The organism is Mucilaginibacter sp. A3364 (assembly GCF_059690715.1).
On record NZ_JCAWED010000002.1, the window covers coordinates 1,209,698 to 1,267,368 of the forward strand.

The 57,671-nt window shown below is 45.4% G+C and carries 52 protein-coding genes (1 of these 52 cut by a window edge); 18 read left to right on the top strand and 34 right to left on the bottom strand.

The genetic code is table 11. The features are described from left to right. The 4 genes in view from AC59JT_RS17670 to AC59JT_RS17685 are tightly spaced (at most 3 nt apart) and all read left to right on the top strand, a layout consistent with a single transcriptional unit that may run on beyond the window. Positions 1–412, top strand: partial view of a class I SAM-dependent methyltransferase gene (locus AC59JT_RS17670; protein WP_497401455.1) — the 3' portion only. Its footprint begins 323 nt before the window's first position; only the last 412 of its 735 coding nucleotides appear in the window; the start codon falls outside the window, past its left edge; it ends in the stop codon at positions 410–412. After that, positions 413–1,462, top strand: coding sequence for a radical SAM protein (locus tag AC59JT_RS17675; RefSeq protein WP_497401457.1), 1,050 nt, complete (start codon positions 413–415; stop codon positions 1,460–1,462). 3 nt (positions 1,463–1,465) lie between these two features. Continuing rightward, complete coding sequence (locus tag AC59JT_RS17680; protein WP_497401459.1) at positions 1,466–2,932, top strand: B12-binding domain-containing radical SAM protein; 1,467 nt, start codon at positions 1,466–1,468, stop codon at positions 2,930–2,932. Beyond that, a complete protein-coding gene (locus tag AC59JT_RS17685; protein WP_497401461.1) occupies positions 2,929–3,750 on the top strand; it encodes a class I SAM-dependent methyltransferase in 822 nt (273 codons plus the stop codon). The genes AC59JT_RS17680 and AC59JT_RS17685 overlap by 4 nt, the downstream gene beginning before the upstream one ends. 7 nt (positions 3,751–3,757) lie before the next feature. Here AC59JT_RS17685 and AC59JT_RS17690 read toward each other — a convergent pair whose 3' ends face one another. From AC59JT_RS17690 to AC59JT_RS17725, 8 genes are all read right to left on the bottom strand, one after another. Further along, positions 3,758–4,807 (bottom strand): nucleotidyltransferase domain-containing protein, encoded by a 1,050-nt coding sequence (locus AC59JT_RS17690; RefSeq protein ID WP_497401463.1) that lies wholly within the window; start codon positions 4,805–4,807, stop codon positions 3,758–3,760. A 21-nt stretch (positions 4,808–4,828) separates the two neighbouring features. Continuing rightward, positions 4,829–6,076, bottom strand: a complete 1,248-nt coding sequence (locus tag AC59JT_RS17695) for an O-antigen ligase family protein (RefSeq protein WP_497401465.1) — start codon at positions 6,074–6,076, stop codon at positions 4,829–4,831. After that, complete coding sequence (locus AC59JT_RS17700) at positions 6,045–7,178, bottom strand: DUF1972 domain-containing protein (RefSeq protein WP_497401467.1); 1,134 nt, start codon at positions 7,176–7,178, stop codon at positions 6,045–6,047. The genes AC59JT_RS17695 and AC59JT_RS17700 overlap by 32 nt, the downstream gene beginning before the upstream one ends. Next, positions 7,175–8,320 (bottom strand): glycosyltransferase family 4 protein, encoded by a 1,146-nt coding sequence (locus AC59JT_RS17705; RefSeq protein ID WP_497401469.1) that lies wholly within the window; start codon positions 8,318–8,320, stop codon positions 7,175–7,177. Before AC59JT_RS17705 ends, AC59JT_RS17700 begins: the two co-directional genes overlap by 4 nt. Next, complete coding sequence (locus AC59JT_RS17710) at positions 8,320–9,282, bottom strand: glycosyltransferase family 2 protein (RefSeq protein WP_497401471.1); 963 nt, start codon at positions 9,280–9,282, stop codon at positions 8,320–8,322. Before AC59JT_RS17710 ends, AC59JT_RS17705 begins: the two co-directional genes overlap by 1 nt. Next, complete coding sequence (locus AC59JT_RS17715) at positions 9,269–10,915, bottom strand: hypothetical protein (protein WP_497401473.1); 1,647 nt, start codon at positions 10,913–10,915, stop codon at positions 9,269–9,271. The genes AC59JT_RS17710 and AC59JT_RS17715 overlap by 14 nt, the downstream gene beginning before the upstream one ends. Positions 10,916–11,002: 87 nt before the next feature. After that, positions 11,003–12,409, bottom strand: coding sequence for an oligosaccharide flippase family protein (locus AC59JT_RS17720; protein WP_497401475.1), 1,407 nt, complete (start codon positions 12,407–12,409; stop codon positions 11,003–11,005). Next, complete coding sequence (locus tag AC59JT_RS17725) at positions 12,409–13,215, bottom strand: glycosyltransferase family 2 protein (protein ID WP_497401477.1); 807 nt, start codon at positions 13,213–13,215, stop codon at positions 12,409–12,411. The genes AC59JT_RS17720 and AC59JT_RS17725 overlap by 1 nt, the downstream gene beginning before the upstream one ends. Positions 13,216–13,433: 218 nt before the next feature. Between AC59JT_RS17725 and AC59JT_RS17730 the strand changes: the two genes are divergently transcribed. The 6 genes from AC59JT_RS17730 to AC59JT_RS17755 all read left to right on the top strand — a co-directional run bounded on the left by AC59JT_RS17730 (position 13,434) and on the right by AC59JT_RS17755 (position 18,452). Beyond that, positions 13,434–14,069, top strand: coding sequence for an RNA polymerase sigma factor (locus AC59JT_RS17730; RefSeq protein ID WP_497401479.1), 636 nt, complete (start codon positions 13,434–13,436; stop codon positions 14,067–14,069). Continuing rightward, positions 14,066–15,388, top strand: coding sequence for a hypothetical protein (locus AC59JT_RS17735; protein WP_497401481.1), 1,323 nt, complete (start codon positions 14,066–14,068; stop codon positions 15,386–15,388). The genes AC59JT_RS17730 and AC59JT_RS17735 overlap by 4 nt, the downstream gene beginning before the upstream one ends. Before the next feature lies 1 nt (position 15,389). Continuing rightward, complete coding sequence (locus AC59JT_RS17740) at positions 15,390–15,932, top strand: YceI family protein (RefSeq protein ID WP_497401483.1); 543 nt, start codon at positions 15,390–15,392, stop codon at positions 15,930–15,932. Between the two features lie 27 nt (positions 15,933–15,959). Then, a complete protein-coding gene (locus tag AC59JT_RS17745) occupies positions 15,960–16,898 on the top strand; it encodes a DUF5777 family beta-barrel protein (RefSeq protein ID WP_497401487.1) in 939 nt (312 codons plus the stop codon). 11 nt (positions 16,899–16,909) lie between these two features. Beyond that, entirely contained in the window at positions 16,910–17,350 is a 441-nt protein-coding gene (locus AC59JT_RS17750; RefSeq protein ID WP_497401491.1) for a QcrA and Rieske domain-containing protein, read from the top strand. Between the two features lie 109 nt (positions 17,351–17,459). Continuing rightward, positions 17,460–18,452, top strand: coding sequence for an MBL fold metallo-hydrolase (locus AC59JT_RS17755; protein WP_497401494.1), 993 nt, complete (start codon positions 17,460–17,462; stop codon positions 18,450–18,452). On the opposite strand, the gene AC59JT_RS17760 is transcribed toward AC59JT_RS17755, so the two are convergent. The 3 genes from AC59JT_RS17760 to AC59JT_RS17770 form a co-directional block, all read right to left on the bottom strand. After that, entirely contained in the window at positions 18,445–20,394 is a 1,950-nt protein-coding gene (locus tag AC59JT_RS17760; protein WP_497401496.1) for a heparinase II/III domain-containing protein, read from the bottom strand. The genes AC59JT_RS17755 and AC59JT_RS17760 overlap by 8 nt on opposite strands. Before the next feature lie 4 nt (positions 20,395–20,398). Beyond that, positions 20,399–22,597 (bottom strand): alpha-galactosidase, encoded by a 2,199-nt coding sequence (locus AC59JT_RS17765; protein ID WP_497401498.1) that lies wholly within the window; start codon positions 22,595–22,597, stop codon positions 20,399–20,401. Between the two features lie 180 nt (positions 22,598–22,777). Next, positions 22,778–23,308 (bottom strand): fasciclin domain-containing protein, encoded by a 531-nt coding sequence (locus tag AC59JT_RS17770; RefSeq protein ID WP_497401500.1) that lies wholly within the window; start codon positions 23,306–23,308, stop codon positions 22,778–22,780. A gap of 250 nt (positions 23,309–23,558) precedes the next feature. On the opposite strand from AC59JT_RS17770, the gene AC59JT_RS17775 reads away from it, so the two are divergent. From AC59JT_RS17775 to AC59JT_RS17785, 3 genes are read left to right on the top strand one after another with little or no spacing between them, the layout of a single operon-like run. Then, positions 23,559–24,989, top strand: coding sequence for a sulfatase family protein (locus tag AC59JT_RS17775; protein ID WP_497401502.1), 1,431 nt, complete (start codon positions 23,559–23,561; stop codon positions 24,987–24,989). 53 nt (positions 24,990–25,042) lie between these two features. After that, positions 25,043–26,116 carry a formylglycine-generating enzyme family protein gene (locus AC59JT_RS17780; RefSeq protein WP_497401504.1) on the top strand — a complete coding sequence of 358 codons (1,074 nt, stop codon included), beginning with the start codon at positions 25,043–25,045 and terminating at the stop codon, positions 26,114–26,116. Positions 26,117–26,122: 6 nt separating this feature from the next. Further along, complete coding sequence (locus tag AC59JT_RS17785) at positions 26,123–26,725, top strand: DUF1684 domain-containing protein (protein ID WP_497401506.1); 603 nt, start codon at positions 26,123–26,125, stop codon at positions 26,723–26,725. Positions 26,726–26,730: 5 nt separating this feature from the next. On the opposite strand, the gene AC59JT_RS17790 is transcribed toward AC59JT_RS17785, so the two are convergent. The 5 genes from AC59JT_RS17790 to AC59JT_RS17810 all read right to left on the bottom strand — a co-directional run bounded on the left by AC59JT_RS17790 (position 26,731) and on the right by AC59JT_RS17810 (position 35,530). Then, on the bottom strand, positions 26,731–29,115 hold the full coding sequence (locus tag AC59JT_RS17790) for an MBG domain-containing protein (protein WP_497401508.1): 2,385 nt from the start codon (positions 29,113–29,115) through the stop codon (positions 26,731–26,733). 271 nt (positions 29,116–29,386) lie between these two features. Then, the gene (locus AC59JT_RS17795) at positions 29,387–31,360 is read right to left on the bottom strand and encodes an alpha-ketoacid dehydrogenase subunit alpha/beta (protein ID WP_497401510.1); all 1,974 of its coding nucleotides are present in this window, start codon (positions 31,358–31,360) and stop codon (positions 29,387–29,389) included. A gap of 63 nt (positions 31,361–31,423) precedes the next feature. Beyond that, on the bottom strand, positions 31,424–32,434 hold the full coding sequence (locus AC59JT_RS17800) for a carboxypeptidase-like regulatory domain-containing protein (protein WP_497401512.1): 1,011 nt from the start codon (positions 32,432–32,434) through the stop codon (positions 31,424–31,426). A 1-nt stretch (position 32,435) separates the two neighbouring features. Then, positions 32,436–33,821 (bottom strand): LutB/LldF family L-lactate oxidation iron-sulfur protein, encoded by a 1,386-nt coding sequence (locus tag AC59JT_RS17805; RefSeq protein ID WP_497401514.1) that lies wholly within the window; start codon positions 33,819–33,821, stop codon positions 32,436–32,438. Between the two features lie 134 nt (positions 33,822–33,955). Then, positions 33,956–35,530, bottom strand: a complete 1,575-nt coding sequence (locus AC59JT_RS17810; protein ID WP_497401516.1) for a M28 family peptidase — start codon at positions 35,528–35,530, stop codon at positions 33,956–33,958. A gap of 427 nt (positions 35,531–35,957) precedes the next feature. On the opposite strand from AC59JT_RS17810, the gene AC59JT_RS17815 reads away from it, so the two are divergent. Then, complete coding sequence (locus tag AC59JT_RS17815; RefSeq protein WP_497401519.1) at positions 35,958–36,512, top strand: hypothetical protein; 555 nt, start codon at positions 35,958–35,960, stop codon at positions 36,510–36,512. A 42-nt stretch (positions 36,513–36,554) separates the two neighbouring features. Here the strand turns inward: AC59JT_RS17815 and AC59JT_RS17820 are convergent, their stop codons facing one another. From AC59JT_RS17820 to AC59JT_RS17845, 6 genes are all read right to left on the bottom strand, one after another. Further along, the gene (locus tag AC59JT_RS17820) at positions 36,555–37,688 is read right to left on the bottom strand and encodes a glycosyltransferase family 2 protein (RefSeq protein WP_497401521.1); all 1,134 of its coding nucleotides are present in this window, start codon (positions 37,686–37,688) and stop codon (positions 36,555–36,557) included. A gap of 50 nt (positions 37,689–37,738) precedes the next feature. Then, positions 37,739–38,356 (bottom strand): ABC transporter ATP-binding protein, encoded by a 618-nt coding sequence (locus AC59JT_RS17825; protein ID WP_497401524.1) that lies wholly within the window; start codon positions 38,354–38,356, stop codon positions 37,739–37,741. Positions 38,357–38,482: 126 nt separating this feature from the next. Continuing rightward, on the bottom strand, positions 38,483–39,268 hold the full coding sequence (gene lpxA, locus AC59JT_RS17830; RefSeq protein WP_497401529.1) for an acyl-ACP--UDP-N-acetylglucosamine O-acyltransferase: 786 nt from the start codon (positions 39,266–39,268) through the stop codon (positions 38,483–38,485). 3 nt (positions 39,269–39,271) lie between these two features. Beyond that, positions 39,272–40,672 (bottom strand): bifunctional UDP-3-O-[3-hydroxymyristoyl] N-acetylglucosamine deacetylase/3-hydroxyacyl-ACP dehydratase, encoded by a 1,401-nt coding sequence (locus tag AC59JT_RS17835; protein ID WP_497401533.1) that lies wholly within the window; start codon positions 40,670–40,672, stop codon positions 39,272–39,274. Positions 40,673–40,747: 75 nt separating this feature from the next. After that, on the bottom strand, positions 40,748–41,788 hold the full coding sequence (gene lpxD / locus AC59JT_RS17840) for a UDP-3-O-(3-hydroxymyristoyl)glucosamine N-acyltransferase (RefSeq protein WP_497401535.1): 1,041 nt from the start codon (positions 41,786–41,788) through the stop codon (positions 40,748–40,750). Between the two features lie 116 nt (positions 41,789–41,904). Continuing rightward, positions 41,905–43,134: an HD domain-containing protein gene (locus AC59JT_RS17845; protein WP_497401537.1), complete on the bottom strand. Its 1,230-nt coding sequence runs from the start codon at positions 43,132–43,134 to the stop codon at positions 41,905–41,907. A 203-nt stretch (positions 43,135–43,337) separates the two neighbouring features. Between AC59JT_RS17845 and porX the strand changes: the two genes are divergently transcribed. Further along, a complete protein-coding gene (porX, locus tag AC59JT_RS17850) occupies positions 43,338–44,891 on the top strand; it encodes a T9SS response regulator signal transducer PorX (protein WP_497401539.1) in 1,554 nt (517 codons plus the stop codon). A 50-nt stretch (positions 44,892–44,941) separates the two neighbouring features. Here porX and AC59JT_RS17855 read toward each other — a convergent pair whose 3' ends face one another. The 3 genes from AC59JT_RS17855 to AC59JT_RS17865 all read right to left on the bottom strand — a co-directional run bounded on the left by AC59JT_RS17855 (position 44,942) and on the right by AC59JT_RS17865 (position 47,621). Further along, positions 44,942–45,901, bottom strand: a complete 960-nt coding sequence (locus tag AC59JT_RS17855; protein WP_497401541.1) for a wax synthase family protein — start codon at positions 45,899–45,901, stop codon at positions 44,942–44,944. Then, positions 45,898–46,332, bottom strand: coding sequence for a hypothetical protein (locus AC59JT_RS17860; protein WP_497401543.1), 435 nt, complete (start codon positions 46,330–46,332; stop codon positions 45,898–45,900). Before AC59JT_RS17860 ends, AC59JT_RS17855 begins: the two co-directional genes overlap by 4 nt. A 101-nt stretch (positions 46,333–46,433) precedes the next feature. Next, a complete protein-coding gene (locus AC59JT_RS17865) occupies positions 46,434–47,621 on the bottom strand; it encodes a DUF5009 domain-containing protein (protein WP_497401545.1) in 1,188 nt (395 codons plus the stop codon). Between the two features lie 201 nt (positions 47,622–47,822). Between AC59JT_RS17865 and AC59JT_RS17870 the strand changes: the two genes are divergently transcribed. Next, entirely contained in the window at positions 47,823–48,584 is a 762-nt protein-coding gene (locus tag AC59JT_RS17870; RefSeq protein WP_497401547.1) for a 3-keto-disaccharide hydrolase, read from the top strand. 50 nt (positions 48,585–48,634) lie between these two features. Here the strand turns inward: AC59JT_RS17870 and AC59JT_RS17875 are convergent, their stop codons facing one another. Continuing rightward, entirely contained in the window at positions 48,635–49,333 is a 699-nt protein-coding gene (locus tag AC59JT_RS17875) for a YdcF family protein (protein ID WP_497401549.1), read from the bottom strand. A gap of 301 nt (positions 49,334–49,634) precedes the next feature. On the opposite strand from AC59JT_RS17875, the gene AC59JT_RS17880 reads away from it, so the two are divergent. Continuing rightward, on the top strand, positions 49,635–50,222 hold the full coding sequence (locus AC59JT_RS17880) for a cupin domain-containing protein (RefSeq protein ID WP_497401551.1): 588 nt from the start codon (positions 49,635–49,637) through the stop codon (positions 50,220–50,222). Positions 50,223–50,225: 3 nt separating this feature from the next. On the opposite strand, the gene AC59JT_RS17885 is transcribed toward AC59JT_RS17880, so the two are convergent. The 3 genes from AC59JT_RS17885 to AC59JT_RS17895 form a co-directional block, all read right to left on the bottom strand. After that, positions 50,226–50,747 (bottom strand): 5' nucleotidase, NT5C type, encoded by a 522-nt coding sequence (locus tag AC59JT_RS17885; RefSeq protein WP_497401553.1) that lies wholly within the window; start codon positions 50,745–50,747, stop codon positions 50,226–50,228. A gap of 119 nt (positions 50,748–50,866) precedes the next feature. Continuing rightward, a complete protein-coding gene (locus tag AC59JT_RS17890) occupies positions 50,867–51,892 on the bottom strand; it encodes a basic secretory protein-like protein (protein WP_497401555.1) in 1,026 nt (341 codons plus the stop codon). A 127-nt stretch (positions 51,893–52,019) separates the two neighbouring features. Then, positions 52,020–53,192, bottom strand: a complete 1,173-nt coding sequence (locus tag AC59JT_RS17895; protein ID WP_497401557.1) for an MFS transporter — start codon at positions 53,190–53,192, stop codon at positions 52,020–52,022. A 92-nt stretch (positions 53,193–53,284) separates the two neighbouring features. On the opposite strand from AC59JT_RS17895, the gene AC59JT_RS17900 reads away from it, so the two are divergent. After that, the gene (locus AC59JT_RS17900; RefSeq protein ID WP_497401559.1) at positions 53,285–53,674 is read left to right on the top strand and encodes a VOC family protein; all 390 of its coding nucleotides are present in this window, start codon (positions 53,285–53,287) and stop codon (positions 53,672–53,674) included. A 17-nt stretch (positions 53,675–53,691) separates the two neighbouring features. Here the strand turns inward: AC59JT_RS17900 and AC59JT_RS17905 are convergent, their stop codons facing one another. From AC59JT_RS17905 to AC59JT_RS17925, 5 genes are all read right to left on the bottom strand, one after another. Then, positions 53,692–54,030 carry a zinc ribbon domain-containing protein YjdM gene (locus tag AC59JT_RS17905; protein WP_497401561.1) on the bottom strand — a complete coding sequence of 113 codons (339 nt, stop codon included), beginning with the start codon at positions 54,028–54,030 and terminating at the stop codon, positions 53,692–53,694. A gap of 96 nt (positions 54,031–54,126) precedes the next feature. Next, the gene (locus AC59JT_RS17910; RefSeq protein ID WP_497401563.1) at positions 54,127–54,561 is read right to left on the bottom strand and encodes a VOC family protein; all 435 of its coding nucleotides are present in this window, start codon (positions 54,559–54,561) and stop codon (positions 54,127–54,129) included. Between the two features lie 25 nt (positions 54,562–54,586). Then, a complete protein-coding gene (locus AC59JT_RS17915) occupies positions 54,587–55,087 on the bottom strand; it encodes an SRPBCC family protein (protein WP_497401565.1) in 501 nt (166 codons plus the stop codon). Positions 55,088–55,127: 40 nt separating this feature from the next. Further along, complete coding sequence (locus AC59JT_RS17920; protein ID WP_497401567.1) at positions 55,128–55,451, bottom strand: ArsR/SmtB family transcription factor; 324 nt, start codon at positions 55,449–55,451, stop codon at positions 55,128–55,130. A 461-nt stretch (positions 55,452–55,912) separates the two neighbouring features. Continuing rightward, positions 55,913–57,535 carry a SusR-related protein gene (locus tag AC59JT_RS17925; protein WP_497401569.1) on the bottom strand — a complete coding sequence of 541 codons (1,623 nt, stop codon included), beginning with the start codon at positions 57,533–57,535 and terminating at the stop codon, positions 55,913–55,915. Positions 57,536–57,671: the final 136 nt, after the last annotated feature.

Genomic DNA, 57,671 nt, shown 5'->3' on the forward strand with positions numbered 1-57,671 from the left:
TAACCAGGCTGGTCGCGTTTTTAAGCGGGATAACCTGGCTTTTGTTTGCGATGCTTTTAGCGATACCACGTTTACTACCGAGAAGTTTGACGTGATTGTTTTCGCAGCCTCGCTGCAGTATTTCCCTTCGGTTATTACAGTGCTGACTCAGGCGTTGTCGCGATTAAAAAAGGGTGGCGAAGTGCATGTGATAGATACCCCGTTTTATACCCCCGACGAAGCCGGCAAAGCCGATGAACGCTGCCGCCAATACTATGCTGATATGGGTATCCCCGAAATGGCCGATCATTATTTTCATCACTCTATAGGCGAGTTTTGGGGCTTTAATTACAAAGTATTATTCAGGCCCGATACCTTGTTGAATCGCCTGTTAAAAAAGGGGCCCTTTCCCTGGATAGTCATCACCAAATAAATGATACAGCTGCCTTCTATAGTTCAAACCTATCAGCGCTACCGCACGCTAAAAACGCATCGTATATCGGCCCTGCCGGTAGCCATACTGATGCCGCATAGCGCCTGCAACTGCCGCTGTGTGATGTGTGATATTTGGAAGGATAATAAAAACCTGAAACAGCTGAACGAGGCTGATGTGAGCCAACTGCTCATCTCGCTTAAAAAATTAAATACCAAACAGGTGTTAATGTCTGGCGGAGAGGCTTTGTTGAATCCCAATTTTTTTGCCTTGTGCAAACTGATAAAAAATGCCGGCATGAAGGTGAGCTTACTTACCACCGGGCTGTCCATCAAAAGCCATGCAGAGCAATTGTTACAATGGGTAGATGACATCATCGTATCTATTGATGGCGACGAGGCGCTGCATGACGCCATCCGCAACGTACCCAACGCCTTTAAAAAATTGCGCGAAGGGGTGGTGCATCTCAAAGCGCTTAACCCTGATTATCCTATTACGGCGCGCACGGTTATCCATCGTTTAAACTTCCGCAATTGGGCGGCTATTATTTCCGCTGCGCGGGAAATGGGTATAGACCAGATCAGCTTTTTACCAGCCGATGTGAGCAGCCACGCCTTTAACCGCCAAACTGCCTGGGCCGAACCACGCCAGCACGAAGTATTGATTGACGAAGAAGAACTCCCTGAACTAATGGAACTGATCACCGCACTTTTTAAAAACAATAACCGCGATTTTGACCAACATTACATAGCCGAATCGCGGCAGAAAATATTGGATATTTATTATTACTACGCCGCGTTTTACGGCAAAAATCCTTTCCCCTATAAACGGTGTAACGCGCCATGGGTCTCTACCGTTATTGAGGCCGATGGCGTTGTACGCCCCTGCTTTTTTCATGATGGCATAGGCAATATTCATGAGAATAACCTGGAGGATATTTTAAATGGCGAGCGGGGCATGGCCTTCCGCCAAAATTTGAATATGGGACAAAATGACACCTGCGCCAAATGCGTGTGCACCCTCAATTTATCACCCTTTGCCCGATTATAAGCCATGAGTAAGGTGCTATTTTCACATTCGTATTTTATGCGCTTTGACCCAAAGCAATGGAGCATAGGCTTGCCTTATGCGCCGCTTGGTACGCTGTACGCCGCGGCTTTGCTGCGCGATAACGGGCATGAGGCTGCATTGTTCGACACCATGTTTAGCAGTCGGCCCGAGGAAGTTTTACCTGCGCTGGATAACGGCCAACCGCAATTTTTCGTGATCTATGACGATGGCTTTAACTACCTCACTAAAATGTGCCTCACCAATATGCGCGAGGCTGCTTTTACCATGTGTAAGCTGGCCAAAGCGCGGGGTTGTACGGTGATCGTAGCCAGTTCGGACGCTACCGACCGCTACGAAAAATACCTGGCCGAAGGTGCTGATTTTATCATTTTAGGAGAGGGCGAGCAAACGTTGCTGGAACTGGTGAATCGTCTAAACGACGGCAATACCGACCATACCAACATCCCCGGCATCGCTTTTATTGACCAGGATCACCGCATTCACAAAACATCTGCCCGCCCAGTGATGAAAGATTTGGACGCCTTACCGCTGCCCGCCTGGGACTTGGTGAATATGGAAACCTATCGTAATTACTGGCTTAAAAACGCGGGCTATTTTTCCATCAATATGGGTACCACACGCGGCTGCCCCTTTAAATGTAACTGGTGCGCCAAGCCTATTTATGGTAACCGTTATAACTCCCGCAGCCCGCAGCATGTGGTGAGCGAGATCAAGTTATTGAAAGACCGGTACGCCATCGACCATATCTGGTTTTGTGATGATATATTCGGACTGAAACCCGGCTGGGTGCAGGAATTCGCGCGACTGATGACAGAGGAAAAATTAAAGATCCGCTACAAAATACAATCGCGCGCCGACCTGCTAGATCAGGAAGATACCGTGGCCGCGCTGGCCGCTTCGGGTTGCGAGAATGTGTGGATAGGTGCCGAAAGCGGTTCGCAAAAAATATTGGATGCAATGGATAAAGGTATCACGCTGGCGCAGATCGATGCGGCGACCAATGCCATGAAAACGCATGGTATTAAACCATCGTTCTTCATCCAGTTTGGTTACCCGGGCGAGGATAAGGCCGACATAGCGCTTACCATCGCCATGATCAATCACCTGTTGCCATTCGAGATCGGCATCTCCGTATCCTACCCGCTCCCTGGCACCGTATTTTACGATCGTGTAAAAGCCGACCTGAAAAAGAAAACCAACTGGACAGATTCCGACGAAATGGCGCTGATGTTTAGCAACACTTTTCCGCCGTCGTACTATAAACAGCTGCATAAATACGTGCATAAAAACTACCACATGCACCTGGCCAAAAATAGCCTGGCCAAAATTGTAAATAACCCTTTTGGCGTGGGGGCGCAAAGTGTGCGTAAGGCCCTGTCGGTATTGTACTACATGCCCGCCACCTACGTAGAACGCCTCAAGCTACAGCAACTGGAAAAAGCAGGATGAGCAGCACCGCGCAACATATTAATGAGCAGTTTGCCGCGCAGGCATTCTCGGCACAGGCACCGGTGTTTGATGCTATTTATGCGGATAATGCTATTGTGGATTATAAGCGCAGGCGCGTTCGCGCGCATGTGCTGCAATATTTAAAACCCAACGCATCCATCCTGGAGCTGAACAGCGGTACCGGCGAGGATGCCACTTTTTTTGCAAGTCTCGGCCATCAGGTTCACGCTACAGACATCGCCGAAGGCATGCAACAACAACTACGCGCTAAAGCGGAAAAGCAGGGCCTGCAGCACCTCATCAGCACCGAACTTTGCTCGTTCACCCAATTGGATCAGTTGAAAGCCCGCGGACCTTATGATCACATTTTCTCCAACTTCGCGGGGCTGAATTGTACGGGAGAGCTGGATAAAGTTTTGTTGTCATTCGCATCTTTGTTGAATGAGAAAGGCGTAATTACTTTAGTGGTTTTACCCCAATTTTGTTTGTGGGAATCATTACTCATCTTCAAAGGAAAATTCAAAACCGCTACCCGCCGTTGGTTCAGCAAAAATGGGGTGAAGGCGCATATGGAGGGCACGCATTTTACCTGCTGGTATTATGATCCGGCTTATATTGTGGATACGCTGAACGGCTCCTTTGATGTGCTTTCGCTAGAAGGGCTTTGCACTATTGTGCCGCCATCTTACATAGAGGGTTTCGGCGAAAAATATCCGCGCTTTTATCGTCGCCTGCAAAAGTGGGAAGAGCGTTTAAAAACCCGCGCGCCCTGGAAGTATTGGGGCGATTATTACATCATTTCCTTACAGAAAAAATAAGCTTCTTTTAGTGCACCATCAGGTGATGCGTGTGCTCGATGATCCGCGTCAGCTTGGTTTGGTACTGGTGCAGTAAATGGCTCTGGAAGTTTTTAGGATCGGGTTTGGCGAAGTGCTTGCCAGCCGCCATGCTCATGATGTTGCCGTTGGCGTTCAGTTTTTTGAGCAAGGTCTTTTTGTTCCAGCGGCTGGCGGTAATGCGCATCAACATATTGTCTATTGCATCGCCCACCGGGTTATTAAATACCCGCTCGAACAGGCGGTTAAATATTGAAGTACGCAAGGGTTTGGCCGAGGATACTCGCATAATTTTATTAGGCAGATGCTCGCGTGTCCAGGTGTTGTTGGCATAGAAACGTTCTATGGTGGTATCGCCGTGTAGGGGGATCAGCGTAACTACTTCAATAGCGGTATACAGGTTTTTTTCTACGATCTCCAGTTGCGCCTCGTCAATGTAATAGTTCATGCAAAAGTAGTCCTGCTTGTTAAGCAGATAGGTTAACTTTTTAAAGCCATGCATCAGCGTGCGGGCTATCCATAAACGGTTTTTAGCGGTGATGATGAACAGGTCGATATCTGAATTATCATCTGCATAGTTTTTAGACAGGGAGCCAGATATGGCTATGCCACGCACATAAGGAAAACGAATTAATATATCACTTACCTTGCCCGCAATTTTGATCAGTTCGGCAGCTTTGCGGTTGCCTTCGGTGCGGCGTGCTATAAGGGCATAGTTGTTTTTAAGCGAGTAGTATCCGGCAAAACGAAAAATGGTCTGGCTATCAACCAGCGACTGCAGGGCCCAGTCAAAATCGTCCTGCTCATACTTGCTGCGCAGGAAAAGAAAGATCTCGCTGCTGCTTAGCGGATATTGAAACATATCAAAATAAGCAAGCGTAGCCAATATGTTCTCCTTGATCTCTGCCACGAGTTTTTTGCTGTTAACGGCTGCTGATATGGCCCTTGAGTTATACATTTTTTGTTCTATATAATGATGACGGCGATGCCCCTTTACAGGTTGCCTTGCCGATGGAGAAAATGTATCGTTTTTGCGCATGTAACAAGTGTTTTACACAAATTAGGAGTATTGTCTTTTATCTGCGGCCAGCATAAAGAATGAAAAGAAAAAAGCATAAAATATCACGCCCTTATCCACATCCAATAAGTTCTCTGAAAACGACACAGCGGCCACCAGCAGCATAAAACATACAAACAAAACATCCTTATTCGCGACAGCCTGCTTAAAGCCAAAGGCCAGCGTAGTCAAATACACCAGCAAGCCAATAATCCCCGACTTAATGCAAAAGCTCAGATACTGGCTATGCGCGTTTAGTTTATTGATGAAGGAATTATAATACTTCCCCGCAAAGAATCCTTCGTGTAGTAAACCCACTTCCGAACCGGCACCATGGCCGGCGACTGGGGCCCCGGCTATCAGCTTGACGGCCACGCTCCAGCGGTCAAGGCGGGAGTCGATAATTTTATCGGGCGAGGTATGGCTCAAGTCGGTTTGCAAATCGGTGACGTAGCGGATTTTAAGGCTGCTCATGGTAAAAACGCTGCCGATCAGCAGCACGGATACCGCCGAGGTAGCCGCCATAAAACGATATCGGCGCCGGCCATTGAATAACAAAAATGGTATCGCCAAATTCACCATCACCAAAATAACTGCCCCTACCGATTTTGACGACAACTGCACTACCCCGGCCAGTAGCACCAATGCACAGCCTGCAAAAAACAGGCGCAGGCAATTGGATGTTGTGCTTATCAATTCCTTGAACATAAAGACCAAAGCCAATGACACTTGCAGCGAAAAGAAGGTGGCGTGCATGGCAATAGGTTCCGAAAAATTGTGGTTGGTAAATGTGGCCGAGAAAATAGCTTTTAAAGGCATGCTGTAATGGCGAAGCGTGCGGTAAGCATCTATGTATAGATACAGTACGGTTAGGGCGCAGATGATGGAGAAACCAAGCATCAGTCCATCGCGGTATTTGCGCAGGTCGAGGCTGTTCAGTTTAAATACAATGGGCAGCAACAGCACCGGCACCATTCGTCCTAGTTCACTATAAGCCTCTCCCTTGTTAACGGTGTAAATAGTACTTAGCAGTGATACAAAGAATACCGATTGCAACGCCAGTATCTTTACACTAAACATTCCCTTCAAACTTTCCCGCTTTAAGTTTATCAGTGTATGTAAAGTAAAACTTATCAATATTAAATGGCTGTAAAACATATCAAACGGCAGGCTCACCATCAGCAACAGCAAATGGTAATAGCTCAGCAAATTGGCAGGGCTATCCGTTGTGGGGAATAATTTTTTGATCATGGTAATGCAGGTAACATTCAATGGCAAATTCTTCGTATTTATCAACCACGGTATCCCAGTTAAACAAGTGCTTTATTTTGTGCACGTTATTATTTACCATGGCTTGCTCGGGTTCGCGGCGCTTAACGGTTTCTATCAGTTGGCGCACCTCTTCGGCGTTTAAAAAGTAGTAGGCGTCGTCGTGTAGCACGGCCTGGTTAAAAGGGTTATTGTGCGCGGCAATAAGTGCCTCGCTGGCCATAGCTTCCAGTAATGATGGGTTGGTGCCGCCCACGCTGTGCCCGTGAAAATACAGGTACGAATTGTTTTGCAATTGACGCACCTGCGCGGTATCAAAAATGGCCCCGTTAAAATCAATACGCGGGTCGTTTTGAAATTTGTGGGTGATGTATTTGCCGAAGCGATTATTGGTATTACCCAACACCCGGAAAGTTTTGGTAGAATTGCTGCTGTTAAAACCTTCCAGTATAGTTTCAATATTATTCTCGGGCTCCATGCGGGCCATCAGCAAAAAGTAGTCTTCTTTTCTGGCTTCCGCTTCGCTGATCTGCTCACGCTCCACTTCTGATATCAGGTCGGCACCATAGGGGATATACCGGCTATCTACATTGTACTTGCGCGATAAGTAAGCCTTGATCACCGCCGAATCCGACACGTAGTATTCGCTGTATTTAATGGCCAGCTTTTCGGCATATTTTAAAAATTTTTGAACCGGTTTGCTGTATTTGGAGCGTCGCCATTCCAGTCCGTCCATGTTGGTGATGATGGCGCTGTCTTTAGGATACAGTCGCCCCCAGATAGAGCTACTGGTATACCCCATCACCAGTATCACATCAAAGTGTCGGGTACGCGCGTCGCGGATACAATTCAAATCGTACACAAACTGACCGGCAGCACCCATCAGGTATTCGGGGTCATAACAATGCACAATGTTTACCCCGTTCCAGGTGTTGGCTGTATAAGGATGGTTGTGCGAATTATAAACCGTTACCTCATGCCCGCGCGAAGCCAGGCCTGCCGATACATATTCGGATATATGTTCAAAGCCGCCGTAGTGGTTGGGTATGCCCCGGGTGCCTAATATGGCTATGCGTAATTTCATGCCGGTTGATGGGTTTTTAAAAGGTTATAAAACATCGCGCTGCTGTGCTGCCACTGGTAGTTTTGCGTTACCACATCCGCCACGCATGCGGTAAAATCAGCCTGCGGCGGATGTTGGATCATGCTATTCAGCTTATCCTCAAACTCGGCCTCGTTTGCCGGTTTAAAAGTATAAGGCTCAAAAAAATCAAAGCTGCCCATAGCCGTGGCCGATGAGCACAATACGGGCGCACCGCATATAGCGGCTTCTAAGGGCGGTATGCCAAAACCTTCGGCTTTTGAAGGGTACACAAACAAACGACAGGCGGTATAAAACGCGGAAAGATCGGCTTCGCCAATATCTTGCAGCCAAAAAAATAGTCTACGCTGTGCTTGTGTAAGCCCCACAATGAGTTGCTGCAAATACTGTACGGATACCGATTCCACACCAATAAATACCAGCGCTATATTTTGCTCGTATAGTTTTAGCTTCAGCCATTTTTCCAACAGCAAAGCATGGTTTTTACGCGGTTCCACCCGGCTCACATACAACACAAAATTGCTGATGCCGAAGTTGCTCTGCACATGCGCCGCCGCTTCTTCGCGGTTCTTAAAATGCTGCGCCAGTTTAGTATTTACCCCGTTGGGGATAACATGAATTTGCCCTGCGGGGATGCTGTGTAGCTGCGCGATGCTCTGCTGCGAATAAAGTGAAACCGTGGTTTTAATAGCCGCGTTTTTAATACTGCGACCAAACAAAAAGTTCCGGCTCACCCGGTATCGCCATGAAAAATCACGGGGGAAAGTATCGTACAGCACATCGTGCAGGGTTACTATGTAGCGGCAATCCTTTTGTTGTAAAGGTGCCAGGTATTGAAAGTGCGCGAAATCAAAATCATGCTGCCGCAGATGCTTCGGAATGTCAAACAAAAAACGGCTCAAACCTCCGCCACGCTTTTTATACGGCAACAGGTTTTGTGGTTTTACTGTTGGGAAAGCGGTTTGAATCCGCTCGGTATGATGAGCGCCCCAATAGATGTCAACATCGGGATGATTGGCGAGCAAACCGGCGTAAAGCTCACGTATAAAAGTTTGCGTACCCTGGTATTCGGTATCAAACGCGTGCGCGTCAACAAATAGTTTGATGGGTTTGCGGCTGTCCATTACAAGTGGCTTGGGGTTAAATTATGCAAGGCAGACAGCATTCGGCCCGGGAAAAAACTCAACAGGTAAAGCACATAATTATCCAAACGCAAGGGGTGTGCGCCAATCGCTTTAGTCACATAGTTGCGGGCTTTGGCAGGCTGATGATTTTGCAGCAAAAACTTTTTAGCGCACAGGGCATAGTACGACCCCTCCTTTATTTTAGGCAGATACTGCTCCGCGCCAATGCGGTGCAGTTCGGCGCCCTCTTCGGCGCTTATTTGGCGTTTTTTGAGGGATGAATATTTAATATCCCTGAATTTGCGGGTGCGCCACTTTTCGTCGATAGTTATTGATTCGGGGTTGAGCCGCACTTTGATGAGCGGTTGGGCCATGTTACAGGCTTTTTCGTTCTTCAAAATATTCACCCATAAAAAGTGGTCCTCAAAAGTGTAGGCATGCTCGTTGTAGCCGCCGTTTTTTAGTATCACATCCTTTTTATAAAACACACTAGAGTGAATGAATGGGCACACCGTGTATTGCAGTTGCTGTATCTCGGCGTTTAAATGGCCCAGCGGCTGGTGGGTAAAAATGTGCTGCCCGTTAACATCCATATAATCTACCGCGCTACCCATAATACTATAGGCGGGGTAGGCTGTCATAAAATTATATTGTATCTGCAGCCTGTCGGGATAGCAAACATCGTCGGCATCAAAACGGGCAATGTAGGCCGCACGGGCATTGGCCAGGCCCACGTTTAAGGCCGCGGCTATACCTTTGTTAGGCTGCGAGATAACACAGATGCGTTCATCATCAAAACCGTTTATCACAGTCAATGTATCATCCGTTGAGCCATCATTAACGATGAGCAATTCAAAATCGGTGAATGATTGCCCCAGCACAGATGCTATCGCTTCGGCAATGTATTTACCCGCGTTATACGCCGGCATTAAAACCGTAATTTTTGGATCAGGCTGTTGCATGGGCGGGTTGATTTTCTTTGAGGTTGAGGTACAAAAACAGTTCGAAAACGATAAGTACCGAAAGCTGCTCGAACCAGTAATCCACAAACAAAATGGTCGTGGTTAGCAGTAAGATGGGCAGGCCATAAGTAAGTGCTTTATATCGCTTTGCGAAAAAGCCGAGGTAAAGTATCAGCAAAGCCAAAAGCCCCGGCAAACCGTACTCCGCCAGTAACTGATCATACACCGAAAAGGGCGTATTGGTGATAGAGTGATAGCCCGAGCGCTTGCTGAAATAGTTGAGATACAGATCCAGGTGATTCACCTCAAAGTCGGGATTGATATACGTATACCTGGCCGGATAGCCGCCACTCATGCCTAGTCCCGTGGCTCTGAAAGCCAGCTTGGAGGAGAAGTTGCCCATGCCATCGCCGGTTAAAAATTTGGCAGGGTGCTGCTTCAAAAAAGCGAAGGTTTGTTTAAAGCCAACGGCCTTGCCCGGCAAATTGGTGTTATATTTTTGCTGACCAGATATTGGTAATTCCTTTTTATGGGTATTGATAAAAGTAACCAGCGGCTTCTGCGCCTCGGGTGTGGTTTTTAAGCTTTGGTACGGGGCCGAGTGGATGTTGGCTTTGGGCAACAGCAGGCGGCCATTGTCGGTAACCAGTTCCGGGTCGGCAGGTTTAACTTTGGCTACCGGCAGTTGCCCTGACAGCACGCGGTTAATACTGTCAATATAAAGCTGTGCTACCTTCTCACGGCGCTCATCTGTGTTAAGCAGGCTGTCAGCAATTTCGGTTATGGGTGTTTTCTTTTCGTCGGCTTTTTTGGGTTGTGGTCTGCCTAGAACGGTGTTGAAAGTTTCGTTAACATACTTATCATTTTGCGGCGATATTTTAGCCATGAACACCACCAGGAAAGCCACGCAAACTACCATCAAACTTTTTTGCAGGCGATCGCTGTTAAAAATAAACAGCAGAGCCAGTATCAGCATCAGCACCAGGTTAGTAAAATTGCTGCCGGTAAGCAACAGGGTGGCCATGCAAAGCAGCACCATGATGGCGTTCTTCCGAACCAGGAAATAGATCACCCCAAAGGCATTGATGATGGCGTTGGTGGTGGAGGTATCGAAGCTGAGCCCCTTGATGTAATCGCCCGTACCGATGAAGTATTTCTGGTATTCCCCCTGGTAGGTGTAGGGGTTAAGCTCGTGGGTTTGGATGATGATGAAGGCGATATTACTGAACGATATCAGCACGTTTAGCAACAGGAAAACAAAGAGTGTGCGATGCAATACCCCGACCGTGTTACGCTCCACCGCCAGTTTAATTTGATGGATCGCCAACAGGCACAACACCCAAAAGCCAAGCCCGGTGAAAAATACCAACAGGTAGTTAAAATTGATGTGGCCAAGGTTCGCCGCCAGGCCCACAAAAGGTAAGGCTAAAGCCAGTAAATAGAAAAGTGGTAAACGCGAATCTTTCCAATTAAACCCGAATTTAAAGTTAAAGCGCAGCAGATAAATAAACACCAGCGTCACAATTTTTACGCCCAGTTTCACATTTAAAAACAGCACCAAAAACAGCAGCAACTCCCAATCAATGGTAGTTTTCAGGTTTTTTAAATTGAAATTAGGTATTAGTTTATCCATGTTAAGCAAGGGGCCGCGGCATTACAATCCGTTTAGCTGTTTTTACTATGAAGATTACGACCTGTATGCCCCGTGGGTTGCCTGCCTTTAACTTAAAATGGCTTTTAAACTGCTTTTGTCGGCAAGGTTTACCTGGCGGGTTAGCAGCAGCAGCGTGCCATAAAAAACTACGGCGCAGGGAATAGCTAACCAACTATCCGGAACTAAAAGTTTAGCCCCGAAACCTGCTGCTAATGCGCAGGCGGTTGAGATAATGAGCGATTGCCAACTGCTTTTTAATTCGGCAATTTGATTGTGGCTGAGGTAGAAAATAGCCTGGCTTAGTGTACCTAATAAAAATGCCAGCGCCGCACCTTCATTTTGGTAAATAGGGATGAGCATCAGGTTGCCCGCCACGTTTACAATAAGCGTTAGAATGAACGAATACAGGATCATTTTTAACTGGCCCTGTGCAAAGTATATGGTCCACAAAAAGTTGTTGAGATAGAGCAGGGGCATGCATAGCGAGAGGATAAAAATGGTGTTCACATTCACCTCGCCGTATTTACCCGCCGTAAGCCAATCAATAACAGGTTGCCAGCATAGGTTAAGCAGTAGTGCTATCAATGCGGCTATGATTAATTCCATTCGTAATAGAAATTTCAAGCTGCCGCCGTTAACCGCGTTTTGCTTCACCATTTTGGTAAAACGTGGAATGAGCAGCGGGGCGATAGCCAGCAGCGGCAGCGTGCTCATTTCAAATATTTTGTAGGCGAAACTGTATTCGGCCAGTTTTACGGCCGAGAGGAAGAAGCCGATAAAGATCCAATCAAAGCGGGATAGTACGGATGTGATAACCACCACACCAGCTTGCGGCAGCGCGCTTTTTAACAGGCTTTTGTAAGCCGCGGTTCGCCATTGTAGTTTGATAGGTATAATGGCAGAACGTTTGAATAAATACCATCCCACTAAAAGCTCCAGCACATCCCCACCAACAAAAACGGTGATGATCATTTCAAGGCTCAACGTCCCTATCAGCATAAAAACCACCAGGAAAATGCAACGTACCGCGTTAGATATAAGCGATAGTCGCGCCAGCAAATTAAACTGTTCCATGCCGCTGGCAGCCTGTTTAAATGGGGTAGAAAGGTAAATGGCCAGTTTGCCGAAGCCAACCAATAGTAATAGCTGATAAACGTTGTCATGAACAAATAACACACCCAGCGCCAACAACCCATAAAACAACAAGCCAGTGAGCAATACGTGTAAAATGTAAAGGGATAATGCCGAATGCCGGTCATCATCCGCAGCGATTTGTTTCACGATAAGCTGGTCTATCCCCAGCGAAAGAATGTTAAACACAGACAGCAGTATGGCCAGCACCAGGTTCAATTCGCCGAAAATAGTTTTGCTTAGGCCGGTAGACAGGATATAAAAAATAACCAGCCCGAAAACCTGGTTAAGCACCAGTTGCAGCGCATTGGCCGATAGGTTTTTTAATTGCCGGCTCTTCATCAGCTTGACAGCTCGACAGCCAGGTTGGGTTTAACGGGAATCTGCACTTTTTGCAGGTTATTTTGCATGCGTTGCAGGTAATGGTATTTCAGCCATTTGTTTTTATAGGTGCTGCGGGCTATGTCCCAGCCCTCGCGGCCGTCTAAAAAGCCTAGCAGCAGTACATAGCTTTTAAACAAGCTAAAAGCCGGCGACAGGTACATACCCCAAACAGATGCTTTTTTACCGGCACGCAGGTATTCTTCGGCGCTTAGGCGAGCGTAGTATATGGCCTTGTTCTGGCACTCGCGTTTGTCTTTTACCGAGTAGTGGTGCAGAAAACCATCCAGGCGCCGAGTTTCAATTTCGGGCGATAGGGCCAGCGTTTCGTGTACCAATTGGGCGGCCCATTTTACACGGGTACGGTTAAACAGTCGGATATGATGATCTCGCCCCCAGGTGCCATAGCGTACCGGTTTGTTACCAAAATACGAGCGAAAACGGATATCATAAACTACGTTAGGGTTGTTAAACTGCAGGCTGTGCATGGATAGGGCCAGCTCCAGGTCGGCAATTTCATCGGCATCAATACTTAGTATCCAGTTGTATTTAGCCAACTCAATGCCTTTGTTTTTATTGTTGCCGTAGCCGTCCCAGTTTTTTTCGTAAACGCGGCAGCCGTGCCGGCGGGCAATTTTGGGGGTATCATCTGTACTGTCGTTATCAATTACAATAATATCATCCGTTATCAGCCGGGCGGCAGTTATGCATTCGGCAATTATTGCAGCTTCGTTTTTGGTGATGATGATGACAGATACAGGTACCATGCGCAATTATAAAATAGGTGAATTGTATAGTTATCACGATGTTAAAGCGGTATTGGTTGCCTGATAGGGCCGATTTATTTGGGATGCTTTTTTGATGAAAATTAATCGGGCTGATTTTCAATATTTTAAATTAAATTTAATTGGGCAGGCAACCATTATATTTATTTTAACGTGATGGTGATAAATGGCATAATTAAATAACCCGAGAATTAACCCGTATGGGCGAAGAAGAGTTACATCAACTGATAAGCGGCTGTGTTAAACAGGACCGGAAAAGCCAGAAAATGCTTTATAAAGCGTTCTACGGCTTCTCTATGGCTATCTGTTTGCGCTACACCGGCGACCGTGACGAAGCCGCCGAGGTGATGAACCAGGGTTTTTTTAAGGTATTTACCAAAATAGACAGCTTTGATGCCGACAGGCCCTTTAAAGCCTGGCTGGGCCGGATCATGATGAACACATCAATTGATCATTACCGGGCAAATTTAAAAATGGCTTATGCCGACGATCTGGAAGCCGCCGAGCATATAGGCGACGTAAACATGGCCGACAATAATTTAAATTATAATGATCTGCTGGCCATGGTGCAAAAACTGCCGCAGGCTTACCGAACGGTGTTTAACCTATTTGCGATAGATGGCTACTCGCACGAAGAGATCGCAGGCATGCTTAACATTAATGTAGGCACTTCAAAATCAAACCTGTTTAAGGCGCGATTGAAACTGAAGCAGATGATATTAGATGCTGAAACTAAAAGTAATTATAGCAGAGGAACAGATTTTACACCCGTTGTGGCCATAAATGGCAGCACAGCAATTAAACCGGTGTACTTTAACAATGGAATACGAGAATGAAAAAGGAGCATAAAAATATTGATGATATTTTCAAGCGTGGCTTGGAAGATCCTATCGATGAGGTAGGGTTTGACAACCGTGATTGGGATGCCCTTGAGGAGATGTTGGACAGGGGCAAAAAGCCCAATCGGATTGTTTATTTATTGCCCGTATTAAGTGGCGTGGCTGCCGTGTTGCTTATAGCCTTTGGCTGGTGGATGTTTAGTCCGGCAACAACTGATGATGCCGGTAACCAGGCACAGGTAACAAAGGTTATTGAGCCGCAATCAAAAAAACAATCATCAGAAAACACTACTGCCGGGACCGAAAATACAAACACCATTACCCCATCAACCCAGGCTGAGCAGCCGGTTGCGAGTACCGATGGGTTAGCTACCGTAAAACGTGTATACACGCCAAACGCGCAGCCAAAACCATTTGAGCAGGCCACAGCACAAAGCACAAATACTGTTGCCGAACCTGTGATAACTAACGTAGCCAATTTAAGCACGCCGGGTAATGGCTTAGCTTTACCGCAAGCCAGCGCTCCGGAAATTAAAATAACATTGCCGGATGCGCCGGTTATAGCGGCACGTACTTTGGCCAGCCCGGTAATAGCCAAAACCATCAGCAATAACCCCGAAGCCATCAGTAACAAATGGGCAGATGATGAAAAAACCGGCAGCAATAAACCTGCAAAAGTTATTGCATCAACCTCGGGCTTTAAACCACAATTGGCGCTTAGCGTGATAGCCGCTTCTGAATTAAATGGCACCAACGCGGTTAGCCAAAGCAACAGGGGCAGCAACCTGGGTCTGTTGTTCTCGGTAGGTATCAATAAGCTGACCATTACCACAGGTGCCATGTATTCGGTAAAACCATATTCGGCCAATGGCGGTGCATACTACAGCTATGCCAGCTCAAGTAAATATGGCAACACGCCGGCTGTGCCGCAAAACATAGCGGTTGATTGCCGTATGCTGGATATCCCGCTTAATATCGATTATCAGTTATATAATAAACGCAATAATAAGATCAGCATCGGCAGCGGCCTGTCATCATACATCATGACGCATGAAAGCTACCAGTATACTTATGCAGATGCATCGGTAAAAGCGCCAGCTAATTACGACGTAAAAAGCCCGGGCCGTTACCTGTTTAGTGTCATTAATCTTCAGGCTACCTATCAGCGCCAGCTAAATTCAAAAATAGGCGTTAGTGTGCAGCCATATTTTAAAGTACCGCTGTCAAGTATTGGCTACAGCCAGGTAAAACTGCAGAGCCTGGGTGTTGCCGTAGGGTTGAATTGGAATATAAATACACTCTCCAAACCGAAATAACATGAAAAACATAGCAATTATTTTACTTGCCTGGATGAGCATCTTCCAGGCGGGGCAGGACATCTACGCCTCAAAAAATGCCAAAATAAGTTTGTTTTCTTCAGCTCCGCTGGAGGATATAGCAGCCACATCAAACGCCGGTACATCGGTGTATAACGTTACCACGGGCGATATCGCTTTCAGTGTGAGTATACCAACGTTCCAGTTTAAAAAGTCGCTCATGCAGTCGCATTTTAACTCGGAGTACCTGGAAAGCGATAAATACCCCCGCGCCAATTTTAAAGGGAAAGTAAGCGGACAGGTTGACGCCACCAAAAACGGCAGTTACCCCGTTACCGCCACCGGTGAACTGGACATACACGGCGTTAAACAAAACCGCACTATTAACGGCACCATCACGGTAAACAATGGTACGCTTACGCTGACATCAGAGTTTATGGTGAAATGTGTAGATCACAAAATTGAGATCCCCAAGATCGTGTTCCACAACATTGCCGAAAGTATAAAAATGAATGTATCGGCCACTTACACCAAGGTGCCATAAAAAATAATAACCCTACAGCTCACAAACATGAAAACACACATTGCACTAATAGCCTTTACGTTGGCTAGCCTCGGCCTGAAGGCTCAAACCAACTCGGCCGATTCATTGCTGAAAGCCATGAACGCCGACGAGAAAATGCCTACGGCACACGTAGCCACTTTTCACGCCAGCCGACTGGTAATATCCGAAACTGCCGAGACCGTTAAAAAAGGCAACTTAAATTTTTTGGTGATACACCGCTTTGGCGATATTGGCGGCACACAAGGTGGTGGCGCAACTTTTTACGGACTTGATAACTCGAGCGATATTTATATTGGATTTGAGTATGGTTTAACCGATAACCTGGATATTGATTTCGGGCGCAGCAAATTTCAGCAGCAGATAGACCTCGGTTTGAAATACAATATCCTGCATCAAAGTGCTGATGGCAGCTCGCCGCTGGCCATAACCCTTTTGGGCAAAGGCGGTTTAAAGCCGTATAAAAACGACGGCTCGTTCAGTAAATACTCAGACAGGTTTGCCTATGTGGGCCAGGCTATCATCGCCCGCAAATTTTCAGACGCATTCTCGCTGCAAATTACGCCAACTATTGTGCAGGATAATACTACGCTGCCATTTGTCCCGGGTAATGAGAATAGCTTTTTCGCCCTTGGCGCGGCTGCCCGTTTAAAAGTTACCAAGCGTATGGGTATCGTAGTTGATTACGCGCACCCATTCTCTAATTATCGCGATAACGCTACCGGCGCCAACAAATTTTATGATCCGCTTGGTGTAGGTATCGAGATGGAAACCGGCGGCCACGTGTTCACCATCAACTTTACCAACGCTAAAGCCATTACACAAACCAATTACTTAAGCGCTACCCAATCAAACTGGGGCGACGGGCAGTTCCGTTTAGGCTTTACCATATCCAGGATGTTCGACCTATCCGGTCACAAAAAATCTAATAAAACAGCTAACTACTAATACTTAACAACATGGAAAGACAAGAATTTTTATCGAAACTGGGCATAGGTGTATTAGCAGTATGCACAGGCAGTTGCCTGGCCGCCTGCAGTAATAACAGCGCTAAAGATGGCGACCCTACCCCGGGCGTAAATCCGCCAACCTCGGGCACTATATTTACCGCTAACCTGGCCACCGAATTAACTGCCGTAGGCAGCCAAAAGGTATCAAACGGTGTTATACTGGCCCGCGTGGGGGCGGGTAATGTAGCTTCATCATTTACCGCGGTACAGGTTGCCTGTACGCACGAGGGCACATCTATTGCTTATAACAATACCGAAAGCCTGTTTGTATGCCCGCTTCATGGCAGCAAGTTTAACCAGAACGGTGCCGTAGTGATGGGCCCCGCAGTGTCATCACTTAAAAAATATACGGTTAGCATAAGCGGCACAACGCTTACCGTAACAGCTTAAAATTTCCCGCCTGCTTTAAATAATTCCATGGCCGATCAAACAACTGGCCGTGGAATTTTTTTTATGCTCCGTTGTAGTTTATTTTAACATAGGCTTGCTATGTTTGAACATGGATTTGACAGCTGTAGTTAAGCGTTTGGCCCTGGGCCTCGCCGTTTTAAGTTTACCTTTTTATGCCGGCGCGCAAGGCATTACGGCTGTACAGAAAGATTCGCTTGATGCTACATACAGCTGGTTTAAAAAAAATTCACCCAAAACAAATGGCTCCAACTTTTTAACCCGCTGGGAGCATACCGTCCCGCTTGATCGTTATGGCTGGCAGCTGGATGCCGGAACATGGTCGGCCTACCGTAGTAAATGGGTTAAGGACACTGCCGGTGCTGCAGCTTTAGAACAAGCCAACCCTATACTATATTACCTGCGCAAAGCTACTGATGATGCATATGCCGATATACGACGCACCGTAGTTAAACGTGGCGCGGTAATGTGGAAGCTGTACAATATGGGCTATATTGTTAAAACCAAAGATGCCTGTTTCGCTATTGATCTTAATCAGCCGTATGCTAATAAACTGACCGATGTGCTTGATTTTGCCATCGTCTCGCACGTGCACGGCGACCATAATAACGTTGAATTTTTAAATGCCATGATCAAGGCCGGGAAGAAGGTTTTTACACCTTTTTATAAACCGGGTACCCTGGTTTCTGCTACGCAGGAATTTAATTTTGGCGAAGTTAAACTGCGTTTCACCATGAACATGCAGGCAGATGTACCGGTTATTGTGTCGCAAATTAATTGCGGGCCATCAGCCAATAATTATACGTTATACCATATTGGCGATGCCCGGTTGTTAGAGCAATTGAATCCCGACAGGCATATTAATATGCTTATACTTCACATTCAAAATGCCATAGATGTGTTTGCCAGCAACGCCCGTGTAAAGCCCGACGTTACGGTGTACGACCATGTGATGGAACTGGGTCACCCAGTAGGCCAATACCGTTGGAGCTATCAGTTTACCTATGATAAAATAAAACAACAGGCCCCCGAAAAAAGCTACGTACTTACTTGGGGCGAGCGCCTGGAATTGGGCACTAAATAGCTTTAAATTTCACGGTGTGCGATGCCTTAAGCGCCTTGCTTTTGGTGGTTAGCACAATACGATAGATCGTATTACCCCATACCGAGCTTAGTGAGCTATCGTCAAGTGTTTTTTCTTCTATCGTTGCATTAAATACTTTTGGGTCGTACGTTAGTATAGCTACTGGTTTACCAATAAACGAAGTCAATTTAATGCTGCCTTCCTTATCCATCAAGGGTTTCTTGCAGGCTACAAAGCTTAAGCGCGACGGGGCTTTGTAATCGGCTAATTCGTAGGCCTCTTTTAACGTTAATTCGGCCTTACCACGGTTGTAAGTAAACTCGCGAACCCAACTGTTAACCGCGGCTTTTTTTGGATAGCTTGATGCGATATCCAAAGAGAATACCGACGTGCCCGAGGCTTTATATCTTAGGTTTGTTGCTTTAAATGCCGGGCCGTTTTGTTGGTCGATACCATTAATGGAAGGGCAGTTATGCCATTGCGATTGCATATAAAATAGGCTATACCGCCCGGGCCCAAAAGTTTGTTTGGTGTAGGTGCCCTTGCCCAGGTCAATCAGTACCGGTTCGCCATCGCTGTAAAGCATAAAATGGCCCACATCGTTATGGTTATGGCTCTCGTTATTATTGCCGCCTTTGGCCATAAAGTTTAGGCCCTTGCTGCTGCCGTTTTGCATACGCAGATTAACTACCTGCACATTGGGCAACCAGTTTTCCTGTAGCAAAGGTGCTTTAGGTGTTATGGCTTTTAGCTGTCGCGATAGTTGTACAATGTTGGCAAATGCGTTAAGCGAACCGCCATTAAGATAACCCGCCTCGTTTTTATTCAATCCCGCCAGGTATGCCGCGAAGCCTTTCATATCGGCATCATCATACAACAAACCATAAACAAATACACGCCCCGCGTCGGGCACGGTAAAGGCGGGTGCGTCGGCATAGTTTACAAAGCGGTTGGCGTCGATGTGCGCTTTGTAGATATAGGTGCCAATGTTGTGTAACAGCTGACTGTCCTTCCAGTTTAGTTTACCTGCCGAGATGTTGTTTAGCATATATAAAAATTCGCCCAGGCAACCACCCGCGGCGCTCCAGTAGGCCGGGCCTTCATCGCAGCCGCCATCAGGCTCGTAGGCCGCCAGAAAACTATCAGCACTCCGGATAATTTTGCTGATCATAGCCATGCGGCTCGCCGGGTCCTCATCAGCCAAAGCCGATACCTTTAGCAGGTTGGAATTTATCCAGATGTTCCAGTTGTTTTGGCGCTGCTTGTTAAAACCCTGCCACCAGTAATTGTTGGTGGTCATGTAGGGTTTAATAATGCGGGTGTTTAATTCGGTATCAATGCGTTTTACCAATAGCGGCGAGATCTTATTCAGATCATCACTAAACAACAATTTGATCCAGGTTAGCTGCGCGGCTGTTTCCGCTGCAAAAAGGTCAATGATAGGTGCCGCCGGATCAGGCCCTGCCGTGTTGTTTTTGTTATAAAGGTGAGCGGGTAATACCCAGGTTGTCTCCTCCAGCAGTAGCCATACACCATTGGCAATTTCGTTTAAATATTTGCCCTTGCGGCTGGCCAGTTCGCCGGTGCATAGCGCTGATAATTTCGAGCGCCGGCCTAAATAAATGCCTTCAAAATTTACGCGGTTCCCGTTTTCCCTGTACTCACTATAATCGCTTAAACGCATTACGCGCCAAGGCTGCGCCATTACCCTGTCGGCAGTGGCCGCCAGCTCGGTCTTTACGGTTTCGGGCAGTTGGTTTACCGCGTCAATAATGCTTTTTCTTTCGCTGTAGCGATAGGCGTTTAGATTGCCTAACAGGCGTTCACCACCGGCCGCTTCGTAGGTTTTTTGGAGGTAGGTTTCGGTTTGTGCGAACGCCTGTCGGTTTAAACAAAGCAGCCATATTATAAGCCCGACTAAAAAACTACTCCGTTTTAACATACCACTAATTTACGGCATCAATTTTTAAAACCACACTGCTCCTGCCCGAAGTTACCGCCGGGTTAAAACCCACGGTCATCAACAAGTCGCCGCTGTAGGTTTTAGTTTGATCAAGTGATGATTTCTTGTCAGGATACAAAGCTGTTTCGGTAATGCGGTAATTTTTGTTAGGATCGAGGCCTTTTAGTTTAATGGGCAGTTTGCTGCTCTCATCGTAACGATTATTTACCAGGTAGCTAAACATAACGGCATTGGTTTTTGCCTCGTTAACGTACATGACAGCCGCTACCGGGTTTTTGTAGGGATCGGCCAGTCGGTATTGGTCGCCGTGCCAAACAATGTCTTTAAAACCGTTGTAGGCTTTAATAGCGTCCTGGCAATATTGCAGGTCTTTAGGCTCCAGTTTGCTTACCACAATATCAAAGCCCAGTTTGCCCATCATAGCCACATCGGTGCGGTATTTTATGGGCTGTTTTCCCCAGTCAGTAACGTGGTTACTACTACTAATGGCCGGGTAAAAATGCGAGTATTCCCATTGAATAAACACACGCTCTAGCGGATCGGTGTTGTCACTTGGCCAAAACTCGGTAAAGTATTTCAACGCGGCGTAATCCACACGACCGCCGCCACCCGAGCACAGCATCATAGGCACGGTAGGGTATTTAGCGCGAATTTTCTCCAGCACATTATACAAGCCGCACATGTATTCTATATAAAAATGGTTCTGGTTTTTAAGCGTAGCCGAATGCGCGTTATAGATCACCGCGTTACAATCCCATTTAATATAAGCCAAGGCCGGGTTTTTGGTAAACAGGTCATCCACTATTTTAAACACAAAGTTTTGTACGGCCGGGTTGCTCAGGTCCAACACCAGTTGGTTGCGGAAATACATCTCCTCGCGCTTAGGCTGTTTCACCACCCAGTCGGGGTGTTTTTCGTATAGTTCGCTTTTAGGGTTCACCATTTCAGGCTCTATCCATATACCGAATTTCACACCGTTTTGGTCTGCTTCTTTTACCAGCGCGGCTATGCCGTTAGGTAGCTTTTTAACGTTTTCCTGCCAGTCGCCCAGGCCGGCTTTATCGCCGTTGCGGGGGTATTTGTTGGCAAACCAGCCATCGTCCAGCAAAAACAGATCAACACCTAGTTTCTTGGTGTCTTTAATAAGGCCGGCAAGTTTTTGCTCGTCAAAATCAAAGTAGGTAGCTTCCCAGTTGTTTAACAGGGTAAGGCGGTTGCCCTTGCCATCCAACAGGCGGTAATTGCGGGCCCATTGCTGCAGTTTACGGCTCGCATCGCCCTTGCCTTTGTTTGATAAGGTGTATAAAAACGCCGGCGTAGTAAACTCCTCGTTGGGCTTTAAAGTATATGGCGATGCAAAGTTATTGATGCCTGCAATAATGCGCAGGTTATCCAGGTTATCCAATTCAAGGTCAACTTTAAAATTGCTGCTCCACTCTACCGAACCATATAGCACAGTTCCCTCGTCCTCGGTAGCGGGTTTATCCATAGATACCATAAACACCGATGGCTGAAACAAATTAGCCCGCGTGCCCAGCTTGGTATCAATAGTTTTTATGCCGTGGGTTATCGGCGTTTCTTCGGGGCGCATCTCTTTGGCCCAGTCGCCGTGGTATTGGGTAAGCCAAAATTTATCGCCCTTTAAATATAAGTTGGCCGAAGCAAATTTGTTCAGGATAACATTGCCCTTTTCGCGGTGTTTGATCACGCTCCACTGCTCAACCACATCCTGTCTGTAATAGCTTTTATAGTTAAGGGTAACTTCCAGGTCATAAACCGGGTCTTTCAATACAATGGATGTTAAAGCAACATCAGCATCAATTTTGGTAGTAGTATGGCTCACATAACGCAGGTCTAATGAGTTATTGCCATCAGCATGTGTAACCGCTATAGCAGGTTCAAAAAAATTGCGCGAACCGGCCGCCGTGTAAGCCGAACCCGCCACACCACTATAATCCTGGTCCTGGCGATACATGCCGGGTATTTGCTCGTAGCTAGCGGCATTACTTAGTTTTTTACCTAAATAAACGGTGTTCAGGTCCTTTTTGCTGTTTACCTGCAGTACCAGCGCGTTGTTGGCCGTCTCGACAGGTATAGTAATGTTTTGTGCTTGCGCTGTGTTGGTAAAAACAGCAGCACCCAAGGCTAAAGCGAAGGCGCCACGGCGGTAAAAAGGTTTCATAGTGTGGTGTATAATTGGTTATGCAATCGATAACAAAGAAAAACAAATTTGCGCAATAGGCAAGCCTTATCATAGTATTTTTTTATGCTGATGATGTACAATAATGCAGAGCATCAGGCTGCTATCAAACAAAAAAGCCTTCGGTATCAATCGAAGGCTTTCTGTTATCAGCTAAAAATATTATTTACCAATGTACAGCACGTTATCAATACCATGAATAACGGCTTTAGGGTCTTTTATATCAAAAGTGGCAAACTCGGCTTTGTTGCCTTTGCTGTCGGTTAGGGTTAACACGTTGCCTTTGCCGATGCTTAATTTTAAAGGCTGACCTAAAAGGTTGGTCAGCGTAGCTTTGCCTTTGCCGGCGGTTAGTTTTTTAAGGATATCGGCCTTGGTTAGTTTGCCTTTAACAATGTGCGCTTTTAAAACTGTTTTCAGCAGGCCATCCACATGCATCAGGCTGTCGGTTTTTTCGGGCGACATGTTACGGAAGAAAGTATTGTGCGGTGCAAACGCGGTGTAAGTACCCGCGGCAGCCAACTCGGCATCTAAACCTGCCGAGCGTACCAGGCTGGCAAATTTGTAAAAGTTCGAATCATCATCAATACCGCTTAATAAAGTAGCGGCAGGTGCGGCCTGTGCAAAGCTTTTGTTAATAGTTACCGTTGCCGATGCGCTTATCAGCATTAAAACTACAAGTAATTTTTTCATGAGTGTTATGGAGATAAATTGGGTTATGTTGTAGCGCAAATATAGCGTATAAATTTAAACGCGCTTTTGATAATTTAATGAGATAAAACGGCTAAAAATTGATCTGTTGGCAAAAGCTGCTTTTTCTATTTTTAGCAAAAGTATAAACCTGGTACCGGGCCCCGGTAATTTTATATATTTACGTACATATTCTTATATTAAAACCACAGCCCAGGTTCCTTTTTGCGTCGTATCAGAAAAAAAAGCACCCATGAGAAAAATTGCCACCATTATTACCCTTTGTGTTATTGCGGGCTTATTGTTTGCCGGTAAAGAGCCGGGCCCTAAAGGAAGCCAACAAAAACCCGAGCGCCGCCCCAATATAGTTTACATTATGGGCGATGATTTGAACTTTCACGATACCCAGCCTTATGGCAGCACCCAGGTACGTACGCCTAATATGGCACGCCTGGCGTCCGAAGGGCTTTGTTTGGATAATATGTACAACATGGTGCCGGTATGTTCGCCTACGCGTCAGTCTATATTAACAGGCCTGGGGCCTGTGCGCAGCGGGGCCTATCCAAACCATACCATGATATATGATGGTGTTAAAACGCTGCCTACCTATATGCAGGCTTTGGGTTATAAAACCGCGTTGATCGGTAAAAGGCACTACGCCCCCGAAGCATCTTATCCTTTCGAGTTTTTAGGCGGCCGCGATCATGACGACGGCAGCGGCATTGATATTGAATTGGGCAAAGCCGAAGATTTTGTGAAACGTACCGGTAATGATCCGTTTTTACTGATGGTGATGAGTAACCAGTCGCACTCGCCATATACTCGTGGTAACCAAAAAGCGTACGATCCTGCCAAGATAAAGCTGGCACCAAACATGATCGATACCAAAACCACCCGCAACCAGATGGCCAAATACTTTGCCGAAATAACTTACCTGGATAGCCTGGTGGGTGTAGTGTTGGATATTGTGGAGCGCAGCGGACAGAAGGATAATACCGTAATTATGTTTGCTACCGAGCAGGGTAACCAGATGCCTTTCTCAAAATGGACGCTGTATGATCAGGGCCTGCACGCGGGTTTCATCGTGCGCTGGCCGGGTAAAGTTAAACCGGGCACCCGCAACCCTGCCATGCTGCAATATGTTGATATAGCGCCAACCATGATAGATATTGCCGGCGGCGATCCCACCAAGATAAACACCGGCTCGAAAGATGGTAACGGCAAGTTTAACTTTGACGGTATTAGCTTTAAAAAAGTGCTGACCGGCGAAACCACCCATATGCGCGATTATGTATATGCCGAGCACACCACCCGTGGCATTATCCAGGGTAGCGATGCTTATGCCAGTCGCTCAGTACGCAGCAGCAAATACCTGTACATTACCAATTTAAATTATAAAGAGAAGTTTAAAAACGTGGTGACCAATTCGCCGCTGTTTAAGGAGTGGATGACCGCTAATCCCGATCGCGCGTCGTTTTATACTACCCGCCCCGAGGAAGAGCTGTATGATGTAAATGCCGATCCGTACGACCTGAAAAACCTGGCTGCTGATCCAAAACTGGCTTCGGTTAAAGCCGACCTGAAAGCCAAACTGGCCGCCTTTATGAAACAACAGAACGACAAGGGTATTGAAACCGAAATGGAAGCCCTTAAACATCAACCTAAAGGCGGCGCCAACGATTAGATTACGCTACTATGCCAATTAACTCGTATAATAGCACTTTGAAGAGTTTACAAATGATAACTATAAAACATATATGGCTTGCCGGTTTGCTGCTTATTGCAGCTGTTGGTTGTAAGCCAAAAACTTCTGCCGATGCAGACGCTGCCGATTCTAGTGGTGCTACAGCAACCGTAGGCACTACAGATAAAGACCACCCCGGCATGGTTTGGATAAAAGCCGGCACTTTTGATATGGGCGGCGATAACGACCAGGCTGCCGAAGATGAATTGCCTAAACATAAAGTAAGTGTTGATGGCTTTTGGATGGACGCTACCGAAGTTACAAATGCCCAGTTTGAAGCTTTTGTAAAAGCCACAGGCTACGTTACCATTGCCGAGCGCAAACCCGACTGGGAAGAAATTAAAAAGCAAGTGCCTCCGGGTACACCAAAACCCGATGATAGTTTACTGGTGGCCGCTTCGCTGATATTTTATCAGCCCAAACAACAGGTCGACCTGAATAACTATGCCAGCTGGTGGAGCTGGAGCAAAGGTGCCAATTGGAGACAGCCGCATGGCCCCGGATCAGACATTAAAGGAAAGGAAAATTACCCTGTAGTACACATATCATGGTTTGATGCGCAGGAGTACTGCAAATGGGCCAAAAAACGCCTCCCTACCGAAGCCGAATGGGAGTGGGCAGCACGTGGCGACCTGAAAAACAACATTTACCCATGGGGCAACGAGCCTATTGACCAGGGCCAGCCAAAAGCCAATAGCTGGCAAGGCGAGTTCCCGGTAACCAACACCTTACGCGATAAGTTTTTCTACTCCTCGCCGGTACGTTCGTTCCAGCCTAATGGTTTTGGTTTGTATGATATGGCCGGTAACGTTTGGGAGTGGTGTTCTGATTATTATAACAATACCTATTATCAAACCATTAACAAACCCGAGGGTATCAGCAATCCGCAAGGCTCAAGCGAAAGCTATGACCCTGATGAGCCATATGCCAAAAAACGCGTGATACGTGGCGGTTCGTTTTTATGTAATGACAGCTATTGCTCAGGCTACCGTGTGGCCCGCCGCATGAAGAGTACGGAAGATAGCGGTATGGAGCATTTGGGTTTCCGTTGTGTACAGGTTAAATAAAGCAAGATGAAATATCTACTGGTTTTACTGCTTGGCATCAGCCTCAGTTGCAGCGCGCAGCAATACAACGCAAGCATAGCGGCGCACAGGCAAAAGTATGCCGATGATTTTTTGACAGAAGAACACTCCCCCCTTAAAAAAGGTGATTTAAAATACCTGCGTTTTTTTGATGCCGATAGTACCTATCGCGTTGAAGCTACGGCAGAGCTGGTACAAAACGCGCAACCATTTAGCATGCCCACGTTTAACGGCGGGGCGCACCAATACATCCGCTACGCGGTATTAAGCTTTACGCTGATGGGAAAACCGCAGAAACTTACCGTGTACAGAAACGTGGCCCTGGCTGCCACGGCGCAATATGCCAACTACCTGTTTTTGCCTTTTAACGATGATACCAACGGTAGCGAAACTTACGGTGGCGGCAGATACATTGATTTGACAACGACCGATTTTAAAGACGGTAAAGTGATCATCGACCTCAACAAAGCCTATAACCCTTATTGCGCTTTCAGTGCAGGCTACTCATGCCCAAAACCGCCGGATGAAAACGATTTGCATGTGGCCATAAAAGCGGGCGAAAAGCTGTTTGCTAAAGAAGTTGCGCACTAAAAGGCTTAACGTATAACGCTTATACTGCCGGTGCTGGGTTTGCTGCCATCTTTCAGGTCGATAACATAATAATAGGAGCCGCTGGGCAGATTGGTGCCCTTAAAGGTGGCATCCCAGGAAGTGCTGCTGCCTGTCGACCGGAAAAGCTCCTGCCCATTACGGTTAAAAATCTTTACGCTAAATTTAGGGAAGTAATCTGCAAGCCCGCTTAGATTCCATACATCATTTATACCGTCGCCATTGGGGGTAAAGGCGGTTGGTATACCGGCTACCAGGCTTTCGGGCGCGCCTTTAACGGTTAGCGTGCCTTCTTCATACACAATATCATAGTTTTGCGCGCTCAGGCCGGTCATAGTTATAGGGTATTTGCCTGGCGGCGAATTTAAGGTAGCCGTAGTGCTTAGCACGGGCGTTCCGGTAAGCACGCTTTCATTTTCGCCGTTAACAAAACCACTGGGAGAATAGGTAAAAACCGGATCGGTAGTTTTAAGTTCCCTGCTTTTGTCGTCAATTGTAATGGTTAGTTTGGCTTTTTTAACACGCAGCCGGCCTTTTACAATAGTGGGTGGTATAGGTGTGTAATTGCCTGGCTTATACGTGCCGCCTGTAAGTGCGGTAGCATCAATGGCGTTTGTATAGTCCTGCGCGGGCGCATCAGCGTTGCCGCCGGCCAGGTAGTTAATGGTAACAGAGCCGGGTAATTCGCCATTTTTTAAGGTGTGATCAAAGGCTGTCCAGCCGGTGGTGCCGGTACGTGTTTCGCCATAAGTTTTTTCATCGTTTCTCATGGTGATGGTAAAAGGCGCTTTGGTAATGGTAATATTAGCCCGGGTGGTTTGCGGTGCGTAATTGCTTGCTTTATACCCGTCTTCGCCTTTGGTAATAATTACATCAACCTGGTTATAGTATGGCGCGGGTGTAACATCCGCGTTGGCAACGGCCCCGTCTGCATAAACTACGGCAACTTCTGTAATACGGTCTCTGTTTTGTAAGCCACCCTCGTAAACATAATCTGTGGTAGTACGATAATCTTTGATCAGGTCGCCGTATTCTTTGGATCTGGGCAAGGCCCTTAATTTTATCTGGGCCGGATTTACCGTAACAGGGGGCATAGTTACGTTAATGGTGGCTGTAGGTGCGTTTCCACTTTTTAATAATGCATCGCCGTTGTAAGCAGCCAGCTGTGCATCAGTATTTCTCGGTACCATCGCGTATATCCGCATGTTATTGATGGTGCTTCCGTTGATAGTTAGTGTTTTGCTAAACGTTATGTTATCGGTACTCAACTCATAACCCGCAGGAGCAGTTATGGATACAGGATCAGTAAGGTATGAGCCTGAAAAAAGGAAACTGGTTGATGGCGTGGCCGTGCCAAAAGTTGTTTTTGCTACAGTAGCCGCAGGCGACGTGTTTTTAATAAGCACGGGTGTATTAGGTGCTACAACGTAGAGATCGCCATTAACGGGCGTTATAGTGTAGTTATCGGGATTGAAAGTTCCGCCGGTAGGCGAACCTGGTTGCACCGAGCCGGCGTAGGTACTCATGGCATCTGTAGCGCCTGAGCCAAAACCGTAGGTTATGGTTACCGTTTCGATGGTTTCGCCGTTTTGCAAACCTTCCTGGGTAAAGTTGGTCGAGCCCGTTTGTGTAGTAAGGGCAGTACCATATGGTTTAATTGCATTATTAGCTTTGAGTTTAAGGGGCGCTTTATCAATATACAGATCATAGCCTGTGTAAATGATGTTGTAATTGTTTGACGAAAAACCGTTCATGCCTTTAAACGAGCCAAAGGTAACTTTAACAGCTTTAGGGTAAGTGCCGTTTACCGGCGCGTTACCGGCGGCCCCGGCGCCAAACTCCAGGTCCATAGAATAAAACTTGTGGCCATTTCGTAATAAGTTGTTATCAAAAGGCACAAAGGGACTGTTAAAATACAGCGTGTGATTAGTTAGCTGCTCGCCATAAATTTTCAGGAAATCGCCTGCAAGCGGTACATCCAGTTTGGCAACCTGGCTGTTAGGGATGGGCTGGTTAACAGTTGTTGTGTTAGTGCAGGTCAGATCAACGGTTTTGCTGTTATAAGCGCCCGCGTTAGCGGTAGCACTAAGGCGAACATAAACAGGTGTTTGCGGCACATTGCCCCCGCTACCTATGGTAAAACTACCCGTAAACGTGACGTTATCCGCACTTACCTGGAAGCCGGGCTGGGCGGTAACCTTTATAGCTTCGTACAGGTTATTGCCCCCTACCGTAAAACTTGTTGATGCCGACGCAGTGCCATAAACCGTATTAAGGGCACTCATACTACCCATTGGAATGATCTGCGCGTTTGCGGCAGCACAAGCCACCCAAAACAACAGGCACAGTAATATCAGCTTTAATTTAGGCACTGTTTATAAATTGGTTCTTTTTCAGAAACCTAAATATACAGATTTACAGTATTTAACATCGAATAATGAATGATGAATATCGAAAATATGTTTGATATCAGGTCGCCCTCATCAGCCGAAAAATACCGGGAAGGTGGTGTAGCAGGGCACTGACAAAACAGTGCCACCAAAAAAATCAAGGGTTTGAAAATCAGCTGTGTAGCGCGCTACACCAGGTGTAGCAGTGTAGCGTGCTACGCATACGGCGCTACACCTGCGCCTCCGCAGGTGTTTAGTAACTCAGCAATTGTTTCATCGCCTTCGCCAGGCGCGATTTGGCCAGGAACTGGTTTTCCAGGCCTTTGTCCATTGGCACCGGCGTGTCTAAACTGGCGCAGCGCATTACCGGCGCGTCCAGTTCCAGGAAGCAGTGCTCGGCAATGCTGGCGGCCACCTCGGCACCGAAGCCGCCCGTAAGGGTATCCTCATGCAGTACCAGGGCACGGCCGGTTTTCTTTACGCTTTTGATGACGGTAGTGCGGTCCCATGGCTGCAGGCTGCGCAGGTCAATGATCTCGATAGATTGGTCCGAGTTATTGTCCAGGTATTCAAGCGCCCAATGTACCGCGTAGCCGTAGGCGATGATGGTGGCATCGGTGCCTTCCTTCACAATGCGGGCTTTGCCAATTTCGGTATAGTATTCGCCTTCGGGTACCTCGCCGGTAAGGTTACGGTAAAGGTATTTATGTTCAAAAAACATCACGGGATTTGGGTCGGCAATGGCGGCCATCAGCAATCCCTTGGCATCCGCCGGGAAAGCCGGGTAAACCACCTTTAGCCCCGGTGTTTTGGTAAACCAGGCCTCATTACTCTGCGAGTGAAAAGGCCCGCCCGCCGTACCCGCCCCCGTAGGCATGCGGATGATGACGTCAATATTCTGCCCCCAGCGGTAGTGGGTTTTGGCCAGGTTGTTCACAATCTGCGTAAAGCCGCTCGAAACGAAGTCGGCAAACTGCATCTCAACCATGGCCTTATAGCCATTCAGAGCCAGCCCCATAGCCGCCCCCACCACCCCCGATTCGCAGAGTGGGGTGTTGCGTACGCGGTCTTTGCCAAACTCTTCGGCCAGGCCTTCGGTAACTTTAAAAACGCCGCCATAGCCGGCAATGTCCTGGCCCATTAAAACCAGGTTATCATATTTGCGCATGGCTTGTTGCAGGCCATCGCGTATAGCGTCAATATAGCGTACCACGCCCTGCCCTGTATTGGTTGATGCGGGTAGTTGGGTTTCGGCATAAACGTCGCGCAGTTCGGCAAATATGTTGGGTTTGATGTCGGGCTCGTTCATTACCTGTTCTATTTGCGGTTCCAGTTCGGCCAGCATTTCGTTGCGCAGGTAAGGTATCCACTCGGGGCGCAGCACCTCTTCGGCAATTAAAAATTGTTCAAAACAGTGCACGGGGTCTTTGTCCTGCCATTCGGCAAAAAGTTCGGCCGGCACATATTTGGTGCCTGATGCCTCCTCATGGCCTCGCATTCTGAAGGTCATGCACTCGATCATTACCGGGCGCGGTTTGTCGCGTATGTTGGCGGCAATTTCGCTCAGGGTGTAATATAGATCAAGTATGTTGTTGCCGTCAATCTGGCGGCCTTCTATATTGTAACCTTTGGCGCGGTCTATCAGGCGCTTGCAGGCAAATTGTTCGTTGGTAGGAGTGGAGAGGGCGTAGCCGTTATTCTCGATCAAAAATATAACCGGCAGGTTCCAAACCGAGGCAATGTTTAGGGCTTCGTGAAAATCGCCTTCGCTGGTGGTGCCTTCGCCCACAAAAACCAGGGTAACGTGTTTGGTTTTATTTAGTTTATTAGCTAGCGCGATGCCGTTGGCCACGGTAGGCTGCGGCCCCAGGTGGGATATCATCCCCATGATCTTATGTTCCTGCGAACCGAAATGGAAGGACCTATCGCGCCCCCGCGTAAAACCCGATGCCTTACCTTGCCATTGGCCTAATAGCTTGGTGAAAGGCACATTACGTGTAGTGAACACGCCGAGGTTACGGTGCATGGGTAAAATATATTCATCGGGCAGCATGGCCATAGTTGCCCCAACGGCAATTGCCTCCTGCCCAATACCCGAAAACCACTTGCCTATACGCCCCTGCCGCAGCAGTACAAGCATTTTTTCTTCGATAACGCGCGGATATAACAGCTTCTTATAGATGGCGATAAGCGTGTTGTTGTCGAGTTTTCGCCGGTCAAAAATCATGTTGCTAATTTAATGATTTTTTAACTCCTAATAGGGTTGGAGGTTAAGTAGTTGACGGATAGCTCAGTAAACGTCATTAGGGCGCCTGTAGTCAACCGGGAGTAGTTCGGCCATGCGCATGTAACCCCAATCGCCTTGCAGGGTATTACTTTGCGGGTTAAGTATCACGCCATTGAGGTCAAAAAAGGCGTACTTGTCATTTTCATTGAATGTTATAGTCGACTCGCGATTGTGCTTTTTGCCATATAAAACCCGCAAAGGTTTGGGGTAGGTAAAAGCATAAATGCCTTCAACATCAGTGCGCTTAAGTATTTGCTCTTCAGTAATTTTTTTATTATTCATATCGGCCACATTAAACAACTCGTCAGTAAGCTGGTTATGCAGGCTTGAACGTAAAAAATGCATGGTTGAGCCGTTAAATGCTACCAGGCGCTTGGCTTCCCAGGCTTTTTCCTGTTCGGGAGTACCCCGCATGGCCTCAAATATGGCCGAGCCGGAATAAAACATATCGCGCTTGTCCCGGCTTAAAGTAAACAGTTGCAGCAGGTATTTAATGTTATAGCCAAGGGCTTTGTTCTCAATCAAAATAAATTCATCACTGCTGCCTTTGAGTATGCCTGTACGTTTGGAGTAGCGAAGGTCTATCACATCCGGGTTTAAAATTTTGCACTCGCGGGCGTTGGGATTGCTGCCCAAAAACTCTTTGATAAACCACCGAAGATGCTCGGCGCGATTAGGGTCGAGGTTTATCTTTACCTCTTTCAGTACGTTTACTTTGTGTTTAAGTACAATATCGGGCAGGCTGATGTCTTCGTTATTTACCCGTACATCCTGGTGGTAAGTTTCATAACCAACCGACGAGACAACCAGGTCATACTGCCCGTTGCGTACTCCTCGAAGCGAAAACGTGCCGTCGTCAGCAGAGATACTACCTATACTGGTATTATTTAAAAATATGCTGGCTGAAACTATAGGCGCTTTACTTTCGGCACCAATAATTTTACCCTTTATGCCTGACTGTGCAAGCAATATAAAAGGACAAAGCATTATAAGTGTGATAAACGCCTTACGCATTTTACTTTTCAGGTTTGTCTTTTTCAAGCCACTGCTGCGCAAATGATTTTGGCGCTACTTCCGGCATCTCTTTAAAGTGCCCCCAGGTTTTCTTGAAGAATTTGCGTATAAAGAAATTCTTGGTTTTGCCGCTAAAGAAGTCGGTGGTTTTGCGGCTTAGCATGCCTTTTTTCCATAGGGCCCAGCCCCACTTTTCTTTGGTAGGTACCAAACCTTGCTGCACAGCATCTCGGCGGTTCAATAGCAGCATTTTATGGATATCTATCTTCACAGGGCAAACCTCGGTGCATTTGCCACACAGGCTTGAGGCGTAGCTGAGGTGCTTAAATTCCTTCATCCCGTCCAAATGCGGGGTAATAACCGAGCCTATAGGGCCGCTGTAAGGTGCGTTATAGGTATGGCCGCCTACGTTTTTATAAACCGGGCAGGCATTTAGGCAAGCGCCGCAACGGATGCAATATAAGCCCTGGCGCTGATCCTTCTGCGCCAGCAAATTAGTACGACCATTATCCAGCAAGATAACATACATTTCTTCGGGGCCGTCCGTTTCATTAGCCTGGCGCGGGCCGCTTAAAATGGTGTTGTAAACGGTAAGGTTTTGCCCTGTACCGTGCGTTGCCAATATGGGCCAAAAAAGGTCAAGATCAGTTATAGATGGGATGATCTTTTCTATACCCACAATAGCAATATGTATTTTAGGGAAGGAAGTGCTGAGGCGGGCATTCCCTTCGTTTTCGCTTAAGGCTACGCTGCCTGTATCGGCTATTAAAAAATTGCCGCCGGTCATGCCTACATCAGCCTGTACATATTTTTCGCGAAGCAGCTCACGGGCTTTTTGTGTAAGCTGTTCGGGCGTAAAATCTATAGGTGTACCAAATTTTTCGTTAAATAGTTTGGCGATGTCTTCTTTGGAAAGATGCATGGCCGGTGTTACAATATGGTAAGGCTTTTGGCCCAGTAACTGCACAATGTATTCGCCAAGATCGGTTTCTAATGATTCGATGTGGTGGTGTTCCAGGAACTCGTTCAGTTCGATCTCCTCGGTAACCATCGATTTTGATTTAACTACCGTTTTGGCGCCGGCCTTTTGGATGATGTTTAGTACTTCGCGATTGGCTTCGGCGGCGTCATTAGCCCATATTACTTTGCCGCCACGTTTCTGGAAATTTGCTTCAAACTCGGGCAATATCTTGTCCAGGTTTTCCATCATCTTCCATTTTAGCACATGGCCACGCTTTTTGGCATTATCCAGGTTGATAATGCGCGACAAACCACGGTTAACAGCAGCATCATACTTACCAATGTTGTAATTGATAATACGGCGATGATCTATATCAAAAGCCTTATTCTCTGCATCTATTAAAAAATCATCGGCAATGGTAGTCATAGGGCTAAATTAGGAATTTACATTAACAAAAAAGAGACGTATGATTAACGCCTCTTTTTTGTAGAGACGTTACATTTTGCGTCTCCTGTGAATTCATTCTTCCAGAGACACAATATTTTGTGTCTCTGCGTGCGTTAACGCGTATTCTTTCCGTCAACAACCGGGCGTTTATCAGCGTTGGTCAAATCCCACGCCGTGTAAAATACCAACTGGGCGCGTTTAGCTAACAAAGGGAAGTTTATTTTAGAAACCTCATCGCCTAAGCCATGATAATCTTTGTGCACACCGTTAAAGTAAAACGCAATTGGGATACCCAATTTTGCAAAGTTATAATGGTCTGAACGGTAGTAAAACTGGTTCGGATCATTAGGGTCATCATATTTGTAATCCAGCTTTAAGTTGGTGTAAGTGGTGTTTGCTTTCTCGCTAACATTATACAGATCGGTGCTTAACATTTTAGAACCGATAACATATACGGTATTAGCCGAATCGGCTTTGCCAACATATTCCTGGCCAACGCGACCGATCATATCGATATTCAAATCGGCAATGGTATTGGCTACCGGGATAGCCGGATGTTGCGAGTAATAATCAGAACCTAACAAACCTTTTTCTTCGCCAACTACTGTTAAGAACAAAATGCTGCGACGCGGGCCTTTACCTGCTTTTTTAGCTTCGGAGAAAGCACGGGCAATGGTTAATACACCGGTAGTTCCTGAGCCGTCATCATCGGCCCCGTTAAAAATACGATCGCCTACGGTACCTTCAGGAGCCATGCCAATATGGTCGTAATGGCCTGATATTACCAGGGTTTCATCTTTCAGTTTCGGGTCGCTGCCTGGCAATAAGCCATGTACGTTAACAGCTTTAACCGGTTTTTCAACACCTTCAAAAGTAGTGCTGATGGCAGTTTTAACAGTTTGTGTTTGTGGTGCTCCGTTTGCATCAATAGCCGATTTTAGATCGCTTATAGTTTTACCGGTAGGTTTTAACAATTCGTTTGCCAGGGCAGGAGTGATGGTAAAGACAGGGGCATTGGTTGATGCAGCGCCTTCAGGTTTTATGGTCATGCGTACACCATTACTTCTGCGTATTGCAGCATTAGCCGGGTTAACCGCTAAAATTAAAGCAGGTTTTTTGCTTTGCAGGAAACTGACACGGGTTGACCTGTCGGTACCCCATTTTGACATTTTATCGGTACCACTGATAACAGATTTACCGTTAACAACCGGCTCGCCAAAGCTAATGTATAATACCACTTTACCGGCAATGTCAACATCTTTCAAATCATTATACGTATCGGTGCCAATGCCATAGCCAATAAATACAATATCGCTGGTGGTTATTACTTTACTACCTGTAGGGCCCGTGCCACTAAAATCTTTACCTACGGCAAAGGAGGTGCCGCCTACATCAAATTTGCTAACGTTAAATGAACTTTCAACCAAAGGAACGTTCATAAAGTATGAACCGTTTACAGGCTGCAAACCTAAGGCTTTAAACTCGGCAGCTATGTAGTTGGCAGCTTTTTCGGCGCCGGGTTTACCGGTTTCGCGGCCTTCAAATTCATCGCTGGCTATGATGCTCAGGTGTTTTTTTGCAAGATCGGCGCTAATAACCTTAGCGTATTTCATTGCAGTAGGGTTTTGCTGCGCATAGGCGCCGCTTAACATCCCTAGTAATGAGAATGATAATAATACTTTTTTCATTTTTTCAGTTAATGGAAGTCGAAAGTAATAATTTGAATTGAATGTTTGTGTGTGTGGCGAATAATTTACATGGCGCCACTTAGAAGCGGCGCACCTTGACTAGGCACCTACGGAGCCTGGTTTTTTATTACTTATTACTATAAACACGGGGCACCTACGGAGCCTGTTTAAAATTGAATACGTTAACAATGTAAATCCCTGGCAAGCATTGCTCCGTAGGAGCAAAAGCTCGGTAGAAATTAGATGATGGGCGACTTTTCGCTCCGCAGGTGCGAAACCCGGTACGCGTCCTGTAAGCGTATAACGGCTTTACAAACAAATTCTTCAAACCGGGTTTAACATATCTTAACATGTACCGGCATACAAAAACGGCCTTTAAAGGCGTTCAACCTACATTATTCACTAATTACACACATATCTAAACACCATGAAATTTCTAAATTTTAAATTCTTGAGTACCGTATTAGCTGTTGCTGTTTTATTTATCAGCAGTAATGTTAAAGCGCAATCAGGCCCGGGCAACCCGCTTCGCTTTGGCATTGGCGTAGAAGGGTTACTGCCGGTAGGCAACACCTCAAACACCTTAAACGCCGGTATAGGCCTCACGCCCAGGCTGCAGTATACGCTAAGCGATAAAGTGGCTCTGACCTTCACCAGCGGTTTGTACCATTTTTTTCCGAAAACGGTAACTTACCCGGCAACCGGTAGCTTCCCCGGCTTTACCACTAAATACAAGTCAGACATTATCCCGGTAAAGGTGGGTGCCAAGATATTCGCGCTACCAAATTTCTATTTTTCGGGCGAGGTTGGTGCCGCGTTTGAAGTAGCCGATGGTGGCGGACCCGTACACTTCCTGGCTTCGCCGGGCATAGGGTATGCTAACAAAAAATGGGACATTGGAGCCCGCTATGAAAACTTTAGCGGCAATGGTTACAGCGATGGTATTGTAGGCCTGCGTGTAGCCTACGGTTTTGGGCTGTAAAACTTCGATAACGAAAAAGCCGGCTTTGTTAAGCCGGCTTTGTTATTTTTTGCCCTTCAGCGTATCCAACGAATAAAAACTATCGCGCCAGTAAATGCCGCCTTGTTTAAGGGTAATGTAAGTGGATCTTGCAAAAATGTAGGCCATCAACGTCCCCGCAAAAGGAACTACCAGTGCATGCCACCATTTACCTGATGAAGCGTATACCATGTAGATCATTTGCGAAAACAACATTGCCAATGCCAATATCCTGATTGTGTTATCCCCCCAAATCAGCATTACAGGTATGGGCAGTGTAAGGCAAGTTAAACAGGCCAATATGTAAAATACCACCAAAAATATGTTGTAGTTAGCTGTAGCGAAGGTGTTCTTCATCAGGCCATCCACAAATTGCCCTAAGTTTTTATACCACTCCAGGCTAAGGGACCCCATACCGCTTAATACATCCTGGCGTAAGCCGGCCTTTTTTATGTTATAACCTAGCTTCACATCATCATCCGGGCGAAGCTTTACACTTTCATGCGTACCGGCTTTTTCGTAAGCCGCGCGCTTCACCAGGCAAAATGCGCCAATGCCAATGTGAGCCTCGCGCTTTGGTTTAATAGAATCCCAGGGACGCAGGTAAACCATCAGCATCATGTAAAAGGTGGCGAGCACGCTATTCAACAATTCAGACCGTGAGCGCGTTTTAGGTATCACGGCCAAATTATCCAGGTTGTTTTTAAGCGCGTAGCCCATTGCCTGGTTAATCGCGTCGGGCTGATATTTGATGTCGGCATCGGTAAAAAGCATCCATTCTTCGGTGCTGTTCAGGTAGCCTTGATATAGCGCGTTGTTCTTTCCTAACCAGCCATGCGGCAGATCGGTAATGGTCATCACTGTAACTTTTGGGTATTGCTTGGCGATGTTCGCCAATATCTCCGGCGTGCGATCGGTCGATCGGTCATTTACCACAATAATGCGATAATTATCGTAATTGATATTGCACACGCTTTGCAAGGCCTGCGCTACATCCTCTTCTTCATTTCGCACAGGAATGATAATAGCTAACGGAGGCTGCATAGCAGTTAATGGCTGGGTATTAAGTCTGCGTATCTTGCTCAACCCCCAGATCAGGTATGCTGTAATAGTAATACACACAACAGCCGCTGTAATGCTATAAACCAATAATATCATGCTGCAAAATTATAATATATAAGCTGGTATGCTAACGCGATGAGGACTTACTACTTGTAGTCCACAATGTTGAGGCGATGCTTACAGAAGCTATACTCATGCTCCTGGTTTGAGCATACGATGGTTAATCTGCCTTCCGCGAAGCGTTCCACCAAACTCAAATACCAATCTACGCCCTGGGTGTCCAGGTTGGATGTTGGTTCGTCCAACATCAGTATCGGTGTGTCTGAGCAAAAAGCCAGCGCCAGTTTAAGACGCTGTTTCATGCCCGACGAAAAGTATTTTATCAATTTGGTTTTACTGCCGGGAAGATTAAGAAGTTCGATGATACCGGCGTTAGCGATGCCCGGCTTATAGTTCTTGAATTTGAAATGGAAGTCGATCATTTCTTCCAGGCTAAATTCTTCTATCAATTCCAGGTATGGTGCGGCCAGGCTCAGATGCTCGAAAATGGCATCGGCCTCTATTCCGTTATCGCCATTAAAATATTTGATGGTGCCTGCAGATGGGCCGAGGCTGCCGTTTAATACTTGTAGTAATGTTGATTTCCCGGAGCCGTTAGAACCTAATATAGCGTAGGTTTCGCCGGAGGCGAAGGTGTAGTCGATCCCCCTGAAAATCCAGTCCCTATTAAAACGGCGTCCTATATTCTCGAGGATGATCTGCATTTATTTGCTTACTATAATTGTGCGCAGGGTGTCATCCTGAGCTCCGTCGAAGGGTGAGCGTAAAGGCCCCCGCACGTATACTTCGATGGGGCTCAGTATGACAACGCTCTTTTTCCTTTGGTTTTATTAACTATTCCCAAACCCTTTCATAATACCTCGTTGCGAGTTTTGTACGAAATTGATGATCTCGTCGCGCTCTACGGTGGGCACAAATTCGGCCTCGATGATATCAAGAGCTTTGGTGATGTTGTATTTTTTAAGGAAGATGATACGGTAAATTTCCTGTATCTCGTTAATGCTTTCTGACGAAAAGCCACGGCGGCGCAAACCAACTGAGTTGATACCGATATACGATACCGGCTCGCGACCCGCCTTGGTATAAGGAGGAACATCCTTACGCACCAATGATCCGCCCGATATCATGCTATGAGCACCTATCTCTACAAACTGGTGAACTAGCGAGCCACCGCCTATAAAAGCATGATCATACACATTGATGTGACCGGCCAACTGTACCGAGTTGGCAACAATTACGTTATCGCCAATAATACAATCGTGCGCCACGTGTACATAAGCCATCAGTAAGCAATTACTGCCTATGGTGGTGGTATTTTTATCCAAAGCGGTGCCGCGGTTAAGGGTTACGCATTCGCGGATAACGGTGTTATCGCCAACGGTAACGGTGCTTGGTTCGCCTTTGTATTTTAAATCCTGAGGCGGGGCCGATACCACAGCGCCGGGGAAAATACGGCAGTTTTTGCCAATACGGGCACCATCCATAATTACCGAATTGCTACCTATCCAGGTGCCTTCGCCAATCTCAACGTCTTTGTGTATGGTTACAAAGGGTTCAATTACAACATTGTCGGCAATTTTTGCCTGCGGATGTATATATGCTAAGGGTTGGATCATCTTCTATTCAGATTTGGTTTTAACAATTTGAGCCATCAGTTCGGCTTCAACAACTACGCGGTCGCCTACCATGCCCACGCCTTTCATTTGCGCAATGCCGCGGCGTATTGGTGCCAGCAGGCTGCAGTGGAATATAATGGTATCGCCGGGCACTACTTTATCTTTAAAGCGCGCGTTCTCTATTTTTAAAAACAGGGTAATATAGTTTTCCGGGTCGGGAACGGTATTTAATACCAGTATACCGCCGGTTTGTGCCATAGCCTCAATCTGCAATACACCCGGAAATATTGACGAACCCGGGAAATGCCCTGTAAACACATTTTCGTTCATGGTAACATTTTTAAGTCCCACAACGTGGTTTTTGGTCATCTCCAATATTTTGTCAATCATCAGCATCGGGTAACGATGCGGTAAAAATTTCTGGATCTGCTCTACGTCAAACAGCGGCTTCATGTTCGGATCGTACACTTTTGGCTGCTTGCGGCTACGCTCTTTTTTTATCAGCGTTTTTATTTTTTTGGCGAAGGCGACATTAGCCGCGTGACCGGGGCGTGCCGCCATAATATGTCCGCGCAGCGGGACACCAACCAGTGCCAGATCGCCAATCATATCTAACAATTTATGACGTGCAGGCTCGTTTTGGTGGCGCAGCTCAATGTTATTCAATATCCCCTGCGGCGCTACGCTGATATCTTTACGGTTGAATAGTTTGGCTAAGTGTGCTAACTCTTCCTGGTCAACATCTTTATCAACTACTACAATGGCGTTGTTTAAGTCGCCTCCTTTTATCAGGTCGTGCTTTAACAACATTTCCAGCTCATGCAAAAAGCAAAAGGTACGGCATGACGCGATCTCTTTAACAAACTCGGTGATGGAAGATATACTGGCATGCTGGCTACCCAATACCTGCGAGTTGTAATCAACCATACAGGTAAAGCGGTAATCATCCAAAGGCATGGCAACCATGTCTACCTTACGGTCCGGCTCCGAGTAATGAATATTGTACGGGATGTGATAATACTCACGATCGGCTTCCTGTTCCTGGTAACCTATGGCACTCAGGGCATCAATGAACTGGATAGAGCTACCGTCCATAATAGGTGTTTCGGGGCCGTCCATATCTATCAGCACATTATCGATCTCCAAACCAACCAAAGCCGCCAGCACGTGCTCAATAGTACTTACGCTGGCGCCATTTTGCGAAATGGTGGTACCGCGCGAGGTATCAGTAACGTTATCAACATCGGCATCAATTATGGGCTGCCCTTCAACATCAATCCTTCTAAACTTATACCCATGATTTTCGGGTGCCGGATTAAAGGTTAAAGTAACCTTTTCGCCAGTGTGTAAACCCGAACCCGAAACAGATACGGGCGCCTTAATTGTTCTTTGTTTAATATTCATTTTGTTAGTCATTGGTCATTATGTCATTGGTCATTGTGGTCATCAGCATAAATACTAATGACGAGTGACTAATGACTACTGACTATTTCGCATTTCTGCTATAATTTTTTCTAAATCTTTAATTCGTTGCTCCATATCGGGCAGGCGGCGTACGTTTACGTGAGCTTTTAAATAATCACGGTACGGCAAATAAGGCGAACCACCCCATTGCTTGCCTTCTTCCTTAATAGAACTATTAACACCGGTTTGCGCACCTAATTGTGTGCCATTAGCTATGATCAAGTGACCTGATAAACCCACCTGGCCACCAAATACGGCATTGCTACCTACTTTGGTACTACCCGCTATGCCGGTTTGCGCGGCTATAACGGTGTTGGTGCCTATCTCCACATTATGAGCTATCTGGATCAAATTATCCAGCTTAACACCTTTGCGTATAACGGTCGATCCCATGGTAGCACGGTCGATAGTAGTGTTCGAGCCTACTTCCACATCGTCTTCCAATATCACATTACCTATCTGCGGTATCTTTTTGTATGATCCGTCGGCCGTAGGCGCGAAGCCGAAACCGTCGCTGCCGATGATAGCACCCGAGTGGATGATCACATTATTACCCAGCACGCAATCAAAGTAAACTTTAACGCCGGCAAACAGGGTAACGTTGTTGCCCAGGGTAACATTGTCGCCAATGTAAGCGCCGGGATAGATCTTACTGTTATCGCCAACTTTAACACCAGGACCTATGTAAGCAAACGCGCCTATGTAAACATTGTCGCCAACCTGCGCGGTTTCGTGCACGAAGCTGGGTTGCTCAACACCGGTTTTATTTAGCTTAACGGTGTTGTACATTTCTAACAGCGTAGTGAAAGCGCTGTAAGCATTTTCCACCCGTATCAGCGTAGCCTTAACTTTATCAGCCAGTACCAGGTCATTATTTACGATAACCACCGAAGCATCGGTAGTATATAAAAACGGCTCGTACTTAGGGTTTGATAAAAACGATAGCGAACCCACCTGCCCTTCTTCTATTTTGGCAAGGGTGCTGACGGTAACATCTGCGTTACCTTCAAGGGTACCATTAAGTGCTGCGGCTATCTGCTGTGCGGTGAATTGCATCGGGCAAATTTAATGTTAATTTTATAAGTTGTACGTTATACGTATTACGTTGTACGTTTTTTTGTTTCAATCGCTTACGTACAACGTATAACGTCCAACGTAAAACCCTACAAAAATTACTCCCCCAACTCTTTACTATAACACGTAATATATTTCTTCACCGTTTTGGCCAGGGCCTCCAGGTTTGAGTTATCGCTGGCGGCAGCAATATCTTTGGTGGTGCCATCCTTCATTAAAATGCGGATATTACCATCGCCTGGCTGGTAGGCGCTGTTGCGTATCGAATCGGTAAATACAAAATAGCCGGCCTCTTCTTCGGTAATGCCGTACTTGGTCGCGGTGCGTTTGCGGAGGTCATTTACAAACTCCTCGCTGGCCGGTACGCTGGTAATATCTACATGAAACAACTTGCGGTTCACAAAATCTGTACAAAGCTTGGCCAGTACAAAATCATCATGCTCTGCCCAAACTTTTACTGCCGACAGGATATCTGTATCATCCAAACGCGTAAATTTTTCCAGGTGGCCATCGGTTTTTAAGAATTCTTCGGTATTAATACCATTGCACAAAAAATGGTTCAGCGCAGGGGTGGCAAACAATTTTTCGCCACGCAACACCAATTCGCGGCCGCGCATTAATATTTTTACCAGCAACTGCTCGGCCGATACTACGGTTTTGTGCAGGTATACCTGCCAGTACATTAAACGACGGGCTATCAAAAACTTCTCAACCGAATAAATGCCTTTTTCTTCAACCGTAACATGGTCATCCTTCACGTTAAGCATTTTGATGATCCGCTCAGAACTGATCACCCCTTCAGATACTCCGGTGAAAAAACTGTCACGATTTAGATAATCCAGCCTATCCATATCTAGCTGGCTTGATACCAATTCATGCAAAAAGCCTTTGTGGTAAGTGCCGTTAAATATACTGATGGCCAGCGAAAGTTGCCCGTTAAATTGCTTATTGAGGCGATCCATCAACAGGGTAGATATCGTTTCGTGCGACACCCCTTGCACAATGGTATGCTCCAACGCGTGTGAGAAGGGGCCGTGTCCGATGTCATGCAGTAAAATGGCGATGGTTAAGCCTTCCTCTTCTTCCTGGGTGATGGAGTGACCTTTGGTGCGTAATACCTCAATGGTCATTTTCATCAAGTGCATGGCACCCAAGGCATGGTGAAAGCGGGTATGCAGCGCGCCTGGGTAAACCAGGTGCGTCATCCCCAGCTGCTTGATATATCTTAGGCGCTGAAAATAAGGATGTTCGATCAGGTCGTAAACCAGGTCGGTAGGTATGCTGATGAACCCGTAAACCGGGTCGTTTATGATTTTTCTTTTATTCAAAATGTAGTGTTTGTATGCAAAGGTGTTAAATAATGATAAAGGTTCGGTCTGCCATGTGTTAATTTTTGTTAATTACTTGGTTAACTGTGTAACAAAATGCGCCCTTTTAGGTTTATAGTGCCAGGGCTTGTTAAATTATGTGCCAATATTTGCGCACTTTTGTAAGCCCCAACATATTTATTTTTACCTGATACAAAACTACCATGCAGGACACCACTATTTTATGGGCCGATGACGAGATTGACCTGTTAAAACCACATATACTTTTCTTAAACGAAAAAGGCTACAAAGTTAATACCGTAACTAACGGCCATGACGCGGTTGAGGCCTTTAAAAATGGTTACTTCGACCTGGTTTTTTTGGATGAGAACATGCCCGGCCTTACCGGAATTGAAACGCTGGCGCAGATCAAAAACATTAACAATGATGTACCCATTGTAATGATCACCAAAAACGAGGAAGAGTATTTAATGGAGGATGCCATCGGCTCCAAAATTGACGACTACCTGATCAAACCGGTGCACCCTAAGCAAATACTGCTTACCATTAAAAAGCTGACCGAGAACAAACGCCTGGTGACCGAAAAAACCACCATGGCCTATCAGCAGGATTTCCGTACGTTAGGTATTACGCTTAACGATAACCTGAGCCACGAGGAATGGGTTGACGTTTACAAAAAACTAATATACTGGGAGCTTGAACTGCAACAACTGGAAGACTCGGGCATGCACGAAATTTTGACCATGCAAAAAGCCGAGGCCAACACCCAGTTCTGCAAGTTTGTAGAAAAGAACTACCTGGATTGGATCAAAAACCCCGATACGGCACCAACCAGTTCGCCACAGTTGTTTAAAAAGAAAGTGTTCCCTAAGCTTGAAAATAATGTGCCGGTATTTTTTATATTGATTGATAATTTGCGTTATGATCAATTTAAGATCATTAACCCAATCATATCCCAATATTTTAAGCTGGAAGAAGAAGACACTTATTATAGTATATTACCTACCGCTACGCAATATGCGCGTAACGCTATTTTCTCAGGCCTGATGCCTTTGGAAATGGAGCGCCGTTTCCCGGATAAGTGGCAGAATGATGAGGACGAGGGCGGAAAGAACCTTTTCGAATCTGATTTTGTGACCGACCAGATAAACCGTGTATTACGCAAAGACTGCAAACACTCGTACCACAAAATATTGAATATTGACGAGGGGCGCGCGCTGAACGATTCGGTAAATAACCTGATGAAGAACGACCTGAACGTGGTGGTTTACAACTTTGTGGATATGTTATCGCATGCCCGTACGGATATGCAAATGATCCGCGAGTTGGCTAGTGATGATGCGGCTTATCGCTCGTTAACCCTGTCGTGGTTTGAGCATTCGCCTTTGTTTGAGTTATTGAAGTTTTTGGCCACCAAACAAGTGCGCGTAGTAATTACTACCGATCATGGTACCATCCGCGTAAAAAAACCAAGCAAGATCATAGGCGACCGTAACACCAATACTAACCTGCGCTACAAACAAGGCCGTAATTTGAATTTTAATGCCAAAGATGTATTCCACATACGCAACCCGCACGATGCTATGCTGCCCAAGCTGCATGTAAGCTCGAGCTTTGTGTTTGCTAAGGAGGATACCTATTTTGTATACCCTAACAACTACAATCATTTTGTCAATTTCTATAACGAGACCTTCCAGCACGGCGGAATCTCGCTCGAAGAAATGATCATACCTATTGTAACTTACGGGCCTAAATAAGCCTGTTAGTCATCTTGGCCATTAATTATATGGCCTTTGGCGCGGTTATTTTATAACCCTACCAAGGGCCATACTATTTTTGCTACGAATGCAGGATGAAACAGTAACGGCGCCGGCGCGATCAACCAAAAATATAACCATAGTCGGGCGCTTAATTTACTTTGTAATAGTCCGCGGTTTTGTAAGGCCTTTTCGGCGGTTACGGCTATGCATTGTGCGATAAAGTACAGCGTTGGCAAACCATAGCCAGTGTTCACCGGCACGCTTAGAGCAAGCTCATGCAGTAATCCTGAAAAAGCGAACGCCGCAGTCAATGCCAGGCCGGCACCCCATTTGGCGTTTATAGGGCGATATATTGCGATGCTGATCATCTCTATAAAAGCCAGGTTCCAGCGCTTACCCCAAAACTGGGCCAGGCTGGTGGCTTTAGCAGGCTCCCTAAATAATAAGTAGGTGCTTGCACCCTGCAAGCGCCAGGTGCCTGCGCTTATGCTCAGCAAGCCGAAGTGCAAAATAAGGCTTAACGCTACGAGGCTTATTCCGGCGGTTATAACCGGAATAAGTTGAGATCCTATCTCCAACGAAACTAATCCATGCGCCAATAAAATAAGAAAGCCACCTATCACAATCCGACTCACGCCAAATACAATAAACGCGCGAGCGCCGGGTATAGGTTTGCCCCCCAGGGTTTCAAATGGCTGAGGTTTCATACCCACCCAACCGACGGCAAATGCAGCCCATTGCCTGAAGTTTAGTGGCACAGTTTTACTCCCATAACTTAATGGACCCGAAATCAATTTCATTGCTGTAAAAGATGTAGCAATAATAGCCAGCATTTTAAGCACCGGGTTATCATGAGCAAAAACAAAACATATGGTAACTACCGCTATAGCCATAAGCAACCAGGCAATTACTATCAATTTTCTTTTGAGGATATAGTAGCCGGCAACCACCAGGATCACGTTGATCGCTACCAGGCAGGCAATATGTTTAATCAACTCAGTATTCATACGTTTTGAATATTGAAGTAAGCAGCATAACTAAATACCAAACTAAATAATACAAACAGCATTACCAATGCCGTTTCGCCAACGCGGTACCATATGCCTTGTGGGAATGCTTTCCTGTCGAGATGTAAAAACTGAACACACAGCCTTGACAACCAATAAACGGCAATAAAGCCATTTACCGCAACGGCCAGTGTTGAGCCATCGGTCAAATCGCGATAGCAAAAAACAGCAAGCAGGCCGAAACTGGTATTGATGCAGGCTATGTAAATAGCATAGGTCCAAAACATTTGCCGGGTTATGGGCTGTAGCTTTGCAAGCTCGGTAAACCAGTTAAGCAATTTGGGCACAAATAAACTACCGGCAACCAGGCCAAAGTGTAAAATGCCGGCTATAAACAAAAGGTTTTGAAGTAACGTATCCGTGGTTTTCATACCACAAATTTAAATACAAATATTAAACTTTCAAAAATTACTGAAAATTAAATCTAATTTGAATTTGCATAGGAGGTTCGCAATTCTTACTAAGTACTTATTTATATTTTAAGGCTGATATTAACTCGCTTCAACAAACCTGCCAGCCATACCATGGCCAGCGCGAATACCAGGCAACGTATAATACCGCCAACACCCTGGCTCAGGTATTCGGGATACTCAAGGCTGGTCATTTCATATATAGGATAAAATATGCCGGGCAGCAGGTAACAGGTAAACGCGCCCAGTCCTGCAGGTTCAATAATTTTAAACCAGCTGTACTTATTCTTAAAATCAACAATAAAAACAAACAGGGCATAAACCACCAGGCTTATGCCGGTGCATATCAATACCCATGAAGGTGTATCGCGCACTTTGGATATGCCGCCGCTAAAGTAACGCACTATAAAGCCCAGGTTAAACAATATTACAGCCATTAGCAGCATACCTATCCAAAGCAGCCTAAGCTCATTTGTGGCATGCAGGCGCATATACAATACCGCCACAAATACGCCTGCCATGGTAAAGGTTTGCATGGAGCCGTTGCCGGCTATCCAAACATACTGGCTCAATGGCTCTAAAAAGTCAAGGAAACCAAAATGAAAATCGATATTAAAAAACATGAAGAATAACCAGGCCGCCGCCTGTATCCATAACAATCCGCCAGAGTAAAAATAAATAAGCGCACAGATCAGATACGCCCATCCTATTAAACCCAAAATTCCCCACCAGGTAAAATGCAGCCAGGGATGTGCAACATCGGTACTCTTATAAAGGATGGATAACACAATTAACACCGCCACGCCAAAGCCCTGCAGCAGGTATTTTTTCAGCACAGATTCTTTATCATAATTTAAGAAGATGAGAAACACGCTGATAGTTGCCAGGCTTTCCCAAACAGGGCGGGGCAGCAAAGCGGAGGCTTCGTCATAGGTTTCAACATTGGTAAAGTAAAAACCTATAAAAATCAGCGCGGCCGACCGGGTAACAATGCGTAAGGGAATATGGTAATCGCCACGATTAAGCTTAAGCCTGTTTTGAAAAGCAAATGGTATTGACAGGCCCACAATAAATAAAAAGGCAGGAAATATAGTATCGGCAAGGCCCAGGCCATCAACATTTGCTGCTGCGTGCTGTATCCACTTAGGGGTGTTAGGCATGCCTTCAATATCATTAACAAATATCATCAGGAACATGGTAACCGCACGAAAAGCATCAATTGACCGCACACGGTACAACAGATCATTCATAAGCTTTACTAATGTTTTTGCGGGGAAAATGTTTTATTGAAACGCCGTTTTTGAGCGTTTTGTATACAGTTTTTTACTTAAAAAGGCACTTTTTAATGCTGGCATCGATTGTAACTCATTATTTACCTGTGCCCTAATCAAAAAAATTTTGAGCATAAATATTTTTTGTAGCTTTACCCCTAACCAATTTTAATATTGAAAATGAAAAAAATAGTTTTACTAAACATTGTAGCTGCACTGGCTATAACCACCACATTATTGCCGGGCTGCGGCGCCAGCAAAGAGGCTGCTTCAACCCCAGCTGCTGATAACACCCTAACCGAAAAAGAAAAGAAAGAAGGTTGGGTATTATTGTTTAATGGTAAAGACCTTAAAGGCTGGCACTCATGGAAACGTGATACTGTTGCCGCTAACTGGATAGTTAAAGACGGCCAGATACAATATAACCGCGATGCTGACAGAGCGGGTGATGACCTGGTAACTGACGGTATTTACGAAAACTACGAACTTAGCTTACAGTGGAGAATTTCAAAAGGTGGAAATAGCGGTATTATTTTCAATATCCAGGAAGATCCTAAATACGGTGCTACTTACCAAACCGGTGCAGAGATGCAGGTATTGGACAATATAGATGCACAAGACAAAAACCCGGAAACTCACCTAGCCGGTTGTTTATATGACATGCTAGGCGGCGCTTCGGTATCAAAACCGGTTACCCCGGGCGAGTGGAACCAGGTTAGACTGATCCAAAACAAAGGCCAGTTAACATTTTACTTAAACGGCATTAAAACTGTTGATGTAAAAGTTGGTAGCCCTGAATGGGAAGCAGCGCTTGCGAAAAGTAAATTTAAAAGCCGCAGCTTTGCCGATTTCATGAAAGTATTGAAAGGCAAAATTGCTGTACAAAAACACCCTGGCTCAAGCGGCTGGAAAAATATCAAGATCCGCGAGATCAAAGGCTAAATACAGCTTCTTAAAAGATATAAAGCCTCATCATTTTTTGATGGGGCTTTTTATTTAAAGTAGTTTACGGCGTAGCCGACTATTTCTTTGGTGTAAAAACCCCAACTGGTCAGGGTTTCGGCAGCGGGGATAAACTTGTCGGGCGCAGTACGGTTGTCGCCTGTCATAAAATTTGATGGATATGCGACAACATCCATACCCATATGTTTAAATATCATTACCGATCGGCGTAAATGAAACGCCGAGGTCACCAGTAAATAAGGTGGTTTTAAACCGGCGCTATCCAATAACACTTTGGAGAAACGGGCATTTTCCATCGTGTTTTTCGATTTGCTTTCGATCAATATTAAACTATCGGGTACGTTAATTTTATTGAGCTGGGTTTTAACCCAGGTAGCTTCCCTAAACTCGCCGGGTACCAGGTTGCCATTGCCGCCGCTTATTAAAATATGACCGGCGCGCCCGGTTGTAAATAGCTTGGCACCTTGTATAAACCTATCGGCAGCACTGGTAAAATGTCCGCCTTCGGGGCCGCCGGCTGATGAAAATCCACCTAAAACAATAACACAGCTATATTTTTTACCGGCTGGCGGATAAGTTGAAATATCCCATAAGCGCCCAAACTTTTCAAATGCAAAAGGGATGGAAAAAATATAAAAAACAATGCCTGCCGAAATGAATAGCCATTTTTTTCTTTGTTTATTTTTAACCACCAGCGCGGCTATTACTAAGCCTAAAACCCAATACATGGGAATGATTAAGAAAAGTAAAAGTTTTGAGAGGACAAAATACATGATAAAGATATTAACGGCTACCCGCTGATAAGATGCACCCAAATATACCTTTTTTAACTAGCTTTGCTAAGCGTATATCATTGCAAACCAGTGCAATGACTGAGGTATAAAATATTCCTAAAAGGGGTAAAAATTACTATATTTGCTTTGCCTGCATTTTTAACTTCTTTTATTGTTAAAAAAATTAATAATTAAACATCTGCTTATTAGTTAAAAACGTAAGTCCCCATACTAATTAAATTTTTAAACATTATTAATGGATATTAAGGCTTACATACAAAGTGGCATTCTGGAGCAGTATTCGCTTGGCTTGCTTACCCGGGCCGAAGCGGATGAGGTGATCAGGATGAGCGTATTGTATCCCGAAATAAAAGATGAGCTTAACGCCATTGAAGAAGCGATGGAGCGCCTGGCCGCTCAAAATGCGGTAAAACCCGGCGGTGATGTTAAAAGTAAAATATTAAGCGCGCTTGGATTAAACAATGATGTGCTTGATATTAATAACCTTCCCCCAACTACTAAAAACTCCGATCACCAGGTTTGGCTATCAACCCTTGAGCACTTGATACCCGGACAGCCCTACCCGGATTTTTCATCAACCGTACTACAACAAACCGACAATTTGCTACAAATGCTGGTGGTAACCAATATGGATGTGCCTAAAGAAACCCACACGGATATTGCCGAAAGCTTTTTTATACTAAAAGGCAGGTGTATTTGTACCGTTGGCGATAAATTGATTACCCTTAACCCGGGCGACTATTTAGACATACCATTACATGTTGAGCACGATGTAAGGATCATGTCGTCACACGTAATCGCTATTTTACAGCACATTTATTAACTACTACAAAAGCTTATCAGCCACTTCGCGCCAGGTATTTACGCGTTCGTAGTCGGTTAGCAGTAAATTGTGGGGCGATGTATAAAGCAGTTTGCGCCCTTCAACATCGACAAAGTTTTTGATACGGTCGTCTATCATAATATCTACATTCACAATTTTATGACCGCAAAAAATGATGTTTGTCCACGGGATGAACGGGAAATGCTCCTCCAGCCACTCATACTTATCAAGGAACGAATGCTTGAATTCCATAGCGGCCGATACGATGTAAACATCGTACTTCCGGCTTAGTTCTTTAACTACCTCCGGGCTATCGGCAATTACAGGTATATCCCTAAAAAAACCCGGTTGGTTAACGTATTCCCATTTTAAAACATCCAAGTCAGCCGACATTACTTCGCCAATTTCTTTTCCAGGTTCGGTTATCAGATCGTAATTATGATCGCGCTTATACAGGTCAACAAATTTTTGGATGGTATCTGCAATTACTTCATCCATATCAATGGCAATACGTTGTTTCTTCATATCAATATTCGCGCGTTTTTGCGCTGCAATATTAGGCAATTTTGTTTACAGCAGCAGTGCTTAAAACAACAAAACCCGGGCAATAATGCGCCGGGTTTTGTTGTTTAATACAGCGGGTATTACATTGTACCCGGCTGTTTGCCACTGTATTTTAATGGGATGTTGGGATCTTTTGCATAGTCTTCCCAAAGCTGATCGATGGTTTTGCCTGATAGGGCTGCCCATGTAGCTTCGGTATAAGTATGCGCACGCAGCTCTTTATCCAGTTGTACTATCATACCCGGTTTAACCTTTTGGTCAATCCACTCAAAAAAGCGGGCGGTAATGCGGTAGCTGTTTTTGTAGCTTTGGCTTGCCTTGAACTCGGGCAGGTACCATTTTGAACCTATGTTATCAACGCCGTATTTATAACGGATGTAATCGGCAATACCTTCTGTTAACCAAACAGGGCCTGCACTATAGCCATAGCCTTGTACCAGGTGCATACCTTCGTGTGTAACCACGTCAACATCAAAAGGATGGCTATTCATGTATTTGGTTGAGAACAAGATACGATTGCCGCTGGCTTCGGCTACGCCTTTGTAAGCAGTATCGGTTACAAAAACAACTTCTTTAGTTGCCTTGTCATTAAACATGGCTACCAATTGCGGATACGATTTAAAGTATGTATCGATCAGGTCCTGCTGAATTTTAGGGTTAAACTTTTCGTTTTTGTTGATGAAAACCAATTGGTAACCATTTTTTCTGATGGTATCAACCGAGGTCCAGCTTTTATGGAAAGCTTCCTGCAGGTTATACTGGAAGTTTTTAAAGTTCTTTTTGTCTTTGATCCAGCGGCTGTTTACTACAATCTCGCCAGGGATGGCGCTAAGGGTAAAATCTTTCGCGGTATCGATAACGCGCATGGTAACCTCGCGTTTGGTGCGGTAACCATCGGCACTGGCAAAACCCGGGTATACGGCTTTAAACGCGGCGCTAACCTGGGCGGTATCTACTTTAACTTTAGTGTTGTTTACTACGGTGACGGCGTATGGACGCGGGCCTTGACGCCTTTGCTGATTTTGGCCGGTAGCCGGTGCTGTTTGGGCGTGTGCAGCTGCAGACAACATTACGAATAATGCAATTTTGGGAAGTTTACTGATCATAATAAATTGGTTAATGGGCCTAAATATAACTCAAATAGCTTAAAGTATTTGTAAAAAATAAGCTATGTTATTGTAGTAAAGCGCGATGAATTAACCGGCAATAAAAAATCATTACCTCATAAAACCTCTAATTCGAGCTACGCTTAAAAATCCGATAGGCTATCCCGGCTATAAGCATGAATATCCCGGTAATAAACAGGGCAACGGGTAATGAAAAATGTTGTGCCAATATACCTAAGCCTGCCGGGCCGGCTAATTGCCCGGTATAACCAATAGTACCCATAGCAGCTACCGCGCTTGCGCCCGATACCGCTTTCATATTACCGGCAGCGCTAAAAAATACAGGCACAATATTGGCGCAACCAATGCCAATTAATATAAAACCCAATAAGGTAACAGGCAGCCATGGTGCAAGTAATATAAGGCTGTACCCAATAAAAGCAACCACACTGCCGGCCAATACCACCGTACGGCTATTAAACCTGGAGATAATACCATCGCCGGCCAGGCGCATTACTGCCATAGCTATTGAAAAAAATGTGTAGCCCAGGCCTGATAATTCCTTGACAACGCCCTTACTATCATGCAGCAGCAAAGCACTCCAATCTAACATAGCCCCTTCGCAAAGGAAAAAAATGAAACACATCAGCCCTAAAAACAAAACTGTGCCATTTAACCATGCCGAACTTTGTTTGCCCTTACTGTCTTCGCCCTCCTCATTTTCGTTTAACTTGTTTTCTTCAGCTTGCTTAAATAAAGAAGCCTGCCAGCCAAGGGCCAGTATAAGTAATAACACTGATAGCGCAACTGCGCCGATGGTAAGCGTTAACCCAACTTTAAGTAAGACACCCATTAATATAGGGCCCAAAAGCCCGCCTACACTGAAAAGCCCATGCAATGATGACATGATATGCTTACCCGAAGCATTTTGCACGGTTGCGCCATGCGTATTCATCGCTACATCAATAGCCCCCAACGCTGCGCCAAAAATAAAAAGCATAGCAGCCATTGTGGCCCAGGTGGTAAGTATAGTTAACATTGGCAACCCTGCTGATAAGATGAGTGCGGCAGAGATCATTACCCACCTTGAGCCGGCACGTTTTATCAGCCAACCGGTAAGTGGCATAGCACAAAAAGCCCCTATACCCAAAAACAGTAAAAGCAAACCCAGGTTGCTATCGTTTAAGTTTAACCTGTCCTTAACAAAGGGCACCATAGGGGCCCATGCGGATATAGCCAATCCGCATAGTAAAAAATAAACCTGGGTAGCCCGCCTGGCGGATTGAATGTTTGGTATCATAAATATATCCCAAAAGTAAGCGATGACGGCAAAGAAATGTTTTTGGCAGGTAAGAATCGAAATTATATAACTTTGCCAAAAAACACCGAGCTATGCACTCAAAAATGATTTGGGCCAACCTTGCCGTTGACGATCTGGAGAGAACAACCAGGTTTTATACCGACCTTGGCTTTCAGCCTAATGGCGCACCAAACAACCAGCTTACCAGTTTTATTTTTGGCGAAAATGATTTTCCAATCCACTTTTTTTTGAAGGAGGTACTTCAATCAAACATGAAAATGGAAATAACCGACGCACGATCAGCAGGTGAAGTATTATTCACGTTATCGGCAGATACTAAAGACGAGGTAGACAAGTGGGCCGCGGCAGTTATCAAAGCGGGAGGTACCATACTATCAGCCCCCGAAGCATTTGGCGATGATTTTTACGGCTGCATGTTTGCCGATCCGGACGGGCACAGGTATAATGTGTTTTATATGTAATTTGTATGAGCAGGCGCTTAAGCCTTTTTAACAAACTCTGATTTAAGTGCCATTGCGCCAAAGCCATCTATTTTGCAGTCAATATTGTGGTCGTTATCAACCAACCGGATATTGCGCACTTTAGTTCCTGCTTTAATACCATGCGGGCTACCTTTTACCGGCAGGTTTTTGATAACCACAACCGAGTCGCCGTTTTGAAGGACGTTGCCATTGCTATCTGTTACCACAAACTCGTCATCTGTTACGTTATCTTCGGTGGCGTTCCACTCATGCCCGCATTCCGGACACACCAGGAGTGCATCCATGGCGTAAGTGTAGGTTGATTGACAAACAGGGCATGGAGGATATTCAGACATTATAATATGTTTTATTGATGTGCAAAGATAAAAATTGACATCAACTATGATTTAACAAAAAGGGTGCTTTTAAAGCACCCTTTTTGTTAGTACAAACTACTCGTTATAATTAGGGTCAAACTCCACTATCCATTCAATACCGTATTTGTCTCTGAACATGCCTGCGTAAGTACCCCATGGGCCTTCGCCAATATCGCCTTCAACATCTCCGCCAGCCGATAGTCCATAAAATATTTTATCGGCCTCTTCCCGGCTTTCGGCACTCACTGTTATTTTTGATCTGTTCTCGTTCTCGTTTACACGGCCCATAATCTCGGGAACATCGTTAGCCATTAATACATTGGTTTTGCCAATAGGCAAAGCAATATGCATGATCTTGTTCGCCTCGTTTTCTGCAACCGGGAACTCGTCGCTTGACAGATCGCGAAAGCGGATGATCTTTGTAAATTCTCCGCCAAAAACAGATCTGTAAAAATTGAATGCTTCTTCGGCGTTGCCATTGAAGTTTATCCATGGATGAATTGCTCTCATAGTTTTATTTTAAGTTTTTAGTTTTTTATGATTTTTGCGACAAGGTGCTTAACAGATCTTCCAGGTTTTCTAATGTCATGGCAAATCCGATCTTGAAGCCTTCTAATAAGCTTTCCAATCGTTCAAACGATTCATTATAAATGACGATGTCCACTTTAGTTATACCATTCTGTTCACTAAAATTGTAATCCCAGTCAGAACCCGGCAGTTCGCGGTTTTCGTCTTTGTCCGAAAAAGCGTTATACATCTTAAAATTGGTTTTCGGCGTTATAGAAGTAAACTCCTGCACGGCCCAACGCTCCTGTCCATCGGGGCTTATCATCGCATAAAAGCGACGTCCTCCAACTTTAAAATCCATATACTTGGTTTTGGCGCGCATTGGTGCCGGTGCTCCCCATTTGTCAAGCAATTCTGCTGTGGTAAAGGCGTCCCACACTAAGGCTATACCGGCATTAAACTCTCGGGTTATGTATACCGTTTTCGCTGCTTTGTCAACGTTAAAATCAAATAGCAAATCGTTGTTCATTATTTATTGATGATTAGTTAATAATTTATCGGTATCAATTCTACTTCGTGGTCTGTTCTTTAATGGTTGATAATAATTGGTCAAGCTGGTTAAATTGAGTCTCCCAATTTTGCCTGAATTGGGCTAACCAATGGTCAAACTCCTGCATTTTTTTTGCGTTGAAGTGATAGTAGATCTCCCTGCCATTAGGTACAGGTTTGATCAAATCGCATTCATGCAATACTTTAATATGTTTTGATACGGCCTGCCGGGTCATATCAAATTTTTCGGCCATTGCATTTGGCGTTAATGCCTGGATAGCTATCAGCGTTAAAATGGCCCTGCGCGTTGGGTCTGATATGGCCTGGAATATATCTTGTTTCATTTATCAATTATCAATTAAGCAACCTTCAGGTTGCAAATATATATGCAACTTTTGAGTTGCGCAAATATATTTTCATTTTCTTTCGATCCGGATGATTGGGGAGAGCCTGTAATTAAGGAAACAGCCTGTGTTAGCAAGATACAACAACACGCTTTGCCGAAAATATATCAGGGCTTGCTATTCGGGGAGTAGGGGGTAGATTGAAGTTGCATAACGATAGTATTATGCCCATGCTAAAAGCACGGGCATTAGTACAATGAACTCGTTCGTGTATAAATTGGTTAAATGGCGCCGCATAGAATAGCGGGCATTACAAAGTTGTATAATTATGTATGCAAAAAATAGGCTACGCCTTATCAGCCAATATAAATCACAACTATTTTTAACGCAAGTAGCTAATTGCCAGTATTTTGAAATTAAATTATGCTTTAAAAATCACAACAAAAACACCGGTAAAAGGCCTAGGATCGAGACGAATTATTGTCCATATCAACAAATTTTATCTCCATAACTTTATTGTCGAACTCATCGCCATGAAAGAGCGCCTTGCCTTTGATACGGTTTTTGTAGGTGTAAACCGTACTTAGCGTGCTTTCTAAAATATTGGCAATAGTTTGGTTGTCTCGGATGCCTAATCGCATCAAAGCAAATATCCTGAGGTTGATATTTAATATCTCACCGTTCTTTGGCCAGATCTGGTCTTCGGATTTTAGCAGTGCATTAAAGGCCTGGATAAAATTAGGGAACATTTTCAGGAAGATGGTATCAAACGTATAAAACAGGTTCTCCCTTTCTTTCTTGATGTCGATCTCTTTAGCCACTTGCATTAACTCTTCATAATTTTTTATCTTGAGTTTATGCTCAGTATTTCGCTTAAGCTTTTCAAGCCTCGAAATATATTCTGATATCAGGTGAAAAAACTGGCCTATATATTCTTCCTTAATGTACCCGTCTTCCAGTAACCGCTTATTGGTTTGGTCAAGTACGTCATATTTTTCTTTTACTATAGCCTCGCGTATTTTAACTTCTTTAAGGCGTTTGTGTACTATATAAGAAACTACAGCTATACCTATCAGCCCCAGCGTCACCACGCTTATCAAGATGATCAAAACACTGATCTTTTCATTTTCAGACCTGATCAGTTTCCGGGCAGCCAGTTGGGTTAGCATTTCGGCTATATTTTCCTCCTGTATTTTGTTGCCGAAAAAAACAGCCTGGGCCATTGCTTCGTTTAATAATAACTCCGCATCATCCAGTTCGCCACTTTTTAACAGCCTTTGGCCAAGCCGGTACATAGCCAGGGTTTGTTTTGTTGATGATCGAATATCGTAAATGGCTGCTATCTTTAACAACCTCTCTTGTTCTGCATCGGGCACCAGGTAGCTTAGGTCATTTGCAACCATGGCCCGCTGGTGTATGGTAAGGCCGGGCCTGTTAAACAAAGCTTTTAAAATGGCAGCGCCTTTATCAGGCTGGTTGGTAAACGTTAACAGCTGCCCTGTGTTTTTAATTCTATTATAACTCCCCGGCTTACTAAACTGTATTGCCGAGTCGAGTGTTTTCAATGATTCTGTTTTGTTAGCAGGCGAGTAAAACCTATTGGTATTATAGGCTGCCAAATCATTTAATGCACGTGCTTTCAGTTCATAATAGCGTAATTTACTGCTATCGGGCAGCGATTTTGCATTAAGTTGAGCTATACAATCAAAGGCTTCTTTATGCATGCCCCATGACAACTGCAGATCGCCCAATTTTAATTTGCTCTCATCTATTTTGCTTTGCTCCTTAAGTAAGTTACTTAGGCTAATCAGTTTATAGGTGTATACGTGGGCCGAATCGAAGTTGTAATACCTATAAGCATCGATCAATTCTATCAGTAGCGCGTACCGTGCCGATATATCATTTTTAGGGATTGCAGTTAATGCAGATTTTAACTTCTTTAACTCAGCTTCCTTACCGCGGTCGTATGTGTCTTTTTTTAATATCTCGGCTTTAAGAACCGTTAGCAAGCTATCATTTACCTGCCTGCACTCCGCGTTGGTAACAAATGATATCAAGCATAAAAAAGAAAGTAAAATCTTCATGTATAAAACGCGCCTGCTATGTTTGGCTTACTAAAGATAGATTATTGTTTAAATACAAGCCACTTTACGCTCAAAATCTTATTAACGATAACTGACTGTTTAAGCAACAATAATAAAAATCTTTACTGGTAGGCAA

What these genes read in the sequence shown, in the direction of transcription:
- AC59JT_RS17675 (WP_497401457.1), top strand. Translation starts at nt 413, where the DNA reads ATGATACAGCTGCCTTCTATAGTTCAAACCTATCAGCGCTACCGCACG.
- AC59JT_RS17680 (WP_497401459.1), top strand. Translation starts at nt 1,466, where the DNA reads ATGAGTAAGGTGCTATTTTCACATTCGTATTTTATGCGCTTTGACCCA.
- AC59JT_RS17685 (WP_497401461.1), top strand. Translation starts at nt 2,929, where the DNA reads ATGAGCAGCACCGCGCAACATATTAATGAGCAGTTTGCCGCGCAGGCA.
- AC59JT_RS17690 (WP_497401463.1), bottom strand. Translation starts at nt 4,807, where the DNA reads ATGCGCAAAAACGATACATTTTCTCCATCGGCAAGGCAACCTGTAAAG.
- AC59JT_RS17695 (WP_497401465.1), bottom strand. Translation starts at nt 6,076, where the DNA reads ATGATCAAAAAATTATTCCCCACAACGGATAGCCCTGCCAATTTGCTG.
- AC59JT_RS17700 (WP_497401467.1), bottom strand. Translation starts at nt 7,178, where the DNA reads ATGAAATTACGCATAGCCATATTAGGCACCCGGGGCATACCCAACCAC.
- AC59JT_RS17705 (WP_497401469.1), bottom strand. Translation starts at nt 8,320, where the DNA reads ATGGACAGCCGCAAACCCATCAAACTATTTGTTGACGCGCACGCGTTT.
- AC59JT_RS17710 (WP_497401471.1), bottom strand. Translation starts at nt 9,282, where the DNA reads ATGCAACAGCCTGATCCAAAAATTACGGTTTTAATGCCGGCGTATAAC.
- AC59JT_RS17715 (WP_497401473.1), bottom strand. Translation starts at nt 10,915, where the DNA reads ATGGATAAACTAATACCTAATTTCAATTTAAAAAACCTGAAAACTACC.
- AC59JT_RS17720 (WP_497401475.1), bottom strand. Translation starts at nt 12,409, where the DNA reads ATGAAGAGCCGGCAATTAAAAAACCTATCGGCCAATGCGCTGCAACTG.
- AC59JT_RS17725 (WP_497401477.1), bottom strand. Translation starts at nt 13,215, where the DNA reads ATGGTACCTGTATCTGTCATCATCATCACCAAAAACGAAGCTGCAATA.
- AC59JT_RS17730 (WP_497401479.1), top strand. Translation starts at nt 13,434, where the DNA reads ATGGGCGAAGAAGAGTTACATCAACTGATAAGCGGCTGTGTTAAACAG.
- AC59JT_RS17735 (WP_497401481.1), top strand. Translation starts at nt 14,066, where the DNA reads ATGAAAAAGGAGCATAAAAATATTGATGATATTTTCAAGCGTGGCTTG.
- AC59JT_RS17740 (WP_497401483.1), top strand. Translation starts at nt 15,390, where the DNA reads ATGAAAAACATAGCAATTATTTTACTTGCCTGGATGAGCATCTTCCAG.
- AC59JT_RS17745 (WP_497401487.1), top strand. Translation starts at nt 15,960, where the DNA reads ATGAAAACACACATTGCACTAATAGCCTTTACGTTGGCTAGCCTCGGC.
- AC59JT_RS17750 (WP_497401491.1), top strand. Translation starts at nt 16,910, where the DNA reads ATGGAAAGACAAGAATTTTTATCGAAACTGGGCATAGGTGTATTAGCA.
- AC59JT_RS17755 (WP_497401494.1), top strand. Translation starts at nt 17,460, where the DNA reads ATGGATTTGACAGCTGTAGTTAAGCGTTTGGCCCTGGGCCTCGCCGTT.
- AC59JT_RS17760 (WP_497401496.1), bottom strand. Translation starts at nt 20,394, where the DNA reads ATGTTAAAACGGAGTAGTTTTTTAGTCGGGCTTATAATATGGCTGCTT.
- AC59JT_RS17765 (WP_497401498.1), bottom strand. Translation starts at nt 22,597, where the DNA reads ATGAAACCTTTTTACCGCCGTGGCGCCTTCGCTTTAGCCTTGGGTGCT.
- AC59JT_RS17770 (WP_497401500.1), bottom strand. Translation starts at nt 23,308, where the DNA reads ATGAAAAAATTACTTGTAGTTTTAATGCTGATAAGCGCATCGGCAACG.
- AC59JT_RS17775 (WP_497401502.1), top strand. Translation starts at nt 23,559, where the DNA reads ATGAGAAAAATTGCCACCATTATTACCCTTTGTGTTATTGCGGGCTTA.
- AC59JT_RS17780 (WP_497401504.1), top strand. Translation starts at nt 25,043, where the DNA reads ATGATAACTATAAAACATATATGGCTTGCCGGTTTGCTGCTTATTGCA.
- AC59JT_RS17785 (WP_497401506.1), top strand. Translation starts at nt 26,123, where the DNA reads ATGAAATATCTACTGGTTTTACTGCTTGGCATCAGCCTCAGTTGCAGC.
- AC59JT_RS17795 (WP_497401510.1), bottom strand. Translation starts at nt 31,360, where the DNA reads ATGATTTTTGACCGGCGAAAACTCGACAACAACACGCTTATCGCCATC.
- AC59JT_RS17800 (WP_497401512.1), bottom strand. Translation starts at nt 32,434, where the DNA reads ATGCGTAAGGCGTTTATCACACTTATAATGCTTTGTCCTTTTATATTG.
- AC59JT_RS17805 (WP_497401514.1), bottom strand. Translation starts at nt 33,821, where the DNA reads ATGACTACCATTGCCGATGATTTTTTAATAGATGCAGAGAATAAGGCT.
- AC59JT_RS17810 (WP_497401516.1), bottom strand. Translation starts at nt 35,530, where the DNA reads ATGAAAAAAGTATTATTATCATTCTCATTACTAGGGATGTTAAGCGGC.
- AC59JT_RS17815 (WP_497401519.1), top strand. Translation starts at nt 35,958, where the DNA reads ATGAAATTTCTAAATTTTAAATTCTTGAGTACCGTATTAGCTGTTGCT.
- AC59JT_RS17820 (WP_497401521.1), bottom strand. Translation starts at nt 37,688, where the DNA reads ATGATATTATTGGTTTATAGCATTACAGCGGCTGTTGTGTGTATTACT.
- AC59JT_RS17825 (WP_497401524.1), bottom strand. Translation starts at nt 38,356, where the DNA reads ATGCAGATCATCCTCGAGAATATAGGACGCCGTTTTAATAGGGACTGG.
- lpxA (WP_497401529.1), bottom strand. Translation starts at nt 39,268, where the DNA reads ATGATCCAACCCTTAGCATATATACATCCGCAGGCAAAAATTGCCGAC.
- AC59JT_RS17835 (WP_497401533.1), bottom strand. Translation starts at nt 40,672, where the DNA reads ATGAATATTAAACAAAGAACAATTAAGGCGCCCGTATCTGTTTCGGGT.
- lpxD (WP_497401535.1), bottom strand. Translation starts at nt 41,788, where the DNA reads ATGCAATTCACCGCACAGCAGATAGCCGCAGCACTTAATGGTACCCTT.
- porX (WP_497401539.1), top strand. Translation starts at nt 43,338, where the DNA reads ATGCAGGACACCACTATTTTATGGGCCGATGACGAGATTGACCTGTTA.
- AC59JT_RS17855 (WP_497401541.1), bottom strand. Translation starts at nt 45,901, where the DNA reads ATGAATACTGAGTTGATTAAACATATTGCCTGCCTGGTAGCGATCAAC.
- AC59JT_RS17860 (WP_497401543.1), bottom strand. Translation starts at nt 46,332, where the DNA reads ATGAAAACCACGGATACGTTACTTCAAAACCTTTTGTTTATAGCCGGC.
- AC59JT_RS17865 (WP_497401545.1), bottom strand. Translation starts at nt 47,621, where the DNA reads ATGAATGATCTGTTGTACCGTGTGCGGTCAATTGATGCTTTTCGTGCG.
- AC59JT_RS17870 (WP_497401547.1), top strand. Translation starts at nt 47,823, where the DNA reads ATGAAAAAAATAGTTTTACTAAACATTGTAGCTGCACTGGCTATAACC.
- AC59JT_RS17875 (WP_497401549.1), bottom strand. Translation starts at nt 49,333, where the DNA reads ATGTATTGGGTTTTAGGCTTAGTAATAGCCGCGCTGGTGGTTAAAAAT.
- AC59JT_RS17880 (WP_497401551.1), top strand. Translation starts at nt 49,635, where the DNA reads ATGGATATTAAGGCTTACATACAAAGTGGCATTCTGGAGCAGTATTCG.
- AC59JT_RS17885 (WP_497401553.1), bottom strand. Translation starts at nt 50,747, where the DNA reads ATGAAGAAACAACGTATTGCCATTGATATGGATGAAGTAATTGCAGAT.
- AC59JT_RS17890 (WP_497401555.1), bottom strand. Translation starts at nt 51,892, where the DNA reads ATGATCAGTAAACTTCCCAAAATTGCATTATTCGTAATGTTGTCTGCA.
- AC59JT_RS17895 (WP_497401557.1), bottom strand. Translation starts at nt 53,192, where the DNA reads ATGATACCAAACATTCAATCCGCCAGGCGGGCTACCCAGGTTTATTTT.
- AC59JT_RS17900 (WP_497401559.1), top strand. Translation starts at nt 53,285, where the DNA reads ATGCACTCAAAAATGATTTGGGCCAACCTTGCCGTTGACGATCTGGAG.
- AC59JT_RS17905 (WP_497401561.1), bottom strand. Translation starts at nt 54,030, where the DNA reads ATGTCTGAATATCCTCCATGCCCTGTTTGTCAATCAACCTACACTTAC.
- AC59JT_RS17910 (WP_497401563.1), bottom strand. Translation starts at nt 54,561, where the DNA reads ATGAGAGCAATTCATCCATGGATAAACTTCAATGGCAACGCCGAAGAA.
- AC59JT_RS17915 (WP_497401565.1), bottom strand. Translation starts at nt 55,087, where the DNA reads ATGAACAACGATTTGCTATTTGATTTTAACGTTGACAAAGCAGCGAAA.
- AC59JT_RS17920 (WP_497401567.1), bottom strand. Translation starts at nt 55,451, where the DNA reads ATGAAACAAGATATATTCCAGGCCATATCAGACCCAACGCGCAGGGCC.
- AC59JT_RS17925 (WP_497401569.1), bottom strand. Translation starts at nt 57,535, where the DNA reads ATGAAGATTTTACTTTCTTTTTTATGCTTGATATCATTTGTTACCAAC.